This is a genomic window from Luteimonas colneyensis (genome assembly GCF_014836665.1).
GTDB lineage: Bacteria > Pseudomonadota > Gammaproteobacteria > Xanthomonadales > Xanthomonadaceae > Luteimonas > Luteimonas colneyensis.
Genome location: NZ_JACSQJ010000003.1, coordinates 1 through 53,795 on the forward strand (window position 1 = coordinate 1; position 53,795 = coordinate 53,795).

58 protein-coding genes, 4 tRNA genes and 1 pseudogene (1 of these 63 running past the window's edge) are annotated in these 53,795 nt (G+C 67.4%); 5 read left to right on the top strand and 58 right to left on the bottom strand.

Annotation, left to right across the window (positions count from 1 at the left end):
• Window positions 1-275: 275 nt before the first annotated feature.
• Entirely contained in the window at window positions 276-1,481 is a 1,206-nt protein-coding gene (gene kbl / locus H9645_RS06870) for a glycine C-acetyltransferase (RefSeq protein ID WP_191728995.1), read from the top strand.
• Between the two features lie 36 nt (window positions 1,482-1,517).
• Here the strand turns inward: kbl and H9645_RS06875 are convergent, their stop codons facing one another.
• From H9645_RS06875 to H9645_RS06890, 4 genes are all read right to left on the bottom strand, one after another.
• Complete coding sequence (locus H9645_RS06875; RefSeq protein WP_191729244.1) at window positions 1,518-2,273, bottom strand: pseudouridine synthase; 756 nt, start codon at window positions 2,271-2,273, stop codon at window positions 1,518-1,520.
• Window positions 2,270-2,806, bottom strand: coding sequence for a hypothetical protein (locus tag H9645_RS06880; protein ID WP_191728996.1), 537 nt, complete (start codon window positions 2,804-2,806; stop codon window positions 2,270-2,272). The genes H9645_RS06875 and H9645_RS06880 overlap by 4 nt, the downstream gene beginning before the upstream one ends.
• A gap of 106 nt (window positions 2,807-2,912) precedes the next feature.
• On the bottom strand, window positions 2,913-4,004 hold the full coding sequence (locus H9645_RS06885; RefSeq protein WP_191728997.1) for an OmpA family protein: 1,092 nt from the start codon (window positions 4,002-4,004) through the stop codon (window positions 2,913-2,915).
• A gap of 184 nt (window positions 4,005-4,188) precedes the next feature.
• Window positions 4,189-5,313 carry an OmpA family protein gene (locus H9645_RS06890; RefSeq protein WP_191729245.1) on the bottom strand — a complete coding sequence of 375 codons (1,125 nt, stop codon included), beginning with the start codon at window positions 5,311-5,313 and terminating at the stop codon, window positions 4,189-4,191.
• A 469-nt stretch (window positions 5,314-5,782) separates the two neighbouring features.
• On the opposite strand from H9645_RS06890, the gene H9645_RS06895 reads away from it, so the two are divergent.
• Both H9645_RS06895 and H9645_RS06900 read left to right on the top strand, forming a co-directional pair.
• Window positions 5,783-6,238, top strand: a complete 456-nt coding sequence (locus tag H9645_RS06895; protein ID WP_191728998.1) for a cell wall hydrolase — start codon at window positions 5,783-5,785, stop codon at window positions 6,236-6,238.
• Between the two features lie 82 nt (window positions 6,239-6,320).
• Entirely contained in the window at window positions 6,321-6,932 is a 612-nt protein-coding gene (locus H9645_RS06900) for a glutathione S-transferase family protein (protein WP_191729246.1), read from the top strand.
• A 99-nt stretch (window positions 6,933-7,031) separates the two neighbouring features.
• On the opposite strand, the gene prpC is transcribed toward H9645_RS06900, so the two are convergent.
• The 6 genes from prpC to H9645_RS06930 form a co-directional block, all read right to left on the bottom strand.
• A complete protein-coding gene (gene prpC / locus H9645_RS06905) occupies window positions 7,032-8,186 on the bottom strand; it encodes a bifunctional 2-methylcitrate synthase/citrate synthase (RefSeq protein WP_191728999.1) in 1,155 nt (384 codons plus the stop codon).
• 96 nt (window positions 8,187-8,282) lie between these two features.
• A complete protein-coding gene (gene prpB / locus H9645_RS06910) occupies window positions 8,283-9,164 on the bottom strand; it encodes a methylisocitrate lyase (RefSeq protein WP_191729000.1) in 882 nt (293 codons plus the stop codon).
• 81 nt (window positions 9,165-9,245) lie between these two features.
• Window positions 9,246-11,135, bottom strand: a complete 1,890-nt coding sequence (gene prpE, locus H9645_RS06915) for a propionate--CoA ligase (protein ID WP_191729001.1) — start codon at window positions 11,133-11,135, stop codon at window positions 9,246-9,248.
• Between the two features lie 166 nt (window positions 11,136-11,301).
• Entirely contained in the window at window positions 11,302-12,288 is a 987-nt protein-coding gene (locus tag H9645_RS06920; protein WP_191729002.1) for a malate dehydrogenase, read from the bottom strand.
• 105 nt (window positions 12,289-12,393) lie between these two features.
• On the bottom strand, window positions 12,394-13,593 hold the full coding sequence (locus H9645_RS06925; protein ID WP_191729003.1) for an aminotransferase class I/II-fold pyridoxal phosphate-dependent enzyme: 1,200 nt from the start codon (window positions 13,591-13,593) through the stop codon (window positions 12,394-12,396).
• A gap of 93 nt (window positions 13,594-13,686) precedes the next feature.
• On the bottom strand, window positions 13,687-14,181 hold the full coding sequence (locus tag H9645_RS06930; RefSeq protein WP_191729004.1) for a peptidylprolyl isomerase: 495 nt from the start codon (window positions 14,179-14,181) through the stop codon (window positions 13,687-13,689).
• Between the two features lie 193 nt (window positions 14,182-14,374).
• Here H9645_RS06930 and typA point away from each other — a divergent pair, with 193 nt between their 5' ends.
• On the top strand, window positions 14,375-16,225 hold the full coding sequence (typA, locus tag H9645_RS06935) for a translational GTPase TypA (RefSeq protein ID WP_191729005.1): 1,851 nt from the start codon (window positions 14,375-14,377) through the stop codon (window positions 16,223-16,225).
• A gap of 39 nt (window positions 16,226-16,264) precedes the next feature.
• Window positions 16,265-16,807, top strand: a pseudogene (locus tag H9645_RS06940) (2'-5' RNA ligase family protein); the annotation flags it as partial.
• Window positions 16,808-16,909: 102 nt separating this feature from the next.
• Here the strand turns inward: H9645_RS06940 and H9645_RS06945 are convergent.
• The 48 genes from H9645_RS06945 to pth form a co-directional block, all read right to left on the bottom strand.
• Entirely contained in the window at window positions 16,910-18,304 is a 1,395-nt protein-coding gene (locus tag H9645_RS06945; protein WP_189496874.1) for a class II 3-deoxy-7-phosphoheptulonate synthase, read from the bottom strand.
• Between the two features lie 70 nt (window positions 18,305-18,374).
• Window positions 18,375-18,887: a disulfide bond formation protein B gene (locus tag H9645_RS06950; protein WP_191729248.1), complete on the bottom strand. Its 513-nt coding sequence runs from the start codon at window positions 18,885-18,887 to the stop codon at window positions 18,375-18,377.
• A gap of 92 nt (window positions 18,888-18,979) precedes the next feature.
• Entirely contained in the window at window positions 18,980-19,354 is a 375-nt protein-coding gene (gene rplQ / locus H9645_RS06955) for a 50S ribosomal protein L17 (RefSeq protein ID WP_191729006.1), read from the bottom strand.
• Between the two features lie 25 nt (window positions 19,355-19,379).
• Complete coding sequence (locus H9645_RS06960) at window positions 19,380-20,378, bottom strand: DNA-directed RNA polymerase subunit alpha (protein ID WP_191729007.1); 999 nt, start codon at window positions 20,376-20,378, stop codon at window positions 19,380-19,382.
• Between the two features lie 49 nt (window positions 20,379-20,427).
• Window positions 20,428-21,063, bottom strand: coding sequence for a 30S ribosomal protein S4 (gene rpsD, locus H9645_RS06965; protein WP_189496879.1), 636 nt, complete (start codon window positions 21,061-21,063; stop codon window positions 20,428-20,430).
• A gap of 15 nt (window positions 21,064-21,078) precedes the next feature.
• Entirely contained in the window at window positions 21,079-21,468 is a 390-nt protein-coding gene (gene rpsK / locus H9645_RS06970) for a 30S ribosomal protein S11 (RefSeq protein WP_189496882.1), read from the bottom strand.
• A gap of 12 nt (window positions 21,469-21,480) precedes the next feature.
• Window positions 21,481-21,837 (bottom strand): 30S ribosomal protein S13, encoded by a 357-nt coding sequence (rpsM, locus tag H9645_RS06975; RefSeq protein ID WP_189496883.1) that lies wholly within the window; start codon window positions 21,835-21,837, stop codon window positions 21,481-21,483.
• Window positions 21,838-22,182: 345 nt separating this feature from the next.
• Window positions 22,183-23,520: a preprotein translocase subunit SecY gene (secY, locus tag H9645_RS06980; RefSeq protein ID WP_191729008.1), complete on the bottom strand. Its 1,338-nt coding sequence runs from the start codon at window positions 23,518-23,520 to the stop codon at window positions 22,183-22,185.
• Between the two features lie 7 nt (window positions 23,521-23,527).
• Window positions 23,528-23,962: a 50S ribosomal protein L15 gene (gene rplO, locus H9645_RS06985; RefSeq protein ID WP_191729009.1), complete on the bottom strand. Its 435-nt coding sequence runs from the start codon at window positions 23,960-23,962 to the stop codon at window positions 23,528-23,530.
• A gap of 4 nt (window positions 23,963-23,966) precedes the next feature.
• Window positions 23,967-24,164 (bottom strand): 50S ribosomal protein L30, encoded by a 198-nt coding sequence (rpmD, locus tag H9645_RS06990; RefSeq protein ID WP_144892887.1) that lies wholly within the window; start codon window positions 24,162-24,164, stop codon window positions 23,967-23,969.
• Window positions 24,157-24,696 (bottom strand): 30S ribosomal protein S5, encoded by a 540-nt coding sequence (gene rpsE / locus H9645_RS06995; RefSeq protein ID WP_191729010.1) that lies wholly within the window; start codon window positions 24,694-24,696, stop codon window positions 24,157-24,159. Before rpsE ends, rpmD begins: the two co-directional genes overlap by 8 nt.
• A gap of 170 nt (window positions 24,697-24,866) precedes the next feature.
• The gene (gene rplR / locus H9645_RS07000) at window positions 24,867-25,220 is read right to left on the bottom strand and encodes a 50S ribosomal protein L18 (RefSeq protein WP_191729011.1); all 354 of its coding nucleotides are present in this window, start codon (window positions 25,218-25,220) and stop codon (window positions 24,867-24,869) included.
• Window positions 25,221-25,250: 30 nt separating this feature from the next.
• On the bottom strand, window positions 25,251-25,778 hold the full coding sequence (gene rplF / locus H9645_RS07005; protein WP_189496893.1) for a 50S ribosomal protein L6: 528 nt from the start codon (window positions 25,776-25,778) through the stop codon (window positions 25,251-25,253).
• A 13-nt stretch (window positions 25,779-25,791) separates the two neighbouring features.
• On the bottom strand, window positions 25,792-26,187 hold the full coding sequence (gene rpsH / locus H9645_RS07010; RefSeq protein WP_189496895.1) for a 30S ribosomal protein S8: 396 nt from the start codon (window positions 26,185-26,187) through the stop codon (window positions 25,792-25,794).
• An 84-nt stretch (window positions 26,188-26,271) separates the two neighbouring features.
• Complete coding sequence (gene rpsN / locus H9645_RS07015) at window positions 26,272-26,577, bottom strand: 30S ribosomal protein S14 (protein WP_189496897.1); 306 nt, start codon at window positions 26,575-26,577, stop codon at window positions 26,272-26,274.
• Window positions 26,578-26,589: 12 nt separating this feature from the next.
• Window positions 26,590-27,132, bottom strand: a complete 543-nt coding sequence (rplE, locus tag H9645_RS07020) for a 50S ribosomal protein L5 (RefSeq protein ID WP_191729012.1) — start codon at window positions 27,130-27,132, stop codon at window positions 26,590-26,592.
• A 10-nt stretch (window positions 27,133-27,142) separates the two neighbouring features.
• Window positions 27,143-27,457, bottom strand: a complete 315-nt coding sequence (gene rplX / locus H9645_RS07025; protein WP_189496901.1) for a 50S ribosomal protein L24 — start codon at window positions 27,455-27,457, stop codon at window positions 27,143-27,145.
• Window positions 27,458-27,478: 21 nt separating this feature from the next.
• A complete protein-coding gene (gene rplN / locus H9645_RS07030) occupies window positions 27,479-27,847 on the bottom strand; it encodes a 50S ribosomal protein L14 (protein WP_189496902.1) in 369 nt (122 codons plus the stop codon).
• A gap of 12 nt (window positions 27,848-27,859) precedes the next feature.
• Window positions 27,860-28,126, bottom strand: a complete 267-nt coding sequence (gene rpsQ / locus H9645_RS07035) for a 30S ribosomal protein S17 (RefSeq protein WP_191729013.1) — start codon at window positions 28,124-28,126, stop codon at window positions 27,860-27,862.
• A 13-nt stretch (window positions 28,127-28,139) separates the two neighbouring features.
• Complete coding sequence (rpmC, locus tag H9645_RS07040; RefSeq protein ID WP_133000743.1) at window positions 28,140-28,325, bottom strand: 50S ribosomal protein L29; 186 nt, start codon at window positions 28,323-28,325, stop codon at window positions 28,140-28,142.
• On the bottom strand, window positions 28,325-28,738 hold the full coding sequence (gene rplP / locus H9645_RS07045; protein ID WP_189496904.1) for a 50S ribosomal protein L16: 414 nt from the start codon (window positions 28,736-28,738) through the stop codon (window positions 28,325-28,327). Before rplP ends, rpmC begins: the two co-directional genes overlap by 1 nt.
• Window positions 28,739-28,741: 3 nt before the next feature.
• Window positions 28,742-29,482 carry a 30S ribosomal protein S3 gene (rpsC, locus tag H9645_RS07050; RefSeq protein WP_191729014.1) on the bottom strand — a complete coding sequence of 247 codons (741 nt, stop codon included), beginning with the start codon at window positions 29,480-29,482 and terminating at the stop codon, window positions 28,742-28,744.
• A gap of 4 nt (window positions 29,483-29,486) precedes the next feature.
• Complete coding sequence (gene rplV / locus H9645_RS07055) at window positions 29,487-29,822, bottom strand: 50S ribosomal protein L22 (RefSeq protein WP_189496906.1); 336 nt, start codon at window positions 29,820-29,822, stop codon at window positions 29,487-29,489.
• Window positions 29,823-29,832: 10 nt separating this feature from the next.
• The gene (gene rpsS / locus H9645_RS07060) at window positions 29,833-30,099 is read right to left on the bottom strand and encodes a 30S ribosomal protein S19 (RefSeq protein WP_189496907.1); all 267 of its coding nucleotides are present in this window, start codon (window positions 30,097-30,099) and stop codon (window positions 29,833-29,835) included.
• 6 nt (window positions 30,100-30,105) lie between these two features.
• Entirely contained in the window at window positions 30,106-30,933 is an 828-nt protein-coding gene (rplB, locus tag H9645_RS07065) for a 50S ribosomal protein L2 (protein ID WP_191729015.1), read from the bottom strand.
• Window positions 30,934-30,943: 10 nt separating this feature from the next.
• A complete protein-coding gene (gene rplW / locus H9645_RS07070; RefSeq protein ID WP_189496909.1) occupies window positions 30,944-31,246 on the bottom strand; it encodes a 50S ribosomal protein L23 in 303 nt (100 codons plus the stop codon).
• On the bottom strand, window positions 31,243-31,848 hold the full coding sequence (rplD, locus tag H9645_RS07075) for a 50S ribosomal protein L4 (protein WP_191729016.1): 606 nt from the start codon (window positions 31,846-31,848) through the stop codon (window positions 31,243-31,245). The genes rplW and rplD overlap by 4 nt, the downstream gene beginning before the upstream one ends.
• Before the next feature lie 12 nt (window positions 31,849-31,860).
• Window positions 31,861-32,514 (bottom strand): 50S ribosomal protein L3, encoded by a 654-nt coding sequence (gene rplC / locus H9645_RS07080; RefSeq protein ID WP_191729017.1) that lies wholly within the window; start codon window positions 32,512-32,514, stop codon window positions 31,861-31,863.
• 10 nt (window positions 32,515-32,524) lie between these two features.
• Window positions 32,525-32,836 carry a 30S ribosomal protein S10 gene (gene rpsJ, locus H9645_RS07085; RefSeq protein ID WP_024891232.1) on the bottom strand — a complete coding sequence of 104 codons (312 nt, stop codon included), beginning with the start codon at window positions 32,834-32,836 and terminating at the stop codon, window positions 32,525-32,527.
• Window positions 32,837-33,310: 474 nt separating this feature from the next.
• Window positions 33,311-34,501, bottom strand: a complete 1,191-nt coding sequence (tuf, locus tag H9645_RS07090) for an elongation factor Tu (protein ID WP_191729018.1) — start codon at window positions 34,499-34,501, stop codon at window positions 33,311-33,313.
• Window positions 34,502-34,552: 51 nt separating this feature from the next.
• Complete coding sequence (fusA, locus tag H9645_RS07095; protein WP_191729019.1) at window positions 34,553-36,649, bottom strand: elongation factor G; 2,097 nt, start codon at window positions 36,647-36,649, stop codon at window positions 34,553-34,555.
• 129 nt (window positions 36,650-36,778) lie between these two features.
• Entirely contained in the window at window positions 36,779-37,246 is a 468-nt protein-coding gene (rpsG, locus tag H9645_RS07100; protein WP_133000733.1) for a 30S ribosomal protein S7, read from the bottom strand.
• Window positions 37,247-37,296: 50 nt separating this feature from the next.
• Window positions 37,297-37,671, bottom strand: a complete 375-nt coding sequence (gene rpsL, locus H9645_RS07105; RefSeq protein ID WP_144892849.1) for a 30S ribosomal protein S12 — start codon at window positions 37,669-37,671, stop codon at window positions 37,297-37,299.
• Window positions 37,672-38,030: 359 nt separating this feature from the next.
• The gene (gene rpoC / locus H9645_RS07110) at window positions 38,031-42,281 is read right to left on the bottom strand and encodes a DNA-directed RNA polymerase subunit beta' (protein ID WP_191729020.1); all 4,251 of its coding nucleotides are present in this window, start codon (window positions 42,279-42,281) and stop codon (window positions 38,031-38,033) included.
• 89 nt (window positions 42,282-42,370) lie between these two features.
• Window positions 42,371-46,528 carry a DNA-directed RNA polymerase subunit beta gene (rpoB, locus tag H9645_RS07115; protein WP_191729021.1) on the bottom strand — a complete coding sequence of 1,386 codons (4,158 nt, stop codon included), beginning with the start codon at window positions 46,526-46,528 and terminating at the stop codon, window positions 42,371-42,373.
• A gap of 231 nt (window positions 46,529-46,759) precedes the next feature.
• The gene (rplL, locus tag H9645_RS07120; protein ID WP_191729022.1) at window positions 46,760-47,134 is read right to left on the bottom strand and encodes a 50S ribosomal protein L7/L12; all 375 of its coding nucleotides are present in this window, start codon (window positions 47,132-47,134) and stop codon (window positions 46,760-46,762) included.
• Between the two features lie 65 nt (window positions 47,135-47,199).
• Window positions 47,200-47,724 (bottom strand): 50S ribosomal protein L10, encoded by a 525-nt coding sequence (gene rplJ, locus H9645_RS07125; protein ID WP_191729023.1) that lies wholly within the window; start codon window positions 47,722-47,724, stop codon window positions 47,200-47,202.
• Window positions 47,725-48,073: 349 nt separating this feature from the next.
• Window positions 48,074-48,772, bottom strand: a complete 699-nt coding sequence (gene rplA / locus H9645_RS07130; RefSeq protein WP_191729024.1) for a 50S ribosomal protein L1 — start codon at window positions 48,770-48,772, stop codon at window positions 48,074-48,076.
• Window positions 48,773-48,776: 4 nt separating this feature from the next.
• Window positions 48,777-49,205, bottom strand: a complete 429-nt coding sequence (rplK, locus tag H9645_RS07135; protein ID WP_191729025.1) for a 50S ribosomal protein L11 — start codon at window positions 49,203-49,205, stop codon at window positions 48,777-48,779.
• A 180-nt stretch (window positions 49,206-49,385) separates the two neighbouring features.
• Entirely contained in the window at window positions 49,386-49,967 is a 582-nt protein-coding gene (gene nusG, locus H9645_RS07140) for a transcription termination/antitermination protein NusG (RefSeq protein ID WP_189499414.1), read from the bottom strand.
• Between the two features lie 5 nt (window positions 49,968-49,972).
• Complete coding sequence (gene secE / locus H9645_RS07145) at window positions 49,973-50,356, bottom strand: preprotein translocase subunit SecE (RefSeq protein ID WP_191729026.1); 384 nt, start codon at window positions 50,354-50,356, stop codon at window positions 49,973-49,975.
• A gap of 24 nt (window positions 50,357-50,380) precedes the next feature.
• A tRNA-Trp gene (locus H9645_RS07150) sits at window positions 50,381-50,456 on the bottom strand.
• A 178-nt stretch (window positions 50,457-50,634) separates the two neighbouring features.
• Window positions 50,635-51,825 (bottom strand): elongation factor Tu, encoded by a 1,191-nt coding sequence (gene tuf, locus H9645_RS07155; RefSeq protein ID WP_191729018.1) that lies wholly within the window; start codon window positions 51,823-51,825, stop codon window positions 50,635-50,637.
• 61 nt (window positions 51,826-51,886) lie between these two features.
• Window positions 51,887-51,962 (bottom strand) — tRNA-Thr (locus H9645_RS07160).
• A gap of 43 nt (window positions 51,963-52,005) precedes the next feature.
• A tRNA-Gly gene (locus H9645_RS07165) sits at window positions 52,006-52,079 on the bottom strand.
• 13 nt (window positions 52,080-52,092) lie between these two features.
• Window positions 52,093-52,178, bottom strand: a tRNA-Tyr gene (locus H9645_RS07170).
• A gap of 119 nt (window positions 52,179-52,297) precedes the next feature.
• Window positions 52,298-53,389, bottom strand: coding sequence for a redox-regulated ATPase YchF (gene ychF / locus H9645_RS07175; protein WP_191729027.1), 1,092 nt, complete (start codon window positions 53,387-53,389; stop codon window positions 52,298-52,300).
• Between the two features lie 6 nt (window positions 53,390-53,395).
• Window positions 53,396-53,795, bottom strand: the 3' portion of a protein-coding gene (gene pth / locus H9645_RS07180; RefSeq protein WP_189498911.1) for an aminoacyl-tRNA hydrolase. It continues 182 nt past the right edge of the window; 400 of the gene's 582 nt are visible here — the last part of the coding sequence; its start codon lies off the right edge, out of view — the gene reads right to left on this strand; its stop codon occupies window positions 53,396-53,398.

Genomic DNA, 53,795 nt, shown 5'->3' on the forward strand with positions numbered 1-53,795 from the left:
AGTGGGCCATGGATGGCCCACGCCCCGGCTTCAGACACGGACGTCTGCGGCCGGGCGGAGCACTCCCCCCGCCAGCCACCTCCCGCGGCGCGCACCTCCCCGGCGCGGACCCAACACGACCCGCTGCGCCAGCACAGCCCCCAGTCCCGGCACGCGCCTCCACCAACACCGGCGTCAAGCACCCATGCACGTCCGGGAACCACGCGCCCCCCCCCCGGAGCAATGCGCCGCGACCCAGCGGCTACCATATGGCAGCCCCAACAGAGGATCCCCACATGAGCAGCAGCCCCGCGACCACCAGGCGTTATGCCGAAGAACTCGACACCATCCGCGAGGCCGGCCTGTTCAAAGCCGAACGCATCATCACCAGCCCGCAGTCGGCCGAGATCGAACTGGCCGACGGCCGCACGGTGCTGAACTTCTGCGCCAACAACTACCTCGGCCTCGCCGACCATCCGGACATCATCGCCGCCGCGCGCGACGCGCTGGACACCCACGGCTTCGGCATGGCCTCGGTGCGCTTCATCTGCGGCACCCAGGACCTGCACAAGGAACTGGAGCGCACGATCGCCGACTTCTTCGGCAAGGAGGACACGATCCTCTATGCCGCCTGCTTCGACGCCAATGGCGGCCTGTTCGAGCCGCTGCTGGGCGAGGAGGACGCGATCATCTCCGACGCCCTCAACCACGCCTCGATCATCGACGGCGTACGCCTGTGCAAGGCGAAGCGCTACCGCTACGCCAACTGCGACATGGCGGACCTGGAGAAACAGCTGCAGCAGGCGAAGGCCGACGGCGCGCGCACGATCATGATCACCACCGACGGCGTGTTCTCGATGGACGGCTTCATCGCGCCGCTCGACGAGATCACAGCGCTGGCGTCGAGGTACGGCGCCCTGGTGCACATCGACGAGTGCCACGCCACCGGCTTCATCGGCGCCACCGGCCGCGGCTCGGCCGAGGTGAAGGGCGTGCTGGAGAAGATCGACATCATCACCGGCACGCTCGGCAAAGCGATGGGCGGCGCGCTGGGCGGTTTCACCACCGCCAGGGCGGAGGTGATCGAGCTGCTGCGCCAGCGCTCCCGGCCCTACCTGTTCTCGAACTCGCTGCCGCCGCACGTGGTGGCCGCGGGCACCAAGGCCTTCCAGATGCTGGATGCCGCCGGTGACCTGCGCGAGCGGCTGGCGGAAAACACCGCCTACTTCCGCGAGCGCATGACCGCCGCCGGCTTCGACATCAAGCCCGGCGTGCACCCCATCAGCCCGGTGATGCTGTACGACGCACCGCTGGCGCAGCGCTTCGCCGAGCGCCTGCTCGAGGAAGGCATCTACGCGATCGGCTTCTTCTTCCCGGTGGTGCCCAAGGGCCAGGCGCGCATCCGCACGCAACTGTCGGCGGCGCATACGCGCGAGCACCTGGACCGGGCGATCGACGCGTTCACCCGCATCGGCCACGAACTGGGCGTGCTGAAGGCCTGACCGGTCGCCCCGCGCCGGCTCCGCACGGGCCGGCCCTCAGGCCGCGGCGGGCGTCGACGGCGGCAGCAGGGCCGCGAGTTCCGCCGCATCCAGCGGGCGCCATTTGCCCTTGGGCAGGTCGCCAAGCGCCACCGGGCCGATCCCCACCCGCACCAGCCGCAGCACGCCGAAGCCGGAGGCCGCCATCAGGCGGCGGATGTGGCGGTTGCGGCCTTCGTGCAGCACGACTTCAAGCCAGGCATTCCGCCCGCCCTCGCGCAGGATGCGCACCGAGCCCACCGACAGGTGCTCGCCATCGCAGCGGAAGCCTCGCACCATCGCTTCCAGCTGCGCCGGTGCCGGGCGGCCGTCGATCTGCACGTGGTAGGTCTTGTCCGGGCCGGTCCCCGGGTCGGTGATGGTGGCCGCCCAGGCGGGGTCGTTGGTGAACAGCAGCAGGCCTTCGCTGGCCTGGTCCAGGCGCCCCACCGGCGCGATCCAACCGAGTCCGGCGCCGTCGAAGCAGCGGTACACGGTGTCGCGGCCACGCTCGTCGCTGGCCGTGGTGACCAGTCCGCGCGGCTTGTTGAGCACGAGGTAGAGCGGCGCGGGACCGGCCGCGTCGACGCCGTCGACCGTGATGCGGGCGGCAGCGGCGTCGACCGGATGCTCGGGGTCGCGCACCACGCGCCCGTCGACCGTCACCCTGCCTGCGCGGATCCTGCGTTCGGCTTCGGTGCGCGAACAGATGCCGCGCTTGGACAGCGCGCGCGCCAGCCCGTGCCGGGCCCCCGGGCGCGCGCCCGGCCTCAGCGGGGCTCGCCGTCGTCGGTGGCGGGAACGGGCGTCCCTTCTGCGGGCGCCGGCTCGCCGTCGGTGCCCGCGGGCGCGGCCGGCACGGCGGCCGGTGCACTGCCACGGGCGACGCGCACGCCGCGCGCCTTCATCCAGGCGTCGAACTCGTCGGCGGTCATGCGACGGCCGTTCTGGTTCATGTCGAAGCGCCAGGGCGTGTTGTCGAACTCGGTCTGCGGCTTGTAGGCGCCGGGATCGTTCGGATTGGCGACGCTCGCCGGGGTCGCGATGGCGACGTTGCGGCAGCTTTCGATGCGCCGGCGCAGCAGCACCTCGTCGACCGTCTGCGACTCGTCATAGGCATGGCCAAGGACGCCGCTGTTGGCACCCAGCATGTAGGACGGCGCCACCAACTCGGTCGCCAGCGGGGCGAGCACGCTGACCCGCGTCCCGGCGCCGGCGGTCGGCAGGTTGCCGCAATCGACCGCGGCCATCGCGAAGCCGGGGGCCGCCAGGCCGGTCGCCACCACCAACCACGCTGCACGCTTCATGTCGTCGATCCACTTCTTCTGCACAGGGCGGCGAGTGTAGCAGGCCGCAAACGCACGAAGCCCGGCGCGAGGCCGGGCTTCGTGGGTATTACAGGTGCCGACGTCCTCAGTTCTGGACGTTCAGCTCCGTGCGGCGGTTGCGCGCGCGGCCGTCCGGGTTGTCCGAACCGTCGTCGTTGGTGTTCGGCGCGATCGGGCGGCTCTCGCCGTAACCGTTCGGGCCCACCAGGCGCGAAGCGTCGATGCCGTTGCCGGTCAGGTAGTCGTACACCGCCGTCGCGCGGCGCTCCGACAGCGACTGGTTGTAGGCGTCGGTGCCCTTCGAGTCGGTGTGGCCAGCCACCTCGACCTTCAGCTCCGGGTAACGCTTCAGGATCTCGATCGCTTCGTTCAGGATCGACACCGCGTCAGGACGCAGGGTCGACTTGTCGAAGTCGAAGTTGACGCCCTTCAGGTCGATCGACACCGGCACCGGGCAGCCGTCCGGACCAATGGTCTGGCCAGCCTGCGAACCCGGGCACTTGTCGTCGCAGTCGTTCACGCCGTCGCCGTCGCTGTCCATGTCGGCGCAGCTCGGGGCCACCGGTGCCGGCGCCACCGGGGCGGTCGGCTCCGGACCCAGCGGGATCACCACGCCGACCGAGGCCAGGACGTCGCCGAACCAGTCTTCGCTGGCGGCATTGACGCTGGTGTCGTCGAAGTCGGCACGGTAGGCCAGCTCGCTGCGCAGCTTCACGCGGCTGCCCATGTCACCCTGGACGCCGAAGCCAATCTTGGCTGCGAAGTTGCCGTCCTCGCGCTCGCCGGGCGAGTTCGGGCTCGGGAACGCGTCGTACTCTTCCTCGGAGCGCTGGTAGCCCACGCCCATCAGCAGGTAGGGGTTCCAGCTGCGGCCCTCGGCCAGGAAGTGGCGGCGCAGGTCGAACGAGACGCCATACTGGCTCCAGTTCAGGTCCTGGTTGGCGTCATGGTTGGGATTCTGGTAGTTCAGCTCGGCATCGACCGACCACTCCGGGGCGATGAACTTGCCGATACCCAGGCCCACGAACGGCGCGTCGTTGGTGCCACGGTCGTTGTCCTGGATGTTGAAGCCGGCGCTGCCGGTCAGGTACCAGCGATCGTCGAACTCCTGGGCGGCGGCGGCCTGCGAGAACGCAAGTCCGGCCAGCAAGGCAGTGCTCAGCACGCGGATCTTCATTGATTACTCCTAAGGTCAATCAGGAATGAAAAGGGGGGGCGGCGGGAGCATCAAGGCAGGCCATAGGCCCGCCCCTGCCAGTCGCGCCGGCAATCATACACATTCAGGTAGATGTTAACCATCCATTAAATAGCACGAGACCCGGCGTTGCCGGGCCTCGTGGGTACTGCAGGTGCCGACGTCCTCAGTTCTGGACGTTCAGCTCCGTGCGGCGGTTGCGCGCGCGGCCGTCCGGGTTGTCCGAACCGTCGTCGTTGGTGTTCGGCGCGATCGGGCGGCTCTCGCCGTAACCGTTCGGGCCCACCAGGCGCGAAGCGTCGATGCCGTTGCCGGTCAGGTAGTCGTACACCGCCGTCGCGCGGCGCTCCGACAGCGACTGGTTGTAGGCGTCGGTGCCCTTCGAGTCGGTGTGGCCAGCCACCTCGACCTTCAGCTCCGGGTAACGCTTCAGGATCTCGATCGCTTCGTTCAGGATCGACACCGCGTCAGGACGCAGGGTCGACTTGTCGAAGTCGAAGTTGACGCCCTTCAGGTCGATCGACACCGGCACCGGGCAGCCGTCCGGACCAATGGTCTGGCCAGCCTGCGAACCCGGGCACTTGTCGTCGCAGTCGTTCACGCCGTCGCCGTCGCTGTCCATGTCGGCGCAGCTCGGGGCCACCGGTGCCGGCGCGACCGGGGCGGTCGGCTCCGGACCCAGCGGGATCACCACGCCGACCGAGGCCAGGACGTCGCCGAACCAGTCTTCGCCGTCATTGCGCTCCGGCGGCGGATCGTCGTTCATGAGCTGGGCGCGGGTGTCGTCGAGGGCCACGGCGCGATAGGCGAGCTCGGCACGGAGACGCACGCGGCCGGTGTTGCCCTGCACGCCCACGCCGAACTTGCCGGCGACCGCACCCTCTTCCTCCTGGAACGGGGAATCGGGGTTCGGGAAGTTGTCGAGCTCGATCTCTTCGCGCTGGTAGCCCAGGCCCATCAGCAGGTAGGGATTCCAGTTGCGGCCTTCCGCGATGAAGTGGCGGCGGGCGTCGAAGGAGATGCCGTACTGGCTCCAGTTGAGATCCTGGTTCGCATCCCAGTTGGGGTTCTGGTAATTGAGCTCGGCATCCACCGACCAGTTCGGCGAAACGAACTTGCCGATACCCAGGCCCAGGAACGGCGCGTCGTTGGTGCCACGGTCGTTGTCCTGGATGTTGAAGCCGGCGCTGCCGGTGAGGTACCAGCGGTCGTCGTATTCCTGGGCGGCGGCGCCGTGGGCAGCGCCCAGACCGGCCAGCAGCATGGCTGCGCACAGCAGCTTCTTGTTCATCATGTTGTTGCTCCTTGGGTGGTGGACGGTGCCGAGCGATGCCGAAGCCGCCTGAAACTGTGGATGGACACGGTCATGGGCACGACCGGATCGCGGCCGAAGGTTAGGTTCAAACGCGTGAAGACGGCGTTAACGTTGACCTAACAAATATCGTGCCGGGCCGACCGCCGACGGGCCGGGGCAAATCGACGACCGGCCCTTGACCGATGTCATGCGCGAAGATCCCTGAACCCCTGTTCAGCCGGCGTTTCGAAACCGGGCAGTAACGTGCGCCAACTTTTTTCTCCGCCGCGACTTCGGCGGAACCGGCACGACCCGTCGTTCTGCGGGCTTCGCGCCCGGGCAGCAAGCGCGCCAGAGAGTGCCGCCGCCCTCCCCAACACGCCAGGCCGTCCCGCGACGCGGTGGCACGGGTTCCATTGGAGCCCGGCCCTGCTGCGCGAACGGCGCAACGGAGCAAGGAGCCGTCATGAAACTCGCCTGGATCCTGTGGCTGGCATCGATACTGCCCCCGCAGGCTGCAGATTCCCTGTGCCTCAGCACCACGCTGTACCTCGAGGCCCGCGACCAGTCCGTCCTCGGCCAGCACGCCGTGGCCGAGGTCGCCCTGCGCCGCACCGACAGCGGCCTGTGGGGCGACTCGGTCTGCGACGTGGTGACCGCGCGCAAGCAGTTCGCGCCGACGATCGTGTCGCCACGCACGCGCCTGACCAACACCGAGGCCTGGTCGCAATCGGTCACGATCGCCCTGGAAGCCCAGCGCAACTGGGCGCTGCCGGCCGGCGAGCGCAAGGAAGTAGTGCCCGGCGCCAGCCACTTCCTGGCGCATGCCATCGCCAGCCCGAGCTGGCGCAACGCCTACCAGGTCGCAACCATCGGCGACCACACCTTTCTCCGGGTCCAGAACCTGAAGCCGAAGTCCTGAGGCCCGGTGGCGGTGCTGCGGCGCCTTGAGCGCGCCGCGGGCAGCGCGGATGATGGCGGTTTCCCCACGCGAGGAGCCGCAGATGAAGCTGTATTCGAAGCCGGGCGCATGCTCGACCGCCGTGCACATGGCGCTGGAGTGGACCGGCGCTCCCTACGAGGTCGAGATCCTCGATGGCGAATCGATGAAGGCTCCGGCCTTCCTCGCCATCAATCCCGCCGGCGCGGTGCCGGCGCTGGTCGATGGCGACTTCGTGCTGACCCAGAACGCCGCGATCATGGGCTACATCGCCGACACGAGGCCGCAGGCCGGTCTGGCGGGTGATGGTTCGCCGCGCCAGCGCGCCGAGGCCGCACGCTGGCTGGCCTTCGTGAACTCCGACCTGCATCCGGCGTTCAAGCCGATCTTCTCCACCGCCCGCTACATCGGCGACGAGGCGCAGCATGACGCGGTCAAGGCGTCTGCCAGGACGCTGGTGCGCAAGCTCATGGAAACCGCCGACAGGCGCCTGGCCGGGAACGACTGGCTGGCCGGCTTCCGCAGCTTCGCCGATCCCTACTTCTATATGACGGTGCGCTGGGCCCACGGCACCGGCGTGGACATGTCCGGGCTGGACAACATCGCCTCGTTCAAGGCGCGGATGGAGGCCGACCCGGGCGTGCGCGCCGCGCTGGAGGCCGAGGGGCTGAAGTAGGCGGCCGGCTGGAACCAATCGCCGCCATGGCGGCTCCATGCTGAAACAGGAAAACGGCGCCCTCGGGGCGCCGTTTCGTTTCCAGCCTGGCCTGGCGTCTCAGCGGCGATCGGCCATCGGCACCCAGTCGCGGTTCTCGGGACCGGTGTAGTTCGCGCTCGGACGGATGATCTTGCCGTCGATTCGCTGCTCGATCACGTGCGCGCTCCAGCCGCTGGTGCGCGCGATCACGAACAGCGGGGTGAACATCGCCGTCGGCACGCCCATCATGTGGTAGCTCACCGCGCTGAACCAGTCGAGGTTCGGGAACATCTTCTTGATGTCCCACATCACCGACTCCAGGCGCTCGGCGATGGCGTACATGCGGGTGTCGCCCTGCTCTTCCGACAGCTCCTTCGCCACGTCCTTGATGATGCCGTTGCGCGGATCGCCCACGGTGTACACCGGGTGGCCGAAGCCGATCACCACTTCCTTGCGGCCGACGCGCTCGCGGATGTCGGCCTCGGCCTCGTCAGGCGTGTCGTAGCGCTTCTGCACCTCGAAGGCGACCTCGTTGGCGCCGCCGTGCTTCGGTCCGCGCAGCGCACCGATGGCGCCGGCGATGCACGAATACATGTCGCTGCCGGTGCCGGCGATGACGCGCGAGGTGAAGGTGGAGGCGTTGAACTCGTGCTCGGCATACAGGTTGAGCGAAGTGTGCATCGCGCGCACCCAGCTTTCCGGCGGCGGCTCGCCGTGCAGCAGGTGCAGGAAGTGGCCGCCGATCGAATCGTCGTCGGTCTCGACGTCGATGACCCGGCCGTTGTGGCTGAAGTGGTACCAGTACAGCAGCATCGAGCCGAGCGACGCCATCAGCTTGTCGGCGATGTCGCGCGCGCCCGGATGGTTGTGGTCGTCCTTCTCCGGCGCGATGCAGCCCAGCACGGACACGCCGGTACGCATCACGTCCATCGGATGCGCCGAAGGCGGCAGCTCCTCCAGCGCGGCCTTGACCGCTGCCGGGATCCCGCGCAGCGACTTCAGCTTCGCCTTGTAGCGCGCCAGCTCCGGCTTCGACGGCAGCTTGCCGTGCACCAGCAGGTAGGCGACCTCCTCGAATTCCGCCGTGGTCGCGAACTGGGTGATGTCATAGCCGCGGTAGTGCAGATCGTTGCCGCTGCGGCCGACGCTGCAGAGCGCGGTGTTGCCGGCGGCGGTGCCGGACAGGGCCACCGACTTCTTCGGCTTCGGCAGGGTGCTCGTGGGTTCGCTCATCGAATGCTCCGTAGACACTGGGATTGGTGGCGCGCACCGGGCGCATGGCGTTGCCCGGGGCGGGCGGCTCGCCGCGCCGCCCGGGGCCGCCGGGGGTCAGTCCTTCGAGAACAGCGCGTCGAGCTTGTCCTCGTACGCGTGGTAGCCGAGGAAGTCGTAGAGCTCGGCGCGCGTCTGCAGGGTGTCGACGATGTTCTTCTGCGTGCCTTCGCGGCGAACGGTCTCGTAGAAGTTCAGCGCGGCCTTGTTCATGGCCCGGTACGCGCCGCAGCAGTAGAGCGCGATGTCGACCCCGGCCGAACGCAGCTCGTCGGTGGTGAAGAAGGGGGTGGAACCGAACTCGGTGAGGTTGGCCAGGATCGGCACCTTCACCGCGTCCTTGAACTTCCTGTAGTCCTCGAGGGTGTTCATGGCCTCGGGAAAAATCATGTCGGCGCCGGCCTCGACGTAGGCCACGGCGCGCTCGATCGCGGAATCGATGCCCTCGACGGCGGCGGCGTCGGTGCGCGCCATGATCACGAAGCCGTCGCCCATGCGACCGTCGACGGCGGCCTTGACCCGGTCGACCATCTCGCCCTTCGACACCACTTCCTTGTTGGGACGGTGGCCGCAGCGCTTCTGGCCGACCTGGTCCTCCATGTGCACCGCGGCGACGCCGGCGCGCTCGAAGCTGCGGATGGTGCGCGCGATGTTGAACGCCCCGCCCCAGCCGGTATCGATGTCGACCAGCAGCGGCAGCCCGGTGGCCTCGACGATGCGGCGGGCGTCGATCAGCACGTCCTCCATGGTCGAGATGCCGAGGTCGGGCATGCCCAGCGAGTTCGCGGCCACGCCGCCACCCGACAGGTACAGCGCCCTGTAGCCGGTGCGCTTGGCCATCAGGCCGGCATAGGCGGTGATGGCGCCCATCACCTGCAGCGGGGATTCTTCGGCGACGGCGGCGCGGAAGCGCGCGCCGGCGGAAACATGCTCGGACATGGGGATTTCTGCGGTTGGGGAACCGCGCCATTCTAGCGGAGCAGGCGGGCACGCCGGACTCGCCGACGCTGCGCGCGACCCTCAGCTGCCGGCGTCGGCCCCCCGCTCGAGCGCGCTGCTGATCTCGCCCAGCGCACCGGGATCGTCCAGCGTGGACAGGTCGCCCGGGTCGCGGTGTTCGGCCAGGGCCTGGATCGAGCGCCGCAGCAGCTTGCCCGAGCGCGTCTTGGGCAGTGCGCCCACCACGTAGATCCGCGCCGGACGCGCGATCGCACCCAGCTGCTCGACCACGCGTGCCTGCATCTCGTGCGCCGCCAGCGCCGCGTCGGCCGCCTGCTTCAGGGTGGCGAACACCACCGGCACCTGCCCTTTCACCTCGTCCTGGACGCCGATCACCGCCACCTCGGCCACGCCCGGATGGCCCGACACCGACTCCTCGATCTCGCGCGTGCCCAGGCGATGGCCGGCGACGTTGATGACATCGTCGGTCCGTCCGAGGATGAAGGTGTAGCCCTCGGCGTCCCGGATCGCCCAGTCGAGCGAACTGTAGAGCAGCTCCGTGAAGTGGGAGAAATAGCTGTCGACGAAGCGCTTGTCGTCGCGCCAGACCGTGGTCATGCAGCCCGGCGGCAGCGGCGGCCGGATCACCAGCACGCCCTTCTCGCCCGGTCGCGCCTCCGCACCGGTGGCTTCGTCGATCACCCGGATGTCGTAGCCAGGGGTCGGCAGGCCCGGCGAGCCGAACTTCACCGGCTTCATCTCCACGCCGGGCATCAGCGCCAGCACCGGCCAGCCGGTTTCGGTCTGCCAGTAGTTGTCGATGACCGTCTTGCCGAGCCCCTCGTTGATCCACTGCGCGGTGGGTTCATCCAGTGGCTCGCCGGCGAGGAAGAGGTACTTCAGCGCCGACAGGTCGTACTTCGTCAGCCATTCCGGATCCTGCTTCTTCAGCACCCGCACCGCGGTGGGCGAGGAGAACAGCGTGCGCACGCCGTATTTCTCGCAGATCCGCCACCACACCCCCGCGTCCGGCGAGGTGGGCAGGCCCTCGTACAGGATCGACGTGGCACCCGCGATCAGCGGTCCGTAGACGTTGTAGGAGTGCCCGACCGCCCAGCCGACGTCGGAGGTGCTGAACATGGCCTGCCCCGCACGGACGTCGTAGATCGACCACATCGACAGCGCCATCGCCACCGCGTAGCCGCCGGTGTCGCGCTGCACGCCCTTGGGCCTGCCGGTGGTGCCCGAGGTGTAGAGCAGGTAGCTGGGCTCGTTGGATTCCAGCCACTCCACCGGCACATCCGCAGCCTCGTGGCGCGCGCGCAGGTCGGCGTAGTCGAGATCGCGGCCCTCGGTGCGCGCGTAGTCCGGGGCCAGGCCGCGGTCGACGATGAGCACGTGCGGCGGCGGTGATTTCGCCTCGGCCAGCGCGGCGTCCACCAGCGGCTTGTAGGGGATGACCTTGCCGCCGCGGCTGCCGGCATCGGCTGCGATCAGCAGCTTCGGCTCCGCGTCGTCGATGCGCAGCGCCAGGTTGTGCGCCGCGAAGCCGCCGAACACCACCGAGTGCACCGCACCGATGCGCGCACAGGCGAGCATCGCAAACACCGCTTCGGCGATGTTGGGCATGTAGATGACCACGCGGTCGCCGCGGCCCACGCCGAGGGATTTCAGCACCGCGGCGAACACGTTCACCTCGCGATGCAGCGCGCGGTAGTCGAACTCGCGGGTGGTGCCGGTTTCGGAGGAGATGGCCACCAGTGCCAGCTGGTCGCCGCGATCGGCGAGGTGCCGGTCGACGGCGTTGTGGCACAGGTTGGTCTGCCCGCCGACGAACCATTTCCGGAACGGCGGGTTCGAGTCGTCGAGGATGGCATCCGGCTCGCGGTGCCAGTGGATGGCCCGGGCCTGCTCGGCCCAGAACGCTTCGGGCGCTTCGATCGAGCGCCGGTGGAAGTCTTCGTAACGCATGCCAGTCTCCAGCTTTGCAGTGGAGGCTAGTCGGCCGCGGCGGACCGCGCGCTACGACGATGGTCGAATGCAGGTCCGGGTGGCGGCTCGGGCGGCCCGAACGGACACGACCGGGCCAGGCCCGGTCGTTCCGGAAGGCGGCGCGGGCGTTCGCCCGCCGCCGGGTTCAGCCCAGCAGGTGGGCGACGCCGGCGCGCTCTTCCTCGAGCTCGGCCAGGGTGCGATCCATGGCCGCACGGCTGAAGTCGTCGACTTCCAGGCCCTGGACGCGGGTGTACTCGCCATTCTCGGTGGTCACCGCGACGCCGTAGATCACACCCTCCGGGATGCCGTAGCTGCCGTCCGACGGCACGCCCATCGTCACCCACTTGCCGTTCGAGCCCAGCACCCAGTCGCGGATGTGGTCGATGGCGGCGTTGGCGGCCGAGGCGGCCGAGGACAGGCCACGGGCCTCGATGATCGCCGCGCCGCGCTTGCCGACCTGCGGGATGAACTCGCTGGCGTTCCAGTCGGCGTCGTTGATGCGGTCCTTCAGCGACTCGCCCTTGACCGTGGCGAAGCGGTAGTCGGGATACATGGTCGGGCTGTGGTTGCCCCAGACCACCAGCTTCTCGATGTCGCCCACGGCCACGCCGGCCTTGTTGGCCAGCTGGCTCAGCGCGCGGTTGTGGTCCAGGCGCAGCATCGCGGTGAAGTTCGCGGCCTTCAGGTCCGGCGCCGACTTCATCGCGATGTAGGCGTTGGTGTTGGCGGGGTTGCCGACCACCAACACCTTGACGTCGCGCGAGGCGACCTTGTTCAGCGCCGCGCCCTGGGCGGTGAAGATCTTGGCGTTCTCCAGCAGCAGGTCCTTGCGCTCCATGCCCGGGCCGCGCGGACGCGCGCCGACCAGCAGCGCGATGTCGGCGTCCTTGAAGGCCACCTCCGGGTCATCCGTGCCGACCATGCCGGCCAGCAGCGGGAAGGCGCAGTCCTCGAGCTCCATCATCACGCCCTTGAGCGCGGCCTGGGCCTTCTCCATCGGCAGCTCGAGCAGCTGCAGGATGACGGGCTGGTCCTTGCCCAGCATTTCGCCGGAGGCGATGCGGAACAGGAGGGCGTAACCGATCTGGCCGGCGGCGCCGGTGACAGCAACTCGGACGGGGGTCTTCATGTGGGGTGGCTCCGGATACGTGGGGCTGGAGGAAAATGGAAGGCGCCGCGGCGTCGACGGCAGGCGGCCGGGACCGTCCACGGCACCCGGCCGCCGTGGACGGACTCAGGCCAGTTCGGCGAAGAATTCCTGGATGCGCGCCAGGCCGGGCGCCAGCTGCGGCGTCGGGCAGGTGTAGCTGATGCGCAGGCCGCGCGGCTCTCCAAAGGCCGAGCCCGGCACGCAGGCCACGCCCTTGGCTTCGAGCAGCGCGTTGCACAGGTCGACGTCGTTGGCGATGACCTTGCCGCCGTGCGACTTGCCGAAGGCGACGCTGATATCGGGGAAGGCATAGAACGCGCCCTGCGGCACCGGGCAGACCACACCGGGGATGGCGTTGAGCGCGGCCACGACCTGGTCGCGCTTGGCCTGGAACTCGGCGCAGCGCTCCGCGGGCACGTCCTGCGGGCCGGACAGCGCGGCCGCGGCGGCGGCCGAGACCACCTCCGGCAGGCTGGTGATGTGGTTGGAGTTCATCACCGTCATCGCCTTGGCGACGGACTCGGGGCCCGCCATCAGGCCGACGCGCCAGCCCGGCATGCCGTAGGTCTTGGACAGCGAGTCGACGAAGATCACGCGGTCGCGCAGCTCGGGGCGCGCGTGCACGAAGTTGTGGTAGCCCACGCCGTCGAACACCATCATGTTGTAGATGTCGTCGGTGATGATCCAGGTGTCGGGATGGCGCGCGACGACGTCGGCCAGCGCGGCGATCTCGTCCCTGGTGTAGACCATGCCCGTCGGGTTGGACGGGTTGTTGAACAGGAACACCTTCGGCTTCTTCGCCAGCGCCGCGTCGAGCTGGGCCGGGGTGAGCTTGTAGTCCTGCTCGGGCGGGCACGGCAGCAGCTGGATGTCGGCGCCGACGATCTCGGCGATGTCCATGTAGCTGGTCCAGTACGGCGTGGCGAAGGCGAAGCCGTCGCCCTCGTCGAGCAGCGCCTCGGCCAGGTTGTAGAGGATGTGCTTGGCGCCCACGCCGGTGGCGCAGTTGGCGCGGGTGTAGCCGTCCAGGCCCAGGCGGCCGAGGTGGCCGATGAAGGCGTCGAGCACCGCGTTCGCGCCACGGTTGTTGCCGTACTGGCCGGAATCGTGCTCCAGCGCCTCGCGGGCGGCGGCGTAGACGTGCTCGCCCGGCAGGAAGTTGGGGACGCCGATCGAGAAGCTGATGACGTCGCGGCCTTCGGCCTTCAGGCGCTGGGCGGTTTCGGCCACGACCATGATCGCGCTGGGCTTGGCGCGACCCATCCGCTGGGCAAGCTTGGGCATTGCGGGAACCTCTGGAACTGGGGTGTGGGGCGCGGCGCGCGGCGCACGCGGCAGCCGCTTATTCTAGCACCGCGCCCCGCCCCGGCCGGGTCCTCAGGCGGACATCACCTTGTTCCACTCGGCCACGCGATCGGCCTTCGCGGCCAGCGCGGCCTCGGCGTCACCCTCGATCCTCACCGACTTGATGGCATCGCCCTGCTTGACGGCGTCCACCACCTCCAGGCCCTCGGTGACCTTGCCGAAGACGGTGTGCTTGCCGTCCAGCCAGTCGGTCTTGATGTGGGTGATGAAGAACTGGCTGCCGTTGGTGTTGGGGCCGGCGTTGGCCATGGACAGCACGCCGCGCTCGTGGCGGACGCCGTTGTTCGTTTCGTCCTCGAACTTGTAGCCGGGGCCGCCGGTGCCGGTGCCCTTGGGGCAGCCGCCCTGGATCATGAAGTCCGGGATCACGCGGTGGAAGTTCAGGCCGTCGTAGAAGCCCTTGCGGGCCAGGTTGACGAAGCTGGCGACCGTCAGCGGGGCCTTGTCGGGGTAGAGCTCGACCTTGATCTGGCCACGGTCGGTGTCGAAAACGGCGTTCAGGGACATGTCGGGAATCCTGGTCTGGGTGGGGGTGCGGGGGCCGGCGGGCCGGAAGCCCCGTCGCGGAACCTGAAGTGGAGCCGGGGGCCCGGCATTGCAACACTTTCTGGCGGGGTGCCACTGCAAGTATAATCACCGGCTTCCCTCAACAAGGCCCAGCGCGCCCTGCCCCAAGAAGGCACGAGGTGCGGTTTTCCCGATGTCCATCGAACGCCTCCGCAACATCGCCATCGTCGCCCACGTCGACCACGGCAAGACCACCCTCGTCGACCAGCTGCTCAAGTCGTCCGGAACCCTGGACGAGCGCGCGGCCGTCCCCGATCGCGTGATGGACAGCGGCGACATCGAGAAGGAACGCGGCATCACGATCCTGTCGAAGAACACCGCGATCCGCTGGACCAATCCGAAGACCAACGAGGTCTGGCGCATCAACATCGTCGACACGCCCGGCCACGCCGACTTCGGCGGCGAGGTCGAGCGCGTGCTGTCGATGGTCGACTCGGTGCTGGTGCTGGTCGACGCGATGGACGGGCCGATGCCGCAGACCCGCTTCGTGACCCAGAAGGCCTTCGCCATGGGCTTCAAGCCGATCGTGGTGGTGAACAAGGTCGACCGTCCCGGCGCGCGCCCGAGCTGGGTGCTGGACCAGACCTTCGACCTGTTCGACCGCCTGGGCGCGAACGACGAGCAGCTCGACTTCCACACCGTCTACGCCTCCGGCCTCAACGGCTACGCCGGCCTCGAGGACACCGTGCGCAGCGGCGACATGACCCCGCTGTTCGAGGCCATCTGCGAGCACGTGCCGGCGCCGCCGGTCGATCCCGACGGCCCCTTCCAGATGCGCGTGACCTCGCTGGACTACAACAACTACGTCGGCGTGATCGGCGTCGGCCGCATCCAGCGCGGCAAGGTGAAGACCAACCAGACGGTGAGCGTGATCGCCGCCGCCGACGGCAAGGTCCGCCAGGCCAAGGTGCTGCAGGTGCTCGGCTTCATGGGCCTGGAGCGCGTCGAGGTCCAGGAGGCCCGCGCCGGCGACATCATCGCGTTCTCGGGCATCGAGGGCCTGGGCATCTCCGACACGCTGTGCGATCCCTCCGCGGTCGAGCAGCTGCCGGTGCTGACCGTCGACGAACCGACGATCTCGATGACCTTCCAGGTCAACGATTCGCCGTTCGCCGGCGTCAAGGAGCGCTCGGGTGGCAAGTTCCTCACCAGCCGCCAGCTGCGCGACCGCCTCACCCGCGAGACCGCGCACAACGTGGCGCTGCGCGTCGAGGACACCGCCGACGCCGACAAGTTCAAGGTCTCCGGCCGCGGCGAGCTGCACCTCTCCATCCTGATCGAGAACATGCGCCGCGAGGGCTACGAGCTCGCGGTGTCGCGTCCCGAGGTCATCGTGCGCACGGTGGACGGCGTGGTCGAGGAGCCCTACGAGTCGCTGGTCGTGGACATGGACGAGCAGTTCCAGGGCGGCGTCATGGGCCGGCTCGGCGAGCGCAAGGCGCTGCTGCAGGGCATGGAGCCCGACGGCAAGGGCCGCGTGCGCCTGGACTACATCATCCCGGCGCGCGGCCTGATCGGCTTCCAGACCGAATTCAAGACCCTGACCGCCGGCACCGGCCTCCTGTTCCACGTCTTCGACCATTACGGCCCGAAGGCGGAAGGCGACATCGGCCAGCGCAACAACGGCGTGCTGATCTCGAACGGCACCGGTCCGTCGCCGGCGTATGCACAGATGGCGATGCAGGAGCGTGGCCGCCTGTTCATCGAGCCGGGCGAAGAGATCTACGAGGGCCAGATCCTCGGCATCCACTCCAAGGACAACGACCTGACCGTCAACGCGCTGCGCGGCAAGCAGCTCACCAACTTCCGCGCCTCGGGCAAGGACGACGACGAGGGCCTGATCCCGGCGATCAAGTTCTCGCTGGAGCAGGCGCTGGAGTTCATCGACGACGACGAGCTGGTCGAGGTAACGCCCAAGCAGATCCGCCTGCGCAAGAAGCTGCGCACCGAGGTCGACCGCAAGCGGGCCAGCCGCGCGGCGTGAGCCGGGCGCTGTTCCCGGGCTGGCGGGCCCGATGCGGCGGGGCGCGAACGCCTCTCCGCACTGGCCGCCAGGCTGCAGTCAGCGCGCCAGGATGGCGCGCTCCGCCTGCAGCCCCGTCGGCCCGACCAGTGGCACGCGACCCTGTGCTTCATCGGCTACGACGCACTGGACCTCGCGACGCCCGCCCTGCACGACGCGCTGGCAGGCGTTGCCCGGAGCATTCCTCCGCATGCCTTCACCGTGGAGCGGTTCGCCTACTGGCCGCAATCGGGCGCGGTGGTGGCGCTGCCGCATGACTGCCCTGCCCTGCAGGCCCTGTGCGACGCCACCCGCGACGCCATCCGGCACTGCGGCATCCGCCCGCTGCAGGTCACCACGCAGCCGCACGTCACCCTGGCCTATCTCGACCGCCACCTCCCGGCGCAGCCGTGGCTGGATGCAATCGACTGCGACGTCGGCGCACTGCGCGTCGAGCGCTTCGAGCTCCTGTTCAATCCCGGTGGACGTTACGACGCGCTTGGGGAATGGGCGCTGACGGGACCCGCGCTCCCGCCCGAACCCGAGCAGGCGCGACTGTTCTGAGCGCGGGCGTGCGCTCGACGCCACGTCTTCAGTGCAACCGGGCCCACACTTCGATCACTGCCCGGATCGCTGCCGCAGCAGCGACGGCGGCATCCCGACGGCTCAGACCTTGACCGGGGTTCCCAGCTGCGCGTGCTTGCGCACGATCGCCATCGCGATTTCCAGCGACTGCTCGTAGTTGAGCCGCGGGTCCACCGTCGAACGGTAGGCACGCTCGAGGTCGACCTCGCCCAGGTCACGGGCGCCGCCGGTGCACTCGGTGACATCCTCGCCGGTCAGCTCGAGGTGGACGCCACCCAGTCGGGTGCCAGCCGCGGCGTGCAGGTCGAAGCTCTGCTCGATCTCGCTGCGGATGTTGTCGAATCGACGGGTCTTGTAGCCGTTGCTGGTGGTCTCGGTGTTGCCGTGCATGGGATCGCAGACCCACAGCACGCGGCGGCCTTCGCGCCGCACGGCCTCCAGCAGCGGCGGCAGGCGGTCGGCGACCTTCCCCGCGCCCATGCGGCAGATCAGGGCCAGGCGGCCCGGTTCGTCCGCGGGATTGAGCAGGTCGACCAGGCGCAGCAGCTCGTCGGGCGCCACCGTCGGGCCGACCTTGACCGCCACCGGGTTGCGGATGCCGCGGAAGTACTCCGCATGCGCGCCGTCCAGCGCCGCCGTGCGCATGCCGATCCAGGGGAAGTGGGTGCTGAGGTTGAACCAGCCCCACTGGCGCGGCACCTCGCGGGTGAAGGCTTCCTCGTACGGCAGCAGCAGGGCCTCGTGCGAGGTGAAGAAATCGACGCGGTTGAGGTTGTGCACCTCGCTGCCCGAGAGCGTCTCCATGAAGCGCACGGCCTCGCCGATGTTGGCGACCATGCGCTGGTATTCGTGCGCCAGCGGCGAGTGCGTGACCCAGCCGAGGTCCCAGTATTCCGGGTGGTGCAGGTCGGCGAAGCCGCCGTCGACCAGGGCGCGCACGAAGTTCATCGTCATCGCCGAACGCGCATGTGCCTTGACCATGCGCCGCGGGTCGGGGACGCGCGCCTGCGCGCTGAACTCCGGGCCGTTGACGATGTCGCCGCGATAGCTGGGCAGCGTGGCGTCGCCGCGGGTCTCCATGTCGGCCGAACGCGGCTTGGCGTACTGGCCGGCGAAGCGGCCCACGCGCACCACCGGCTGGCGCAGGCCGTGCACCAGCACCAGGCTCATCTGCAGCAGCACCTTCAGGCGGTTCGAGATCACCGCGGAGCTGCAGTCGGAAAAGTTCTCGGCGCAGTCGCCGCCCTGGAGCAGGAAGCGCCTGCCTTCCTGCGCGTCGGCCAGCTGCTGCCTGAGCGCCTGCACTTCCCAGGACGTCACCAGGGGCGGCAGCGCACGCAGCTCGTCCTGCACGCCCGCCAGCTCCGCGGCGTCGGGATAGGACGGCATCTGCAGCGCGGGGCGGAGGCGCCAGCTCCCCGGATTCCAGTTCTCGGGCAGGTTCACGGGGCGGAGGTTGCGTTCGTTGGCGGACATCGGGACTCGTGGTTGTTGCAGTGCAGCGAGCCCCCATCATCCGCGCACCGGCGGATGATGGCAATGGTCGTCAGCGCTGCCCGCGCCGCCGCGCCCTGAAGGCCGCGAACAGGAAGAACAGCCCGAGCGCGATGAACCAGACGAGGCTCCACGCCGGCATCGAGAGGCCGAGGAAGCTCCAGTCCACCGCGCTGCAGTCGCCGGATCCCGTCAGCACCCGGCGGATGACGCCGGTGGTCGACATGGTTTCGCGCATGAACGACAGCGGCGGCAGGCAGCCCGGCACGTCCGGCGGGTTGAGCTGCAGCCAGACATGGCGTCCCGCGAGCCCCATGCCGACGGCGGCGGCGAGGAAACCGACCACGCCGTACACGCCCCGGGTCCCCGCGGCGCGCGGCGCGTGCAGGCCGGCGACGAGGAACACCAGGCCCAGCGCCGCGAAGGCCAGGCGCTGGAAGATGCACATCGGGCAGGGTTCGAGCCCCCAGGCAAACTGCGAATAGATCGCGAATCCGATCAGCGCTGCGCAGGCGGCGAAGCCGGCAAGGCACTGGCTGCGGAAGGTCCAGCGGAACGGATTCAGGGTCATCGGCGGACTCGCGCGAAATGGACGCCAAGATAACAAAAACCCCGGCGCGAAGGCCGGGGTTCCTGCATGCATTACCGTCGCCGGTCTTACTCGGCGGCGGGCTGCGCCCGGTCGACGAGCTCGACGTAGGCCATCGGCGCGTTGTCGCCGTCGCGGAACCCGCACTTGATGATGCGCAGGTAGCCGCCCGGACGCTCGCGGTAGCGCGGGCCCAGTTCGACGAACAGCTTGCCCACGGCTTCCTTGTCGCGCAGGCGCGAGAAGGCCAGGCGGCGGTTGGCGACGCCGTCGGTCTTGCCCATGGTGATCAGCGGCTCGGCGACGCGGCGAAGCTCCTTGGCCTTCGGGAGCGTGGTCTTGATCAGCTCGTGCTTGAGCAGCGACGCCGCCATGTTGGTGAACATGGCATCGCGGTGTGCGCTGGTGCGGCTGAACTTGCGGCCGGATTTCTGGTGGCGCATGGTCTTGGTTCCTGTCTGTCTTGTCTTAGCCGAGCATGCCGTGCGCCGAGACGCCGGCCGGCGGCCAGTTCTCGAGCTTCATGCCGAGCGAAAGGCCACGCTGGGCCAGCACTTCCTTGATCTCGGTGAGCGACTTCTTGCCGAGGTTCGGGGTCTTGAGCAGCTCGACTTCCGTCTTCTGGATCAGGTCGCCGATGTAGTAGATGCTCTCGGCCTTGAGGCAGTTGGCCGAACGCACCGTCAGCTCCAGGTCGTCGATCGGGCGCAGCAGCACCGGATCCACGCCCGGGGCCTGGGCCTTCTGGGCGCCGCTGTCGCGGCGGGTGAAATCACCGAAGACGCTGAGCTGGTCGGTGAGGATGTCGGCGGCGGTGCGCACGGCCTCCTCGGCGTCGATCGTGCCGTTGGTCTCGATGTCCAGCACCAGCTTGTCGAGGTCGGTGCGCTGCTCGACGCGGGCGGCTTCGACTTCGTACGCGACGCGGCGGACGGGCGAGAACGACGCGTCCAGCATCAGGCGACCGATGGCGCGGGTCTCCTCGTCCGGACGGCGGCGCGCGGCGGCCGGCTGGTAGCCGAAGCCGCGCTCGATCTTCAGGCGCATGTTGATCGACGCATCCTTGGTGAGATGGCAGATCACGTGGTCGCCGTTCAGCACTTCGACGTTGTGGTCGGTCTTGATGTCGGCGGCGGTGACGACGCCCGGGCCGGACTTGGCCAGGGTCAGCGTCGAGCTGTCGCCGGTGCCCATGCGGATGGCGACGTCCTTGAGGTTCAACAGCACCTCGAGCACGTCCTCCTGCAGGCCTTCGATCGTGCTGTACTCATGCAGCACGCCGTCGATCTCGACCTCGGTGATGGCGAAGCCGGGGATGGACGACAGCAGCACGCGGCGCAGGGCATTGCCGAGCGTATGGCCGTAGCCGCGCTCGAGCGGCTCGATCACGACCTTGGCGCGGTTGCCGGTGATGCGCTCGATCTGGGGGCCACGCGGGCGCAGGACCTGGTTGGCGGTAACCGTCATGTTTGGTGTCTCCTGGGGCCTGCCGGCGGGGACCGGCAGACCGGGTGAATTACTTCGAGTACAGCTCGACGATCAGCGCTTCGTTGATGTCGGCGGGCAGGTCGCCGCGGTCCGGGACCGCCTTGAACACGCCGCTGAACTTCTTCGAGTCGACTTCGACCCAGGACGGCGACAGGTCCATGGTGGAGGACACCGTGAGGGCCTCCTGGACGCGCATCTGCTTCTGGGCCTTCTCCGACAGCGCGATCGCGTCGCCGGCCTTGACCTGGTACGAAGGCAGGTTCACGGACTTGCCGTTGACCGTCACGCCGCGGTGCGAAACCAGCTGGCGCGCCGCCGGGCGGGTGACCGCGAAGCCCATGCGGTAGACGACGTTGTCGAGGCGGGTCTCGAGGAGCTGCAGCAGGTTTTCACCCGTGTTGCCCTTCTTGGTCGAGGCCTTCTTGTAGTAGTTGCGGAACTGGCGCTCCAGCAGGCCGTAGATGCGCTTGACCTTCTGCTTCTCGCGCAGCTGGACGGCGTAGTCGGAGAGCTTGCTGCGACGCGCGCCGGTGCCGGCACCGTGCTGGCCGGGCTTCTGCTCCAGCTTGCACTTCGAGTCGAGGGCGCGCGCGGGCGACTTCAGGGAGAGGTCGGCGCCTTCGCGGCGGGCGAGCTTGCAGGTGGGACCGATATAACGAGCCATTTCTTATCGCCCCCTTTAGACGCGACGCTTCTTCGGCGGACGGCACCCGTTGTGCGGGATCGGCGTCACGTCGATGATGTTGGTGATCTTGTAGCCCACGTTGTTGAGCGAGCGGACGGCGGACTCACGGCCCGGGCCCGGGCCCTTGATGCGGACTTCAAGCGACTTCACGCCGTAGTCGAGGGCGGCCTTGCCGGCCTTCTCCGCGGCGACCTGGGCGGCGAACGGGGTGGACTTGCGCGAACCGCGGAAACCCGCGCCGCCCGAAGTCGCCCACGACAGTGCGTTGCCCTGACGGTCGGTGATCGTGATGATGGTGTTGTTGAACGAAGCGTGGACGTGGGCGATGCCGTCGGTGACGACGCGCTTGATCTTCTTCTTCGGCTTGGCTGCCGGCTTGGCCATGATCTTGTTTCCTTATTTCCTGATGGCCTTGCGCGGACCCTTGCGGGTACGGGCATTGGTCCGGGTGCGCTGGCCGCGCAGCGGGAGGCCGCGGCGATGGCGGAGGCCGCGGTAGCAGGCCAGGTCCATCAGGCGCTTGATCGCCATGCCGATTTCGCGGCGGAGGTCGCCCTCGACCACGAACTTGCCGACTTCCGAGCGCAGGCGCTCGACTTCCGGCTCCGACAGGTCGCGGATCTTGGTGTTCGAGGCCACGCCGGCGGCGTCGCAGACGAGCTTCGAACGGGTACGGCCGATGCCGTAGATGCTTTGCAGCCCGACCCAGACGTGCTTCTGGGCAGGCAGGTTGACACCTGCAATACGCGCCATGCGCGGATCTCCAACTGTTTGGGGCGGCCGGACAGGTCATCCGGCGCAGTGAACAAGAAATTGTATCAGGATCCCGCGTTCCAAGGAAGCCCGCGGCCGCCAAAGGCGTCCGACCGGCCCGGCATGGGGAGTGTGCCCATGCTCCGGCGACGGTTCCCGGCTGGACACGACCCCTCGCGGGGCCCTGCCCGCCCGGCGCTACTCTGGCGCCGGGACTGGCCGGTGAACCACCTGCGTGCGGGACCGCCGCGCAGGTCGCCCATCAAAAGCCCGGCCGCGGAGCGGTCGGGCCATGGATCCGTGGTTGCTCCGGCATTGCCGGGGCCCGGGATCCGTCTTGAATCTTCAGCCGCGCGGCAGGCCGCGCGCGCCACCCTTCAGGTTGGCCTTCTTGAGGAGGCTCTCGTACTGGTGCGACATCAGGTGGGCCTGGATCTGGGAGATGAAATCCATCACCACCACCACCACGATCAGCAGCGAGGTGCCGCCGAAGTAGAACGACGCATTCAGTTCGCCGCGCATGAACTCGGGCAGCAGGCAGACCAGCACCAGGTAGGCGGCGCCGGCCGCGGTGAGCCGCGTCAGCACGCCATCGATGTAGTCGGCCGTGGCCTTGCCCGGCCGGATGCCCGGGATCAGCGCGCCGGACTTCTTCAGGTTGTCCGCGGTTTCCTGGGAATTGAAGACCAGCGCGGTGTAGAAGAAGGTGAAACCGGCGATCAGGCCCGCGTAAAGCAGGATGTACAGCGGCTCGCCCGGCGACAGGGCCTGGCTGACCCGCTGCAGCCAGTTGGCCTGGCCGGCCTGGCTGAACCAGGTGGAAGCCGTGGCCGGGAACATGATGATCGACGAAGCGAAGATCGCCGGGATCACGCCCGCCATGTTGAGCTTCAGCGGCAGGAACGAGCTCTGGTTCATGTACGCGTTGCGACCACCCTGCCGACGCGCGTAGTTCACCGTGATCCGGCGCTGGCCACGCTCGACGAACACCACGAAGTAGGTGAACGCCACCACCAGCAGCGCGATCACGATCACCGCGATCGGGCTCATGTCGCCGTTGCGGGCCGCTTCGAACGTCGTGATGATCGCGCTCGGCAGCCCGGCCACGATACCGGCGAAGATGATCAGCGACACGCCGTTGCCGACGCCGCGCTCGGTCACCTGCTCGCCCAGCCACACCAGGAACATGGTGCCGGCGGTGAGCGCCACGATCGCGGTCAGCACGAAGCCCAGGCCCGGCGCGTAGGCCACGCCCTGGCTCTGCAGCATGGTCGCGATACCGGCGGCCTGGAAGATCGCCAGCGGGATCGCGCCGATGCGCGACCACTGGGTGATCCTGCGGCGGCCGGACTCGCCTTCCTTCTGGATCGCCTTCAGGCTCGGCACGATCTGCACCAGCAGCTGGATGATGATCGAGGCGGAGATGTAGGGGATCACGTTCAGCGCGAAGACGCTGAAGCGCTCGAGGGCACCACCGGAGAACATGTTGAACATGTCCACGATGGTGCCGTCGGTCTGCTCCATCAGGCGGAGCATGGCATCGGGGTTGACGCCCGGCACCGGGATGTAGCACCCGATGCGGTAGACGATCAGCGCCCCGAGGACGAACAGCAGGCGCTGGCGCAGCTCGGTGAACTTGCCGAGCCCCGCCATGCCACCCATTGCGCCGCCGCTTCGTGCCATGCGCTGCTTACTCCTCGACCTTGCCGCCGGCGGCTTCGATCGCCGCGCGGGCGCCGGCCGTGGCCAGCAGGCCCTTGAGCACCAGCTTCTTCGAGACGTCGCCCTTCTTCACGATCTTGGCGCGCTTGGCCGTGGCCGGCACCAGCTTCGCGGCGCGCAGGGCGGCGAAGTCGATGTCGCCTTCCAGGCGGTCGAGCTGGTACAGCATGACCTCGGCGGTGTCCGCGGCCATCCGCGAGCGGAAGCCGACCTTGGGCAGGCGCTTGCGCAGCGGCATCTGGCCGCCTTCGAAGCCGGCCTTGATCTTGCCCTTGCCCGAGCGGGCGAAGGAACCCTTGTGGCCGCGGCCGGCGGTCTTGCCGAGGCCGGAGCCGATGCCGCGGCCGACGCGCTTGCGCTCGGTGCGGGCGCCCTCTGCGGGCTGCATGGTGTTGAGCTTCATGTGCTTATTCCTCGACCCGGACCAGGTAGTGGACCTTGTTGATCAGGCCGCGGACCTGCGGGCTGTCCTTCAGTTCACGCACGGAGTTGAGCTTGCCCAGGCCCAGGGCCTTGACGGACAGGCGGTGCTTGGCCTGCGAGCCGCGCAGGCCCTTCACCAGGCGCACCTTGACGGTGCCGGTGCCGGCTTCGTTCTTAGCCATTGAGGATGTCCTCCACCTTCTTGCCGCGCTTGGCCGCGATGGCGCCAGGCGAATGCATGCCGGCCAGGCCCTTGACGGTGGCGCGGACGAGGTTGATCGGGTTGCGCGAGCCGACGGCCTTCGCCAGCACGTCCTTCACGCCGACGGCTTCCAGGACGGCGCGCATGGCGCCACCGGCGATCACGCCGGTACCTTCGGACGCGGGCTGCATGAACACGCGGGCGGCGCCATGGCCGGCCTTCACGGTGTGGTACAGCGTGCCGCCGTTGAGCTCGACGGTCGCCATGTTGCGGCGGGCCTGCTCCATCGACTTCTGGATGGCGACGGGGACCTCGCGGGCCTTGCCGTAGCCGAAGCCGACCTTGCCGGCGCCGTCGCCGACGACGGTCAGCGCGGTGAAGGTGAACTGGCGGCCACCCTTGACCGTCTTGCTGACGCGGTTGACCGCGATCAGCTTCTCGATCATGCCGTCGTCGATTTCCTCGCGGTTGCGGTCGCGGTCACGACCGCGCGGGGCGCGTTCTTCTGCCATTTCGATGCTGCCTGTGTTGTTGAGGGATGTACGGCTTGGCGCCGCTTATGGTTGTTGGATGGATCGGTGGACCGCGGTCCCGGGCAGAAGCCGGCAGGCGTCCGATGCAGCCCGCATCGGCAGGAGGCGAAGGGTGGGGCCTGGGCCCCACCCTTTCAACACATTGACGCTTAGAACTGCAGGCCGCCTTCGCGCGCGGCGTCGGCCAGGGCCTTGATGCGCCCATGATACCTGTAACCGGAGCGGTCGAAGGCAACCGTTTCGATGCCGGCGGCCTTGGCCTTCTCGGCGATCGCGCGGCCGACCTTGGCGGCGGCTTCGATGTTGTTGCGGTTCTTCAGGCCATCACCCACGTCGGCCTGGGTGGTGTTGGCGGCCGCCAGCACCTTCGAGCCGTCGGCGGTGAACACCTGGGCGTACAGGTGCTGGCCGGTGCGCAGCACCGACAGGCGCGGCACGCCGAGTTCGCGGATGTGGGCGCGCGTCGACTTGGCGCGACGCAGGCGGGCAATCTTCTTCTGCATGGTCTTGTTCTCCGAAAGCTGAAGGCCCGCTTAGGCCTTCTTGGCTTCCTTGCGGATGATGTTCTCGCCGGCGTACTTGACGCCCTTGCCCTTGTACGGCTCCGGCGGACGGTAGCCGCGGATCTTGGCGGCGACCTCGCCGACCTGCTGCTTGTCGGCGCCGCTGACCAGGATCTCGGTCTGCGTCGGCGTGCTGATGGTGATCCCCGCGGGCGCCTTGAAGAGCACCGGGTGGGAGAAACCGAGCGACAGGTTCAGGTCCTGACCCTGCATTGCGGCACGGTAGCCGACGCCGACCAGTTCGAGCTTGCGCTCGAAACCCTGGGAGACGCCGTGGACCATGTTCGCGATGATCGAGCGCATGGTGCCGGTGATCGCCACGTCTTCGGTGGTCGCCGGCGACAGGAGGGCCTGGCCGTCTTCCATCTTGAATTCGACGCCGGACGGCATGGCCATGGACAGCGAGCCCTTCGGGCCCTTGGCGGCGACGACGCCGTCCTGGACCTTGAGTTCCACGCCCTTCGCGAGGGCGATGGGCTTCTTGGCAATTCGGGACATTACGGTGCCTCCCTTAGGCCACGAAGCACAGGACCTCGCCGCCGACGCCCTGCTGGCGCGCCTGCGCATCGGTCATGATGCCCTTCGAGGTGGAGATGATGGCGATACCCAGGCCGTTGAGGACCTTGGGCAGTTCGGCCTTGCCGCGGTAATGGCGCAGGCCAGAGCGCGAAACGCGCTGCATGCGCTCGATGACCGGACGGCCTTCGTAGTACTTCAGCTCGATCTCGAGTTCGGCCTTGGCGCCGTTCTCGGTCACGCGCGCGCCGGAGATGTAGCCCTCGTCCTGCAGCACCTTGGCGATGGCCACCTTGGTCTTGGACGACGGCATCTTCACCGTCGGCTTGCCGACGGCCGCCGCATTGCGCATGCGGGTCAGCATATCGGCGATGGGATCAGTCATGCTCATTGATGTGTACCTTTGAGTGCACCGATATCCGCGGGATTGCGAATTCGTTGGACCGGGCCCTCGCGGGCCCGGGTGTTGCCTGGCTTACCAGCTCGCCTTGCGCAGGCCGGGAACGTCGCCGTTCATCGTCGCCTTGCGCAGCATGTTGCGGCCCAGGCCGAACTTGCTGTACACCGCGCGCGGACGGCCGGTCAGGGCGCAGCGCGTGGTCTGGCGCGAGGGCGAGGAGTCGCGGGGAAGCTTCTGCAGCTTGACCGCCGCGTCCATCTTCTCCTCGTAGCTCGCCGAGTCGCTGCTGACGATCTTCTTGAGCGCGTCGCGCTTGGCGGCGAACTTCTTCGCCAGCTTCTCGCGCTTCGCTTCGCGGTTGATCATTGAGGTCTTGGCCATGTCTCTATCCGGTCAGTTGCGGAACGGGAAGCGGAAGGCCTCGAGCAGGGCGCGGGCTTCCTCGTTGGTCTTGGCGGTCGTGGTGATGGCGATGTCCATGCCACGGAGCGCGTCGACCTGGTCGAAGTCGATCTCCGGGAAGATGATCTGCTCCTTCACGCCCATGTTGTAGTTGCCACGACCGTCGAACGAACGGCCCGACACGCCGCGGAAGTCGCGGACGCGCGGCAGGGCCACGTTGACCAGGCGGTCGAAGAACTCGTACATGTGCGCGCGGCGCAGCGTGACCTTGCAGCCGATCGGCCAGCCGTCACGGATCTTGAACGAGGCCACGGACACGCGCGACTTGGTGACCAGCGGCTTCTGGCCGGAGATCTTGGCCATGTCGGCGGTCGCGTTCTCGAGCACCTTCTTGTTCGCCGCGGCCTCGCCCACGCCCATGTTCAGCGTGATCTTGACCAGGCGGGGAACCTGCATCGGATTGGTGTAGCCGAACTGCTCGGTGAGCTTCGGCACCACTTCTTCCTTGTAGAACTTTTCCAGACGGGTGGTCATTTCACATTCCTCAGGCGTCAATCGCCTCACCACTCGAGCGGAACACGCGTACGCGGCGTCCATCCTCGAGGACCTTGGTTCCGATGCGCTCGCCCTTGCCCGAGGCAGGGTTGAAGTGCATCACGTTCGACGCGTCGATCGGCGCCTCGCGCTCGACCACGCCGCCAGGCTGGTTCGCCTGGGGATTCGGCTTGGTGTGGCGCTTGATGATGTTCACGTTGGACACGACGACCTTGTCGCCGAGCACGCGGACGACTTCGCCCTGCTTGCCCTTGTCCTTGCCGGCGGTGACGACGACGCGGTCACCCTTCTTGATGCGGTTCATGTCTGTTTCCTCTCGGCCTGCTCAGAGCACTTCGGGTGCGAGCGAGACGATCTTCATGAACTTCTCGGAGCGCAGCTCGCGGGTCACGGGCCCGAAGATGCGGGTGCCGATCGGCTCCTGCTTGTTGTTCAGCAGCACGGCGGCGTTGCCGTCGAAGCGGATCAGCGAACCGTCGGCACGACGCACGCCCTTGCGGGTGCGCACCACGACGGCGTCGTAGACCTCGCCCTTCTTCACCTTGCCGCGCGGAATGGCGTCCTTGACGGACACCTTGATGATGTCGCCGATGCCGGCGTAACGGCGCTTCGAGCCGCCCAGCACCTTGATGCACATCACTTCCTTGGCGCCGGAGTTGTCCGCCACCATCAGGTGGCTCTGCATCTGGATCATTTCGGAGCCTCCTTATTCAGCGGCGCGGGCGACGATTTCGACGACGCGCCAGTTCTTGGTCTTGGACATCGGCGCGATCTCCACCACGCGGACGATATCGCCCTCGTTGCAGGAGTTGTCGGCGTCGTGGGCGTGCAGCTTGGTCGAGCGGCGGATGTACTTGCCGTACAGCTCGTGCTTGACCTGGCGCTCCAGGAGCACCGTCACGGTCTTGTCCATCTTGTTGCTGACGACGCGGCCTTCGACCGTGCGCAGCTTCTTTTCGGTATTTTCGGTCATGTCTGCCCGGTCCTTACTGCTTCGCGCCGAGGAGGGTGTTGACGCGAGCGATCTCGCGGCGAACCCGGCGGGCGTCGTGGGTCTTGGCGAGCTGGCCGGTCGCCTTCTGCATGCGCAGCGAGAACTGCTCCTTCTGCAGCTCCAGCAGGTGCGCCTTCAGTTCGTCCGAAGACTTCTGGCGGAGTTCCTTGATGTCCATCAGCGCACCGTCCGGGTCACGAAAGTGGTGGTGACCGAGAGCTTGGCGGCCGCCAGGCGGAACGCTTCGCGCGCCGTCACCTCGTCGACGCCCTCGATCTCGTAGATCATGCGGCCGGGCTGGATCTGGGCCACCCAGTACTCCACGTTGCCCTTGCCCGAGCCCATGCGGACCTCGATCGGCTTCTTCGAGATCGGCTTGTCGGGGAATACGCGGATCCACATCTTGCCGCCACGCTTGACGTAGCGGCTGATGGCACGACGCGCGGCCTCGATCTGGCGGGCGGTCAGCTGGCCGGTGGCGGTGGCCTTCAGGCCGTACTCACCGAAGCTGACGGCGTTCGCGCTCCAGGACAGGCCGTCGTTGCGGCCCTTGTGCATCTTGCGGTATTTGGTTCGCTTGGGTTGCAGCATGACTTAGTCCCTCGCCTCGCGTTCGCGACGCGGGCCACGCGGGCGCTCGCGGTCGCCACGATCACCACGCTCGCCGCGCGGAGAATCGTCCTGCTTTTCCTGGCCGACCTGGGCGAAGTCGAAGATCTCGCCCTTGTAGATCCAGGTCTTGATGCCGATGATCCCGTAGGTCGTCCTGGCTTCGGCGAAGCCGTAGTCGACGTCGGCGCGGAGGGTGTGCAGCGGCACGCGGCCTTCGCGGTACCACTCCGAACGCGCGATCTCGGCGCCGTTCAGGCGGCCGGCGACGTTGACCTTGATGCCCAGCGCGCCCAGGCGCATCGCGTTGCCGACGGCGCGCTTCATCGCGCGGCGGAACATGATGCGGCGCTCCAGCTGCTGCGCGATCGACTCGGCGACCAGCTGCGCGTCGAGCTCGGGCTTGCGGACCTCGGTGACGTTGATGTGCGCCGGGACGCCCATCATCTCGCTGACTTCCTTGCGCAGCTTCTCGATGTCCTCGCCACGCTTGCCGATCACCACGCCCGGACGGGCGGTGTGGATCGTCACGCGCGCCGACTTCGAGGGGCGCTCGATCATGATGCGGCTGATGCCGGCGGCGGCGAGCTTCTTGCGAAGCATCTCGCGGACCTTCAGGTCCGAAGCCAGGTAACCGGCGTATTCCTTCTTGCCGGCGTACCACTTCGAGTTCCAGTCCTTGGCGATGCCGAGGCGGATGCCGGTGGGGTGAACTTTGTGACCCATATGCTTACTTCCCCTCGCCGACAACGACGGTGATGTGGCTGGTGCGCTTGAGGATGCGCGTGCCGCGGCCCTTCGCCCGCGCCATGAAGCGCTTCAGCGTGGGGCCTTCGTCGACCATGATCGCCTTGACCTTCAACTCGTCGACGTCCGCGCCGAGGTTGTTCTCGGCGTTGGAGGTGGCGGAGTACACGACCTTGTAGATCATGTGCGCGGCCTTCTTGTCGCTGAACTTCAGCAGGTCGAGGGCACGGGCGGCCGACAGGCCACGGACCTGGTCGGCGACCAGGCGCGCCTTCTGCGGGGAGATGCGCGCGGTGCGCAGGATTGCCTTCGCTTCCATCGTCATCTCCTTAACGCGACTTCTTGTCGCCGCCATGACCCTTGAAGGTCCTGGTCAGGGCGAACTCGCCGAGCTTGTGGCCAACCATGTTCTCGTTGACGAGCACCGGGACGTGGTTGCGGCCGTTGTGCACGGCGATGGTGAAACCCACCATCTCCGGGAGCACCATCGACCGGCGCGACCAGGTCTTGATCGGCTTCTTGGTGTTGCCCGCCGCTTCCACCTTCTTGATGAGGTGGTGGTCGACGAACGGGCCCTTCTTGAGTGAACGTGCCATGGTCGATTAGCTCCTGCGGTCGCGCACGATGAACTGCTGCGTCCGCTTGTTGTGGCGGGTCTTGTAACCCTTGGTCGGAACGCCCCAGGGGGTGACCGGGTGCGGGTTGCCCTGCCCGGCCTTGGCCTCGCCACCGCCGTGCGGATGGTCGACCGGGTTCATGGCCGCGCCGCGGACGGTCGGCTTGATGCCGCGCCAGCGCTTCGCGCCTGCCTTGCCCAGCTTCTCCAGGTTGTGCTCGGAGTTGCCGACTTCGCCGATGGTCGCGCGGCACTCGGCCGGAACGCGGCGCATCTCGCCCGAACGCAGGCGCAGGGTGGCGTAGACGCCTTCGCGGGCCACCAGCTGCACGCCGGCGCCGGCGGCGCGGGCGATCTGCGCGCCCTTGCCCGGCTTCATCTCGATGCAGTGCACCGTGGAGCCGACCGGGATGTTCCGCAGCGGCAGGGTGTTGCCGGCGCGGATCGGGGCGTCGTTGCCCGCGATCACCTGGTCGCCGGCCTTCAGGCCCTTGGGCGCGATGATGTAGCGGCGCTCACCGTCGATGTACACCAGCAGCGCGATGTGCGCGGTGCGGTTGGGGTCGTACTCGATCCGCTCCACGCGCGCCGGGATACCTTCCTTGTCGCGCTTGAAGTCGATGATGCGGTAGTGCTGCTTGTGGCCACCGCCGATGTGGCGGGTGGTGATGCGGCCGTGGTGGTTGCGGCCACCGGTCTTGCTCTGCTTCTCGACGAGCGGTGCGTAGGGCGCGCCCTTGTGCAGCTCGGGCGAGACCACGCGGACTGCACTGCGGCGGCCGGCGGAGGTGGGCTTGAAATTCATCAATGGCATGGGGGCTTCCTCAGGCCTTGGCGTTCATGACGTCGATCGACTGGCCGTCGGCGAGCTTCACGTAGGCCTTGCGCCAGTCGCCGCGGCGACCCTGGCGGTTGCGGAAGGCCTTGTTCTTGCCCTTCACGTTGACCACGTTCACAGCCTCGACCTTGACGTCGAACAGCTTCTCGACCGCGTACTTGATGTCGGCCTTGGTGGCATCGGTCGACACTTCGAACGCGTACTGGTTGGACACTTCCTGCAGGCGCGCGGTCTTCTCGGACACGCGCGGCGCACGGATGAGTGCATAGAGCTTGGCGTCGTTGATCATGCCAGCCACTCCTCGATCTTCTTCATGGCGTCGGCGGTGACCAGCACGCTGTCGGCGCCGACCAGCGAGACCGGGTCCAGCCCCTGCACGTCGCGGATCTCGACGTAGGGCAGGTTGCGGGCCGACAGGTACAGGTGCTCCGAGGCATCCTCGGTCACGATCAGCGGACGCTTGCCGAGGTTGAAGCCCTTCAGCTTCTCGACCAGCGCGCTCGTCTTCGTGCCCTCGACGTCGAAGGTCTCGACGACCTGCAGGCGGTCCTGGCGGACCAGCTCGGACAGGATCGCCATCATCGCCGCGCGGTACATCTTGCGGTTGACCTTCTGCTCGAAGCTGCGCGGCTTGGCCGCGAAGGTCACGCCGCCGCCGACGAAGATCGGGGCCGTCAGGGCGCCATGACGCGCGCCGCCGCCCTTCTGCTTCTTCGACTTCTTGGTCGTGCCGTTGACTTCCGAACGCGTCTTCTGCGCCTTGGTACCGGCGCGACCGGCGTTGCGGTACGCGACCACGACCTGGTGGACCAGGTCCCGGTTGAATTCGCGCCCGAACACCACGTCGGAAACGGACATCTTGTTGCTGCTACCGGTGATAGAGAGTTCCATCGCCATCTCTCCTTATGCCTTGCTCGCGGGACGCACGATCACGTCTCCGCCCGGCGCGCCCGGAACCGCACCCTTGACGGCGATCAGGCCGCGCTCGGCGTCGACCCGGACCACCTCGAGGTTCTGCGTGCTCTGGCGGACGCCGCCCATGTGGCCGGCCATCTTCTTGCCCGGGAACACGCGGCCCGGGGTCTGGCGCTGGCCGATCGAACCCGGCGAGCGGTGCGACAGCGAGTTGCCGTGCGTCGCGTCACCCATGCTGAAGTTCCAGCGCTTGATCGTGCCCTGGAAACCCTTGCCCTTGGTCACGCCCTCGACGTCGACCATCTGGCCGACCTCGAAGATGTCGGCCTTGATCTCGCCGCCCACTTCGAAGCCGCCAATCTGGTCGTCGGCAACGCGCAGTTCCCACAGGCCACGACCCGCTTCCACCTTGGCCTTGGCCAGGTGGCCGGCCTCGGGCTTGTTAACCAGCACGGCGCGCTTGCTGCCGACGGCGACCTGCACGGCGCTGTAGCCGTCGGTCTCGCTGGTCTTCACCTGGGTGATCCGGTTCGGGGTGGCTTCGATCAGGGTGACCGGGATGGACTGGCCATCTTCGGTGAACACCCGGCTCATGCCGGCCTTGCGACCGACGATTCCCAGCGAATGCTTCTTCGCAGTCATGTCAGTGGCCTCAGGTCAGCTTGATCTGGACGTCGACGCCGGCCGCGAGCTCGAGCTTCATCAGCGCGTCCACGGTCTTGTCGTTGGGGTCGACGATGTCGAGCACGCGCTTGTGCGTGCGGGTTTCGTACTGGTCGCGCGCATCCTTGTCGACGTGCGGCGACGTCAGGATGGTGTAACGCTCGATCTTGGTCGGCAGGGGGATCGGGCCGCGCACCTGGGCGCCCGTCCGCTTGGCCGTTTCGACGATCTCGCTGGCCGAACGGTCGATCAGTCGATGATCGAACGCCTTCAGCCGGATCCGGATCTTTTGGTCCGCCATGACGGAATTCCTTCGTTAAAAGAGCGACAGGCCCGCGGCTGGGTGCGCGGAACCCCGTGGATTCAATGACTGCCGGCGCCCGAAACCCTGCGCACCGGCAACCTTCCCTGCAAAAAACGAGGCAGGCCGGTCACCCGGCCCGCCCAGACTGAGAAGCGGACGCGACGATTCCCCAGGTCCGCCATGTCCCGAAGAGCTTCGGGACGGACCGGGGTACTGCCGCGCGACGTGTTCCCTGTCTGGCGAAGACGAGGCGCATCCTGCACCTCATTTCGCGGTTCCGGCAGAGCCTCGAAAGGATCTGCCGAAGTGGTCAGCGATTATAGCGGGCTCCCAAGGCAAAGCGCAACACCCCGGAACCAGAAAGCCGTCAGCGTGAGCCGATGGCCCCGCTGGCGTGATCCGACCTGCCCTGCAGGCCGGATCAACGGCAGCCCATATCACGGCGGCGGTACGCCGCCGGGATATGCCGTCTTACTTGTTGATCTTGGCGACGACGCCCGCGCCGACCGTACGGCCACCCTCGCGGATCGCGAAGCGCAGGCCCTCGTCCATCGCGATCGGGTTGATCAGCGTCACCACCATCTTCACGTTGTCGCCCGGCATCACCATCTCGACGCCCTCCGGCAGCTCCACGGCGCCGGTGATGTCGGTCGTGCGGAAGTAGAACTGCGGACGGTAGCCCTTGAAGAACGGCGTGTGGCGGCCGCCCTCGTCCTTCGACAGCACGTACACCTCGGCCTCGAACTCCGTGTGCGGCTTGATCGAACCCGGCTTGCACAGCACCTGGCCACGCTCCACGTCGTCACGCTTGGTGCCGCGCAGCAGCAGGCCCGCGTTGTCGCCCGCCTGGCCCTGGTCGAGCAGCTTGCGGAACATCTCGACGCCGGTCACCGTCGTCTTCTGGGTCGGGCGGATACCGACGATCTCGATTTCCTCGCCCACCTTGATCACGCCGCGCTCGATGCGGCCGGTCACCACGGTGCCGCGGCCCGAGATCGAGAACACGTCCTCGACCGGCATCAGGAAGGTCTTGTCGACGTCACGCTCCGGCTCCGGGATCCAGCTGTCCAGCGCGTCCACCAGCTTGATGATCGCCGGCACGCCGATCTCCGACTGGTCGCCTTCCAGCGCCTTCAGCGCCGAACCGTGGATGATCGGGGTGTCGTCGCCCGGGAAGTCGTACTTCGACAGCAGCTCGCGCACTTCCATCTCGACGAGCTCCAGCAGCTCGGCGTCGTCCACCATGTCCGCCTTGTTCAGGAAGACCACGATGTACGGCACGCCGACCTGGCGCGCCAGCAGGATGTGCTCGCGCGTCTGCGGCATCGGGCCGTCGGCCGCCGAGCACACCAGGATCGCGCCGTCCATCTGCGCCGCACCGGTGATCATGTTCTTGACGTAGTCCGCGTGGCCCGGGCAGTCGACGTGCGCGTAGTGGCGCGTCGGGCTCTCGTATTCCACGTGCGAGGTCGAGATCGTGATCCCACGCGCCTTCTCTTCCGGCGCACGGTCGATCGCGTCGTACGCGCTGAACTCGCCGCCGAAACGCTCCGCGCCCACCTTCGTCAGCGCCGCCGTCAGCGTCGTCTTGCCGTGGTCCACGTGACCGATGGTGCCCACGTTCACGTGGGGCTTGGTGCGCTCGAACTTACCCTTCGCCATGATTGCAGTCTCTTAGAAAGTTGGTTGTCTGGTTGCCGTCGCCGGCGCCGGTTACTTCTTCTTCACCACTTCGTCGGCGATGTTCGACGGCGCTTCCGCGTAGTGGTCGAACTCCATCGTGAAGGTGGCGCGGCCCTGCGACATCGAGCGCAGGCTGGTGGCGTAGCCGAACATCTCGCCCAGGGGGATCATCGCGTTGATGATCTTGCCCGACGGGCTGTCGTCCTGGCCCTGGAGGATGCCGCGTCGGCGGCTCACGTCGCCCATCACGTCGCCCAGGTAGTCCTCGGGGCTGACGATCTCGACCTTCATGATCGGCTCGAGCAGCACCGGGGAAGCCTTCTGGAAGCCTTCCTTGAAGCCCATCGAACCGGCGATCTTGAACGCCATTTCCGACGAGTCGACCTCGTGGTACGAACCGTCGTACAGCTTCACCTTGACGTCCACGATCGGATAGCCGGCGAGGATGCCGCTGGCCACCGCCTCCTGGATGCCCTTGTCGACCGCCGGGATGTACTCCTTCGGCACCACGCCGCCCACGATGGCGTTCTCGAACACGTAGCCTTCGCCCGGTTCCTGCGGCGAGATCTCGAGCCACACGTGGCCGAACTGGCCCTTGCCGCCCGACTGGCGGACGAACTTGCCTTCCGACTTGACCGTCTTGCGGATGGTCTCGCGGTAGGCGACCTGCGGCTTGCCGACGTTGGCCTCGACGTTGAACTCGCGCTTCATGCGGTCGACGATGATGTCCAGGTGCAGCTCGCCCATGCCGGCGATGATGGTCTGGCCGGACTCCTCGTCGGTGCGGACGCGGAACGAAGGATCCTCCTGCGCCAGGCGGCCCAGGGCGATGCCCATCTTCTCCTGGTCGGACTTGGTCTTCGGCTCGACGGCCATCGAGATGACCGGCTCCGGGAAGGTCATGCGCTCGAGCACGATCGGCGCGTCCTGGGCGCACAGGGTGTCACCGGTGGTGACGTCCTTCAGGCCCACGGCCGCGGCGATGTCGCCGGCCAGCACTTCCTTGATCTCTTCGCGGTTGTTGGAATGCATCTGCAGCAGACGGCCGATGCGCTCCTTCTTGCCCTTGACCGAGTTCAGCACCTGGTCGCCGGCGTTGAGCTTGCCGGAGTACACGCGGAAGAAGGTCAGCGAACCCACGAACGGGTCGGTGATGATCTTGAACGCCAGCGCGGAGAACGGCGCCGCATCGTTGGATTCGCGGGTCAGTTCCTTCGTCTCGTCGTCGACGTCGGTACCGCGCACCGACGGCACGTCCACCGGCGACGGCAGCAGCTGCACGACGCCGTCGAGCATCGCCTGGACGCCCTTGTTCTTGAACGCCGTGCCGCAGAACATCGGCACGATCTCGGTGGCGAGCGTGCGCGCGCGCAGGCCGGCGATGATCTCGGCCTCGGAGAGCTCGCCGCCCTCGAGGTACTTGTCCATCAGCGCCTCGTTGGCCTCGGCAGCCGATTCGACCATGTACGCGCGCGCCTCGTTGGCCTTCTCGACCAGGTCGGCGGGGATGTCGCGGTACTCGAAGGTGAGGCCCTGGCTGGCAGTATCCCAGTGGATCGCCTTCATCTTCAGCAGGTCAACCACGCCCTCGAAGCCGTCCTCGGCGCCGATCGGCACCTGCATCGGCACGGGCGCGGCGCCCAGGCGCGACTTCAGCTGGTCGCGCACCTTGAAGAAGTTGGCGCCGGTGCGGTCCATCTTGTTGACGAACGCGATGCGCGGCACCTTGTACTTGTTGGCCTGTCGCCACACGGTCTCGGACTGCGGCTGCACGCCGCCGACCGCGCACAGCACGAACACCGCGCCGTCGAGCACGCGCAGCGAACGCTCGACCTCGATCGTGAAGTCGACGTGGCCGGGGGTGTCGATGATGTTGAAGCGGTGCTCGGGCAGGGTCTTGTCCATGCCCTTCCAGAACGCGGTCGTCGCCGCGGACTGGATCGTGATGCCGCGCTCCTGCTCCTGTTCCATCCAGTCCATGGTGGCGGCGCCGTCATGCACCTCGCCGAGCTTGTGGCTCTTGCCGGTGTAGAACAGGATGCGCTCGGACGTGGTGGTCTTGCCGGCATCGATGTGGGCCATGATGCCGAAGTTGCGGTAGCGGTCGATGGGAGTGGTGCGGGCCACGGCGGTCTCTCTGTATTTTTGGTCCGTAGGTACGGACGTTCGGAATTGTTCCGGATGGCCGAATGCCGCCCTGCGGCGGCACCCGGCCAAGCGATCATCTGGCCGGCGGCACCCGCCGGCCGGGCACCGTTACCAGCGGTAGTGCGCGAAGGCCTTGTTGGCCTCGGCCATGCGGTGGGTCTCTTCGCGCTTCTTGATCGCGCCACCACGGTTCTCGGAGGCGTCGATCAGCTCGGCGGCCAGCTTGCGCGGCATGCTGTTCTCGCCGCGCTTGCGGGCGGAGTCGATCAGCCAGCGCATCGCCAGCGCCATGCGGCGGGAAGCGCGCACTTCCACCGGCACCTGGTAGGTGGCGCCGCCGACGCGGCGGGACTTCACCTCGACCGACGGCGAGATGTTGCCAAGCGCCTTTTCGACGACTTCCAGCGGGTTCGGGTTCTTCTCGCCGATGACGTCCATGGCGCCGTACACGATCTTCTCGGCGACGGACTTCTTGCCGCTGTACATGACCATGTTGATGAAGCGCGCGATGGTTTCGCTACCGTGCTTCGGGTCGGGCAGCACCGAGCGCTGCGGGGTGTTTCCTTTACGCGACATTGTTCTCGAGCCTTTTCAGTATCTGTTCGAAGGGCGGGAAAGGGACTGGATCAGCCCTTCGGACGCTTGGCGCCGTACTTGGAACGGGCCTGCTTGCGCTTGGCGACGCCGGCGGCGTCGAGCGAACCACGGACGGTGTGGTAGCGCACACCCGGCAGGTCCTTGACGCGACCGCCACGGATCAGCACCACCGAGTGCTCCTGCAGGTTGTGGCCTTCGCCACCGATGTAGGAGATGACCTCGTAGCCGTTGGTCAGGCGCACCTTGGCGACCTTGCGCAGCGCCGAGTTCGGCTTCTTCGGGGTGGTGGTGTACACGCGCGTGCACACGCCGCGACGCTGCGGGCAGTTCTGCAGCGCAGGCGAATTGCTCTTGTAGGTTTCCGGGCTGCGCGGCTTGCGCACCAGCTGGTTGATCGTTGCCATCGGTGTCGGTCTTCTGCTCCGGGCACGAGGCCCGCTGTTGGGTATGACGGGCCTGGGCCCGGCTCGGTGGCGGGCCCCGTGGGACCGCGCCGGCCGCACGGTCCAGGTTCCGTGCGCGAAAACGAAGGCAGGCGGAGTCGACCCAGCCTGCCAAGACGGAAAAGTATAGCCGGCGTCGACGCCCAGCGTCAACGCAGCCAAGGACCCGGCAGGCAGCACCCCGTTCCGGGGCGCACCTGGGCCATGGTCATCTTTCCCGTCCATCCTGGACCGAACACGAAGCGCCTCCATGGCACCTCATTTCGGGATCTGGGACGGCCCCCGGAGGGACCGTCACTGACTTGAAGCGTGTAGCGGGCTTACTCGTCCGCGCCGTCGGCGAGGGGCGCATCGCCCCCCTCCACCTGCGAGGTCTCGGCGACCTGCGACTCCTCCGCGACGGCGACCCCGGACAGGGCCTCCATCTCGGACTCGGTCAGCCCCGAGGCGTTCTTGCGGCGCTGCGTATGGTACGCCAGACCGGTGCCCGCGGGAATCAGGCGGCCGACGATCACGTTCTCCTTCAGGCCGCGCAGGCTGTCGCGGGTGCCGCGGACGGCCGCCTCGGTCAGCACGCGGGTGGTCTCCTGGAAGGAGGCCGCGGAGATGAACGACTCGGTCGCCAGCGAGGCCTTGGTGATGCCCAGCAGCACCGGATCGAAGTGCACCGGCAGCTCGCCCTTGGCGTTGTGCTTCTCGTTGGCCTCGATGACGCGCTGGCGCTCGGCCTGCTCGCCGTTGAGGAAACGGGTGCTGTCGCCGGCGTCGGTGATCTCGACCTTGCGCAGCATCTGGCGGACGATCACCTCGATGTGCTTGTCGTTGATCTTCACGCCCTGCAGGCGGTAGACGTCCTGGATTTCCTTGGTCAGGTACGACGCCAGCTCCTCGACGCCCTTCAGGCGCAGGATGTCCTGCGGGCTCGGCTCGCCGTCCACCACGGTTTCGCCCTTCTCGACGTGCTCGCCTTCGAACACGATGATCTGGCGGTACTTCGGGATCAGCTCCTCGTGGTCCTCGCCGTCGGCACCCTTGATGATCAGGCGCTGCTTGCCCTTGGTGTCCTTGCCGAAGCTGACCACGCCGGACTTCTCGGCGAGGATCGCCGGGTCCTTCGGCTTGCGCGCCTCGAACAGGTCGGCAACGCGCGGAAGACCACCGGTGATGTCGCGGGTCTTCGACGCTTCCTGCGGGATCTTGGCCACCACGTCGCCCACGCCGACGGCCGCGCCGTCCTGCATGTTGACGATCGAGCGCGGCGGCAGCAGGTACTGCGCCGGCAGGTCGGTGCCCGGGATGTTCAGGCCTTCGCCGGTCTTGGCGTCGACGATGCGGATCAGCGGGCGCAGGTCCTTGCCCTGCGAGCCACGACGCTTGGGATCGGTGATCTCGCGCGAGGCCAGGCCGGTCAGCTCGTCGGTCTTCTCGATGACGGTGATGCCGTCGACGAAGTCGACGAAGCGCACCACGCCCTTCACTTCCGACACGATCGGGTGGTTGTGGGGATCCCAGGTGGCGACCGTCTGGCCGGCCTTGACCGCCATGCCGTCCTTCGCGTTGATGGTCGCGCCGTAGGGCAGCTTGTAGCGCTCGCGCTCGCGGCCGTGCTGGTCGAGCACCGAGATCTCGCCCGAGCGCGACACGCCGACCAGGTGGCCGTCGGAGTGCGACACGAACTTCACGTTGTTGAACTTCACCGAGCCGGTGGTCTTGACCGTCACGTTGTCGATCGCCGCCGCACGCGACGCCGCGCCACCGATGTGGAACGTACGCATGGTCAGCTGGGTGCCCGGCTCGCCGATCGACTGCGCGGCGACCACGCCCACGGCCTCGCCGAGGTTGACGAGGTGGCCGCGGCCGAGGTCACGGCCGTAGCAGTGTGCGCAGACGCCGAAGGACGACTCGCAGGTGATGGTCGAGCGGACCTTGATGGCCTGCACGCCGGCATCTTCGAGCTTCTGCACCCAGGCTTCGTCGAGCAGCGTGTTGCGGGTGACGATCGGATCCTCGTCGTCGCCGGGCAGGAACACGTCCTCGGCCACGATGCGGCCGAGCACGCGGTCCTTCAGCGGCTCGACCACGTCGCCGCCTTCCACGATCGGGGTCATGGTCAGGCCGTCATGGGTGCCGCAGTCGGTCTCGGTGATCACCACGTCCTGCGCCACGTCAACCAGGCGACGGGTCAGGTAACCGGAGTTCGCCGTCTTCAGCGCGGTATCCGCCAGGCCCTTTCGTGCACCGTGGGTCGAGATGAAGTACTGCTGGACGTTCAGGCCCTCGCGGAAGTTCGAGGTGATCGGGGTCTCGATGATCGAGCCGTCCGGCTTGGCCATCAGGCCGCGCATGCCGGCCAGCTGGCGGATCTGCGCCTGCGAACCACGGGCGCCGGAGTCGGCCATGATGTAGACCGAGTTCATCGACTTCTGCTCGACCTGCTCGCCCTTGGCGTTGGTGACGATCTCGGTGCCGATGGTCTTCATCATCGCCTGGGCGACGCGCTCGTTGGTGCGCGACCAGATGTCGACGACCTTGTTGTAGCGCTCGCCGGCGGTGACCAGGCCCGACTGGTACTGCTGCTGGATCTCCAGGACCTCGGCCTCGGCCTCGGCCAGGATGCCCTTCTTCTCTTCCGGGATGATCATGTCGTCGATGCCGATCGACACGCCGGCGCGCGTGGCGTACGCGAAACCGGTGTACATCAGCTTGTCGGCGAACACGACCGTGTCCTTCAGGCCGAGCATGCGGTAGCAGGAGTTGATCAGGCGGCTGATGTTCTTCTTGGTCAGCTCGACGTTGGCCAGCGCGAAGGGCAGGCCTTCCGGCAGGATCTCGGCCAGCAGGGCGCGACCGACCGTGGTGTCCACGATCGAGGTCTTCTTCTCGCGATTGCCTTCCTCGTCGATCACGGTCTCGGAGATGCGGACCTTGACCTTGGCGTGCAGGCCCGCGGCCTTGTTGTCGTAGGCGCGCTTGACCTCGGCGACGTTCGCGAACGCCATGCCCTCGCCCACCGTGTTCTCGAGCGCGCGGGTCATGTAGTACAGGCCCAGGACCACGTCCTGCGACGGCACGATGATCGGCTCGCCGTTGGCCGGCGACAGGATGTTGTTCGACGACATCATCAGCGCGCGCGCTTCCAGCTGGGCCTCGAGGCTCAGCGGGACGTGCACGGCCATCTGGTCACCGTCGAAGTCGGCGTTGAACGCGGTGCAGACCAGCGGATGCAGCTGGATGGCCTTGCCCTCGATCAGCACCGGCTCGAATGCCTGGATGCCCAGGCGGTGCAGGGTCGGCGCGCGGTTGAGCAGCACCGGGTGCTCGCGGATCACCTCTTCGAGGATGTCCCACACCTCGGCCTCTTCGCGCTCGACCAGCTTCTTTGCGGCCTTGATCGTCGTGGCCAGGCCACGGCGCTGCAGCTTGGCGAAGATGAAGGGCTTGAAGAGCTCCAGCGCCATCTTCTTCGGCAGGCCGCACTCGTGCAGGCGCAGGGTCGGGCCGACCACGATGACCGAACGGCCCGAGTAGTCGACGCGCTTGCCGAGCAGGTTCTGGCGGAAGCGGCCCTGCTTGCCCTTGATCATGTCGGCGAGCGACTTGAGCGGGCGCTTGTTGGTGCCGGTGATGGCGCGGCCACGGCGGCCGTTGTCCATCAGCGCGTCCACCGACTCCTGCAGCATGCGCTTTTCGTTGCGCACGATGATGTCCGGGGCATTGAGCTCCAGCAGGCGACGCAGGCGGTTGTTGCGGTTGATGACGCGGCGGTACAGGTCGTTGAGGTCGGAGGTCGCGAAGCGGCCGCCGTCCAGCGGCACCAGCGGACGCAGGTCCGGCGGAAGCACCGGCAGCACGGTCATGACCATCCACTCGGGGCGGTTGCCCGACTCGAGGAAGGCCTCGACCAGCTTGATGCGCTTGGTGAGGCGCTTGAGCTTGGTCTCGGAACCGGTGGCGGCGATCTCTTCCTTCAGGCGCACCATTTCCGCCTGCAGGTCGATCGTGCGCAGCAGGTCGAACACCGCCTCGGCGCCCATCGCGGCATCGAAGTCGTCGCCGTGCTCCTGGCGCATCTGCATGTACTGCTCTTCGTTGAGAAGCTGGCCACGCTCCATCGGGGTCAGGCCCGGCTCGGTGACGACGAACGCCTCGAAGTACAGGATGCGCTCGATGTCACGCAGGGTCATGTCCAGCATCAGGCCGATGCGCGAGGGCAGCGACTTGAGGAACCAGATGTGCGCGGTCGGGCTGGCGAGGTCGATGTGGCCCATGCGCTCGCGGCGCACCTTGGCCAGGGTCACCTCGGTGCCGCACTTCTCGCAGACCACGCCGCGGTGCTTCATGCGCTTGTACTTGCCGCACAGGCACTCGTAGTCCTTCACCGGCCCGAAGATGGCGGCGCAGAACAGGCCGTCGCGCTCGGGCTTGAAGGTGCGGTAGTTGATGGTCTCGGGCTTCTTCACTTCGCCGAACGACCACGAGCGGATCAGGTCGGGCGAGGCGAGCGCGATCTTGATCGCGTCGAAGTCCAGCGTCGGGCGCTGCTGGTTGAACAGGTTCAGAAGGTCTTTCATGAGTTTCTCCGGGAACGGGAATCGAGGACGTGGCTGCGGTGCTTACCGGTGGCGGGCGCGTGGTGCGCGCCCTGCCCCGGGCTGCGTCCTCAGTTCTCTTCCAGCTCCATGTTGATCGCGAGCGAACGGATTTCCTTGACCAGCACGTTGAAGGACTCGGGCATGCCCGCGACCATCTCGTGTTCGCCGTCGACGATGTTCTTGTACATCTGGTTGCGGCCCTGCACGTCGTCGGACTTCACCGTCAGCATTTCCTGCAGGGTGTAGGCCGCGCCGTAGGCTTCCAGCGCCCAGACTTCCATCTCGCCGAAGCGCTGGCCGCCGAACTGCGCCTTGCCGCCCAGCGGCTGCTGGGTGACGAGCGAGTACGGGCCGGTCGAGCGCGCGTGCATCTTGTCGTCGACCAGGTGGTTGAGCTTCAGCATGTGCATGTAGCCCACGGTCACCTTGCGCTCGAAGGCGTCGCCGGTGCGGCCGTCGTACAGCTGCGCCTGGCCGCTGGTCGGCAGGTCGGCGAGTTCGAGCATGTGCTTGATCTCGGCCTCCGCCGCGCCGTCGAACACCGGGGTCGCCATCGGCACGCCGCCGGTCAGGTTCTTCGCGAGCGTCAGCAGCTCCTCGTCGGAGAACTCCTTCAGGTCGACGCGCTGGCCGTGCAGCTTGTTGTCGTGGTTGTAGATCTGGTCGAGGAACTTGCGCAGCTCGGCCACCTTGGCCTGCGCCTGCAGCATCTCGTCGATCTTCCGGCCCAGGCCCTTCGCGGCCCAGCCCAGGTGCACCTCGAGGATCTGGCCGATGTTCATTCGGCTCGGCACGCCCAGCGGGTTGAGCACGATGTCGACGGTCTCGCCGTTGGCCTGGTACGGCATGTCCTGCACGGGCACGATGGTCGACACGACGCCCTTGTTGCCGTGGCGGCCGGCCATCTTGTCGCCCGGCTGGATGCGGCGCTTCACGGCCAGGTAGACCTTGACCATCTTCAGCACGCCCGGGGCGAGGTCGTCGCCCTGGGTGATCTTGCCGCGCTTGTCCTGGAAGCGGCGCTCGAATTCCTCCTCGTGCACCTTCAGCTGCTTGGCGGCGCGCTCGATCGCGTCGGCGGCGTCGTCGTCCTTCATGCGCAGCGAAAGCCAGTCGGACTTCTTCAGGCCGTCGAGCACCAGCGAGGACACGGTGTCGCCCTTCTTCACGCCGGGGCCGCCGTTGGCGACCTTGCCCAGCAGCTGCTCGCGCAGGCGGGCGTAGATCGCGCCTTCGAGGATGCGGAACTGGTCGTCGAAGTCCTTCTTGACGCGCTTGATCTCGTTTTCTTCGATCTGGCGCGCGCGCTTGTCCTTCTCGATGCCGTCGCGGGTGAAGACCTGCACGTCGATGACGGTGCCGTCCATGCCCGGGGGCACGCGCAGCGAGCTGTCCTTCACGTCGGAGGCCTTCTCGCCGAAGATCGCGCGCAGCAGCTTCTCCTCGGGAGTCAGCTGGCTCTCGCCCTTCGGCGTGACCTTGCCCACCAGGATGTCACCGGCGCGGACTTCGGCGCCGATGTACACCACGCCCGACTCGTCGAGGCGGTTCAGCGCCTGCTCGGAGACGTTCGGGATGTCGGCGGAGATCTCCTCCGGCCCGAGCTTGGTGTCGCGGGCGACCGCGGTCAGCTCCTCGATGTGGATCGTGGTGTAGCGGTCTTCCTGGACCACGCGCTCCGAGAGCAGGATCGAGTCCTCGAAGTTGTAGCCGTTCCAGGGCATGAACGCGACCAGCATGTTCTGGCCCAGGGCCAGCTCGCCGATGTCGGTCGAGGGGCCGTCGGCCAGCACGTCGCCGCGCGCGACGACGTCGCCCACGTTGACCAGCGGGGTCTGGTTGATGCAGGTGTTCTGGTTCGAACGCGTGTACTTGATCAGGTTGTAGATGTCGACGCCGGCATCGGTCTCGCCCGAGATCTCGTCGTCGAACACCTTCACCACGATGCGGCCGGCGTCGATCTGCTCGACCACGCCGCCACGGCGCGCGTTCACGGTCACGCCCGAGTCGCGCGCCACGGCGCGCTCGATGCCGGTGCCGACCAGCGGCTTCTCGCTGCGCAGGGTGGGCACGGCCTGGCGCTGCATGTTGGCGCCCATCAGCGCGCGGTTGGCGTCGTCGTGCTCGAGGAACGGCACCAGCGCCGCCGCGACCGACACGGTCTGCATCGGCGACACGTCCATGTAGTCGATCTCGCTCGGCGGCTTCAGCAGGTTCTCGCCCTGGAAGCGGCAGGCGACGAACGGTGCGTCGAGGTTGCCCTTGTCGTCCTGCGGCGCGCTCACCTGCGCGATGACGTACTCGTTCTCCTCGATCGCCGACAGGTACTCGACGTCGTCGGTGACCTTGCCGTCCACGACCTTGCGGTACGGCGTCTCGAGGAAGCCGTAGTTGTTGGTGCGCGCGAACACGGCCAGCGAGTTGATCAGGCCGATGTTCGGGCCTTCGGGCGTCTCGATGGTGCAGACGCGGCCGTAGTGGGTCGGGTGCACGTCGCGCACTTCGAAGCCGGCGCGCTCGCGGGTCAGGCCACCCGGGCCCAGTGCCGAGACGCGACGCTTGTGCGTCACCTCGGACAGCGGGTTGTTCTGGTCCATGAACTGCGACAGCTGCGACGAGCCGAAGAACTCCTTCACCGCCGCCGCGACCGGCTTGGCGTTGATCAGCTCCTGCGGGGTCAGGCCATCGGCCTCGGCCATGGTCAGGCGCTCGCGCACGGCGCGCTCGACGCGGACCAGGCCCACGCGGAACACGTTCTCGGCCATCTCGCCGACCGAACGCACGCGACGGTTGCCGAGGTGGTCGATATCGTCGACCACGCCGCGGCCGTTGCGGATCTCGGTCAGCACCTTCAGCACGTCGAGGATGTCGGAGCTGTCGCCATAGGCCTCGCGCAGGCGCGCGGAGTCATCATCCTTGCGCTCGGCGAAGTACTTGGCGTCGTACAGCACCGCGGCGCCGGTGGTTTCCTTGCGGCCGATGCGGCGGTTGAACTTCATCCGGCCCACGCCCGAGAGGTCGTAGCGCTCGAAGGTGAAGAACAGGTTGTGGAACAGGTTCTGCGCGGCGTCCTTGGTCGGCGGCTCGCCGGGACGCATCATGCGGTAGATCTCGACCAGGGCTTCCAGCTGGGTACGGGTCGGGTCGATGCGCAGGGTGTTGGACAGGTAGGGACCGCGATCCAGGTCGTTGGTCCAGATCGTGCCCACGGCCTCGATCCCCGCCTTGCGCAGGGCCTCGAGCATCTCGTCGGTGATCTCGTCGTTGGCCGAGGCGATCAGCTCGCCGGTGGCGGCGTCGACGACGTCATGCGAGAGCACGCGGCCCACGAGGTAGGCGTCCGGCACGGCGAGTGCTTCGATGCCCGAATCGGTCAGCTGCTTGACGTGGCGCGCGGTGATGCGGCGGCCGGCCTCGACGATGACGCGATCGCCATCGGCCAGGTCGAAGTCCAGCGTCTCGCCACGCAGGCGCTCGGGCACCAGCTCGAGCTGCACGCCCTCTTCCGGATCGATGTGGAAGTGGTTGATCTCGAAGAACTCGTTGAGCATCTCCTCGTTGGAGTAGCCCAGCGCGCGCAGCAGCACGCTGACCGGCAGCTTGCGGCGACGGTCGATGCGGGTGAACAGCGCGTCCTTCGGGTCGAACTCGAAGTCCAGCCACGAGCCGCGATACGGAATGATGCGGGCGCTGTACAGCAGCTTGCCCGAGCTGTGGGTCTTGCCACGGTCGTGGTCGAAGAACACGCCCGGCGAGCGGTGCAGCTGCGAGACGATGACGCGCTCGGTGCCGTTGACGATGAAGGTGCCGTTGTCGGTCATGAGCGGGATCTCGCCCATGTAGACCTCCTGCTCCTTCACGTACTTGATGGCCTTCGACGACGACTCGCGGTCGTAGATCACCAGGCGCACGGTCACGCGCAGCGGGGCGCCGTAGCTGAGGCCGCGGTTGCGGCACTCGCGCTCGTCGAACACCGGGTCGCCGAGCTTGTAGCCGACGTACTCCAGCGCTGCGTAGCCGTTGTAGCTGGTGATGGGGAACACGGACTTGAGGGCGGCGTGCAGGCCGCGGTCGTCGCGGCGCGCCGGATCCTTGTCGGCCTGCAGGAACTCGCGGTAGGAGTCGACCTGGATGGCGAGCAGGAACGGGACCTCGAGGATCGAACGGCGCTTGCCGAAGTCCTTGCGGATGCGCTTCTTTTCGGTGAACGAATATGACGTCGTCATGGGGAGCTACCGCCTTTGGCATCTGCGGGCCGCGCGCGGCGCGACCCAGGGGGAATCTGTGAACCGCCAGTTGGAAACCGCTGGTATTGCCGGCACCAGCACGCCTTCTCCCGCCATTTCCAACTGCCGACTCGGTGTCGGTACTTCTTTCAATCTCTACAACGGCCGAAGGCCGGGGGCTTTCGCCCCCAGCCCCGGTGGTCGCCGATCACGCTGGCGACGCGACAACGCTTACTTGACTTCGACCGTGGCGCCGGCCGCTTCCAGGTCCTTCTTGATCTTCTCGGCGTCTTCCTTCGAAGCGCCTTCCTTGACCAGGCCACCGGCCTCGGTCAGGTCCTTGGCTTCCTTCAGGCCCAGGCCGGTGATCGCGCGGACCACCTTGATGACCTCGACCTTCTTCTCGCCGGCGGACTTCAGGGTCACGTTGAACTCGGTCTGCTCTTCGGCCGGGCCGGCGGCGGCGGCGGCGGGGCCAGCGGCCACGGCAACCGGGGCGGCGGCGGACACACCGAACTTCTCTTCCATCGCCTTGACCAGCTCCATCACCTCGACGAGGGTCTTGCTGCTGATCGCTTCGATGATCTGCTCGTTGGAAAGGGACATCTCGATACCTCTGGTTATCTAATGTTGGAAAACGTCTGTGGTCGGTTGTCGACCGAACTGTTGCCTCAAGCCGCCTTCTGCTGGCCGACCGCGCTCGTGGCGCGGGCGACCTGCGTGGCCGGCTCGGCCAGCACGCGCACCAGCATGGTGGCGGGCTGGACCATGACGCTGAGCAGCATCGACAGCGCTTCGTCGCGCGTCGGGAGCGAAGCCAGGACATCCACGTGGGTGCCCGGGTACTTCTGCCCGCCGATCGCCACGAGGCGCGGCTTCAGCTTGTCGTTCGCCTTGGCGAACTCCTTGATCAGGCGTCCGGCGGCGCCGGGGTCTTCCTTCGAGAAGGCGTACAGCAGGGGACCGGTCAGCTCGTCCTGGACGATGGCGTAATCGGTGTTCTCCACTGCACGCGAGACCAGCGTGTTCTTCGCGACTTTCAGGTACACGCCTTCGGCGCGCGCCTTCTTGCGCATGCTGGTCAGCTGCTCGACGGTCAGGCCCACGTACTCCGCGGCAACCAGCGAGTGCGCCGATGCGGCGACCTCGGCCAGTTCGGCAACGACTTCCTTCTTCTGGTTCAGATTAAGAGCCATTGCACTCCTCCGTACTTCGCAATCCGGCCTGGCGCATCCACGCCGGGCCGGTCCTTGTTCGACACCAGTCCCTTGGTGCCGGGGACGCCGCAAGCGGCATCCCGTTGGTGGCCGTTTTCCGTCTGGATCGATGAAGCGATGATCTTTGGGAGGGTCGGCAACCATCTGCGCAGGCCCGTCGCCGCTCGCGCGGGTCGAGGATTAAGCGCACCGTGGTGGCAGCAACGGCGATTCCATGCCAGTTCGAGCATCCATGCCCGTCGTCGCTGCCGCGCGGTGCGCGCCTGCGGTCTTTGACGGCCCCGCCTCCGGCCTTCCGGCCTTTGGCGATGCCCTCAAACTTCCGCTATTACTTGAACGACAGCGACGACTGGTCCACGGCGACGCCGGGGCCCATGGTCGAGCTGATCGAGATCTTCTGCAGGTACTGGCCCTTGGCGGTGGCCGGCTTGGCCTTGACCAGGTCGGCCAGCAGCGCCTGCAGGTTCTCCTTCAGGCGGTCGGACTCGAAGTCCGCCTTGCCGATGGTGCAGTGGATGATGCCGGCCTTGTCGGTGCGGTAGCGGACCTGGCCGCCCTTGGCGTTCTTGACCGCCTCGCCCGGGTTCGGGGAGACCGTGCCGACCTTCGGGTTCGGCATCAGGCCGCGCGGACCCAGCAGGGTGCCGAGCTTGCCGACCACGCGCATGGCGTCCGGCGTGGCGATGACCACGTCGTAGTTCAGGTCGCCGGCCTGCATCTTCTCGGCCAGGTCGTCCATGCCGACGGCGTCGGCACCGGCGGCCAGGGCCTCCTCGGTCTTGGCGCCGGCCGGGGCGAACACCGCCACGCGCACCGACTTGCCGGTGCCCTGCGGCAGCACGGTCGAGCCGCGGACCTGCTGGTCCGACTTCCGGGCGTCGACGCCCAGGCGCACGGCCACGTCGACGGCTTCGACGAACTTGGCCTTGCTGTTGTCCTTGACGATCTTCAGCGCTTCGTCAATGGCATAGGCCTTGCCCGGAACGGTCGCGGCCTTGATGTTCTTCTGTCGCTTGGTCTGTGCCATGGTCTCAGCCCTCCACCGTCAGGCCCATCGAACGGGCGGAGCCCTCGATGGTGCGCACCGCTGCTTCAAGGTCGGCCGCCGTCAGGTCGGCGTTCTTGGCCTTGGCGATCTCTTCGACCTGGGCGCGGGTGACCTTGCCCACCTTCTCGGTGTTCGGACGCTTGGAACCGGACTGCACGCCGGCGGCCTTCTTCAGCAGCACCGCGGCCGGGGTCGACTTGGTGATGAAGGTGAAGGTACGGTCCGAGTACGCGGTGATGATCACCGGCGTCGGCAGGCCCGGCTCGAGCTTCTGCGTGGCGGCGTTGAACGCCTTGCAGAACTCCATGATGTTCAGACCGCGCTGGCCGAGGGCAGGACCCACCGGCGGCGACGGGTTCGCCTGGCCGGCCTTGACCTGCAGCTTGATGTAACCGACTACTTTCTTTGCCATTGTCCTCTCCGGGTGCGAACGCCTGTCAGGCTCCCCATCGGGCCGGGAATGGACGCGTCCCGGTATCGCGCTGTGACGCGCAAAGGCCGCCAGGGCGGCGGCCATTGCGTTTTGCCCGGTATCCGGGCAGGAAGCCGCGCACTATAGCAGCTTCCGGGGGGTCCGGCCAAGGGGCCGGGATCAGGCCTTCTCGACCTGCCCGAACTCCAGTTCGACCGGGGTCGAGCGGCCGAAAATGAGCACGGCCACGCGCAGGCGGCTCTTCTCGTAGTTGACTTCCTCGACCACGCCGTTGAAGTCGTTGAAGGGGCCATCGATGACGCGGACCATCTGGCCGGCCTCGAACAGGACCTTCGGGCGGGGCTTCTCGACGCCTTCCTGGACCCGGGCGAGGATGGCATCGGCCTCGTCGTCGCGGATCGGCAGCGGCTGGGCGGCGGTGCCGCCGATGAAGCCCATGACCTTGGGGGTTTCCTTGACCAGGTGCCAGCTCTCGCTGTCGATGCGGGGAATCCCGCCCTCGTCCTGGGTGGCGATCTGGACCAGCACGTAGCCGGGGAAGAACTTGCGCTCGGAGCGGCGCTTCTGGCCCGAACGCATCTCGACCACTTCCTCGGTCGGCACCATCACGTCGCCGAACTTCGCCTCCATGCCCATGCGCACGATGCGGTCGCGCAGCGCCTGCGCCACCGACTTCTCGAAGCCGGAATAGGCATGGACCACGTACCAGCGCTTGACGATCTCGCTTTCCAAACCGGACATCTCCATCAGTTGCCGAGCAGCAGGCGGATGGCCCACTGGATCACCAGGTCGAACCCGGCCAGCATCAGGCTGATGACCATGACCACGATCATCACCACCCAGCTCATGCGCATGGCTTCCTGGCGCGTCGGCCAGACGACCTTGCGCAGCTCGAAGCGGGATTCCGACAGGAACTCCCGGGTCTGGAAGCCCTTCGCGCTGGTGAGGAAGACCACCAGGGCGGCGGCGGCGCCACCGATCACGGCCAGAACGCGCAGCGGCATCGGCCACTGGCCTTCGAACCAGTAGAAGGCGACCAGCCCACCCACCAGCAGCAGCGCCGCGACCACGTACCTGGCGATGTCGCCGGCCGAGGCGTGGCTCCTCGAATGTTCAACCCTGCTGTTCAAGTGGTTATCGCCCTCGTTGCGGCTTGGCACGCCAGGAGGGACTCGAACCCCCAACCTGCGGTTTTGGAGACCGCTGCTCTGCCAATTGAGCTACTGGCGTATGTAAGTTTCTGGTGCCTCTCAGACGCCAACGGCGAGCCGCTCCCGACTCGCCCCGGCACTTCATGCAAGCCGTCGGCGTGAGCCGATGGCCCCGTCGGCGTTATCCGGACCGCCCCAAGGGCGGATCCGGATGAACGGCGACCCGTATCACGGCGGCCCTGGCCGCCGGGATACGACTACTTGTTGATCTTGGCGACGACGCCCGCGCCGACCGTACGGCCACCCTCGCGGATCGCGAAGCGCAGGCCCTCGTCCATCGCGATCGGGTTGATCAGCGTCACCACCATCTTCACGTTGTCGCCCGGCATCACCATCTCGACGCCCTCCGGCAGCTCCACGGCGCCGGTGATGTCGGTCGTGCGGAAGTAGAACTGCGGACGGTAGCCCTTGAAGAACGGCGTGTGGCGGCCGCCCTCGTCCTTCGACAGCACGTACACCTCGGCCTCGAACTCCGTGTGCGGCTTGATCGAACCCGGCTTGCACAGCACCTGGCCACGCTCCACGTCGTCACGCTTGGTGCCGCGCAGCAGCAGGCCCGCGTTGTCGCCCGCCTGGCCCTGGTCGAGCAGCTTGCGGAACATCTCGACGCCGGTCACCGTCGTCTTCTGGGTCGGGCGGATACCGACGATCTCGATTTCCTCGCCCACCTTGATCACGCCGCGCTCGATGCGGCCGGTCACCACGGTGCCGCGGCCCGAGATCGAGAACACGTCCTCGACCGGCATCAGGAAGGTCTTGTCGACGTCACGCTCCGGCTCCGGGATCCAGCTGTCCAGCGCGTCCACCAGCTTGATGATCGCCGGCACGCCGATCTCCGACTGGTCGCCTTCCAGCGCCTTCAGCGCCGAACCGTGGATGATCGGGGTGTCGTCGCCCGGGAAGTCGTACTTCGACAGCAGCTCGCGCACTTCCATCTCGACGAGCTCCAGCAGCTCGGCGTCGTCCACCATGTCCGCCTTGTTCAGGAAGACCACGATGTACGGCACGCCGACCTGGCGCGCCAGCAGGATGTGCTCGCGCGTCTGCGGCATCGGGCCGTCGGCCGCCGAGCACACCAGGATCGCGCCGTCCATCTGCGCCGCACCGGTGATCATGTTCTTGACGTAGTCCGCGTGGCCCGGGCAGTCGACGTGCGCGTAGTGGCGCGTCGGGCTCTCGTATTCCACGTGCGAGGTCGAGATCGTGATCCCACGCGCCTTCTCTTCCGGCGCACGGTCGATCGCGTCGTACGCGCTGAACTCGCCGCCGAAACGCTCCGCGCCCACCTTCGTCAGCGCCGCCGTCAGCGTCGTCTTGCCGTGGTCCACGTGACCGATGGTGCCCACGTTCACGTGGGGCTTGGTGCGCTCGAACTTGCCCTTGGCCATGATTGCGTATCTCGCTGAACTGTTGGAATGAAGGGCCGCGCTTGCCGCTGCGGCCCGAAGATGGTGCTCACGAATGGAATCGAACCATCGACCTCCTCCTTACCAAGGAGGTGCTCTACCGACTGAGCTACGTGAGCGTGAGTTGTGCCCTGGCGGGGAAGTCTCCAATGATACCCGCAATGGAGCGGGAGACGGGAATCGAACCCGCACCATCAGCTTGGAAGGCTGAGGTTCTACCATTGAACTACTCCCGCGCAGGGGAAGTACTGGTGGAGGGAGGTGGATTCGAACCACCGAAGGCGTAAGCCAGCAGATTTACAGTCTGCCCCCGTTGGCCGCTTGGGTATCCCTCCAGCGCAAACAAACCGCTGAAACAGCCCGTAATTTTGGCGGGCAAAAATCCGTCTGTCAACGCCTGTGAAGCATTTTCCCGCCAACGCATTCCCGGCGCCGACGGGAGGGCCTGCTGGCCTCAGACGTTGAACCGGAAATGCAGGACGTCGCCCTCCTGCACACGGTACTCCTTGCCCTCCAGGCGCAGCCGTCCGGCCTCGCGGGCGCCGGCCTCGCCCTGGTAGCGGATGAAGTCGTCGTAGCCGATGGTCTCGGCGCGGATGAAGCCCTTCTCGAAGTCGGTATGGATCACCCCGGCCGCCTGCGGCGCGGTGGACCCGGCCTTCACCGTCCAGGCGCGGACCTCCTTCACGCCGGCGGTGAAGTAGGTCTGCAGGCCGAGCAGGCGGTAGGCGGCGCGGATGACCCGGTTCAGGCCCGGCTCCTCCAGGCCCAGGTCCTTCAGGAACTCGTCGCGGTCGGCGTCGTCGAGCTGGCTCAGCTCCTCCTCGATCGCGGCCGAGACCGGCACCACCTCGGCGCCCTCGCCCGCCGCCCGTGCGCGCACGGCGTCCAGGTGCGGATTGCCCTCGAAACCGTCCTCGAGCACGTTGGCGACGTACATCACCGGCTTGAGCGTCAGCAGGAACAGGTCGCGGACCGCCGCACGATCGTCCTCAGACAGGCCCAGCGCGCGCGCTGGCGTCCCCGCATCCAGCCCGGCGCGCACCCGCGCCAGCACCTCGACCCGCGCCTTCGCGTCCTTGTCGCCGGTCTTGGCCGAGCGCTCGGCGCGCTGGAGCGCCCTGTCCACCGACTCCAGGTCGGCCAGGGCGAGCTCGGTGTCGATGGTGTCGATGTCGGCGAGCGGATCGACGCGGTTGGCGACGTGGATGACGTCGGGGTGCTCGAAGCAGCGCACCACGTGGGTGATCGCATCGACCTCGCGGATATGGGCGAGGAACTTGTTCCCCAGGCCCTCGCCGCTGGCCGCACCCGCCACCAGGCCGGCGATGTCGACGAACTCGACCGCGGTCGGGATCACCTTCTGCGGCTTGATGATCTCCGCCAGCGCGTTCAGGCGCGGATCGGGCACCGGCACCACGCCGACGTTGGGCTCGATCGTGCAGAAGGGAAAGTTGGCAGCGGCGATGCCGGCCTTGGTCAGCGCGTTGAAAAGAGTCGACTTGCCGACGTTCGGCAGGCCGACGATGCCGCAGGTGATGCCCATGGTGTGTCAGGTCCTGTTGGTGTGCAGCCGCGTCATCGCGTCCATGAAGTTGCCCTCCATGGCCAGCGGCAGCACGTCGAGCGCGTCGTCGATGGCGCGGCCGATGAGAATGTCGTCGTCCGGCGACGCCCGCCCCAGCACCCAGCCGGTGACCCGGTCCTTGTGCCCGGGGTGGCCGATGCCGATGCGCAGGCGGTGGAAGCGGCCGTGGCCGAGCAGGCGCATGGTGTCGCGCAGCCCGTTCTGGCCGCCGTGGCCGCCGTCGAACTTGAGCCGGGCGACGCCCGGAGGAAGATCCAGCTCGTCGTGGACCAGCAGCGCCTGCTCCGGCTCGATCTTCCAGAAGCGCAGCGCGGCGGCCACCGACTTGCCGCTGAGGTTCATGAAGGTGGCCGGCTTCAGCAGC

What these genes read in the sequence shown, in the direction of transcription:
- H9645_RS06895 (WP_191728998.1), top strand. Translation starts at nt 5,783, where the DNA reads ATGAAACTCGCCTGGATCCTGTGGCTGGCATCGATACTGCCCCCGCAG.
- rplB (WP_191729015.1), bottom strand. Translation starts at nt 30,933, where the DNA reads ATGCCATTGATGAATTTCAAGCCCACCTCCGCCGGCCGCCGCAGTGCA.
- rpsS (WP_189496907.1), bottom strand. Translation starts at nt 30,099, where the DNA reads ATGGCACGTTCACTCAAGAAGGGCCCGTTCGTCGACCACCACCTCATC.
- H9645_RS06925 (WP_191729003.1), bottom strand. Translation starts at nt 13,593, where the DNA reads ATGCCCAAGCTTGCCCAGCGGATGGGTCGCGCCAAGCCCAGCGCGATC.
- rpmD (WP_144892887.1), bottom strand. Translation starts at nt 24,164, where the DNA reads ATGGCTAAGAACGAAGCCGGCACCGGCACCGTCAAGGTGCGCCTGGTG.
- rpoC (WP_191729020.1), bottom strand. Translation starts at nt 42,281, where the DNA reads ATGAAAGACCTTCTGAACCTGTTCAACCAGCAGCGCCCGACGCTGGAC.
- secY (WP_191729008.1), bottom strand. Translation starts at nt 23,520, where the DNA reads ATGGCACGAAGCGGCGGCGCAATGGGTGGCATGGCGGGGCTCGGCAAG.
- ychF (WP_191729027.1), bottom strand. Translation starts at nt 53,389, where the DNA reads ATGGGCATCACCTGCGGCATCGTCGGCCTGCCGAACGTCGGCAAGTCG.
- H9645_RS06900 (WP_191729246.1), top strand. Translation starts at nt 6,321, where the DNA reads ATGAAGCTGTATTCGAAGCCGGGCGCATGCTCGACCGCCGTGCACATG.
- typA (WP_191729005.1), top strand. Translation starts at nt 14,375, where the DNA reads ATGTCCATCGAACGCCTCCGCAACATCGCCATCGTCGCCCACGTCGAC.
- rplK (WP_191729025.1), bottom strand. Translation starts at nt 49,205, where the DNA reads ATGGCAAAGAAAGTAGTCGGTTACATCAAGCTGCAGGTCAAGGCCGGC.
- rpsK (WP_189496882.1), bottom strand. Translation starts at nt 21,468, where the DNA reads ATGGCCAAGCCGGCAGCCAAGCCGAAGAAGAAGATCAAGCGCGTCGTC.
- kbl (WP_191728995.1), top strand. Translation starts at nt 276, where the DNA reads ATGAGCAGCAGCCCCGCGACCACCAGGCGTTATGCCGAAGAACTCGAC.
- H9645_RS06920 (WP_191729002.1), bottom strand. Translation starts at nt 12,288, where the DNA reads ATGAAGACCCCCGTCCGAGTTGCTGTCACCGGCGCCGCCGGCCAGATC.
- rpsG (WP_133000733.1), bottom strand. Translation starts at nt 37,246, where the DNA reads ATGTCGCGTAAAGGAAACACCCCGCAGCGCTCGGTGCTGCCCGACCCG.
- rpsD (WP_189496879.1), bottom strand. Translation starts at nt 21,063, where the DNA reads ATGGCTCGTTATATCGGTCCCACCTGCAAGCTCGCCCGCCGCGAAGGC.
- tuf (WP_191729018.1), bottom strand. Translation starts at nt 34,501, where the DNA reads ATGGCGAAGGGTAAGTTCGAGCGCACCAAGCCCCACGTGAACGTGGGC.
- rpsM (WP_189496883.1), bottom strand. Translation starts at nt 21,837, where the DNA reads ATGGCGCGTATTGCAGGTGTCAACCTGCCTGCCCAGAAGCACGTCTGG.
- rpsC (WP_191729014.1), bottom strand. Translation starts at nt 29,482, where the DNA reads ATGGGTCACAAAGTTCACCCCACCGGCATCCGCCTCGGCATCGCCAAG.
- H9645_RS06945 (WP_189496874.1), bottom strand. Translation starts at nt 18,304, where the DNA reads ATGTCCGCCAACGAACGCAACCTCCGCCCCGTGAACCTGCCCGAGAAC.
- rpoB (WP_191729021.1), bottom strand. Translation starts at nt 46,528, where the DNA reads ATGACGACGTCATATTCGTTCACCGAAAAGAAGCGCATCCGCAAGGAC.
- rplQ (WP_191729006.1), bottom strand. Translation starts at nt 19,354, where the DNA reads ATGCGCCACCAGAAATCCGGCCGCAAGTTCAGCCGCACCAGCGCACAC.
- prpC (WP_191728999.1), bottom strand. Translation starts at nt 8,186, where the DNA reads ATGAGCGAACCCACGAGCACCCTGCCGAAGCCGAAGAAGTCGGTGGCC.
- rplE (WP_191729012.1), bottom strand. Translation starts at nt 27,132, where the DNA reads ATGACCACCCGTCTGGAAAAGTTCTACAAGGAAGAAGTGGTGCCGAAG.
- H9645_RS06885 (WP_191728997.1), bottom strand. Translation starts at nt 4,004, where the DNA reads ATGAAGATCCGCGTGCTGAGCACTGCCTTGCTGGCCGGACTTGCGTTC.
- rplA (WP_191729024.1), bottom strand. Translation starts at nt 48,772, where the DNA reads ATGGCACAGACCAAGCGACAGAAGAACATCAAGGCCGCGACCGTTCCG.
- H9645_RS06960 (WP_191729007.1), bottom strand. Translation starts at nt 20,378, where the DNA reads ATGACGGTTACCGCCAACCAGGTCCTGCGCCCGCGTGGCCCCCAGATC.
- rpsQ (WP_191729013.1), bottom strand. Translation starts at nt 28,126, where the DNA reads ATGACCGAAAATACCGAAAAGAAGCTGCGCACGGTCGAAGGCCGCGTC.
- tuf (WP_191729018.1), bottom strand. Translation starts at nt 51,825, where the DNA reads ATGGCCAAGGGCAAGTTCGAGCGCACCAAGCCCCACGTGAACGTGGGC.
- rplP (WP_189496904.1), bottom strand. Translation starts at nt 28,738, where the DNA reads ATGCTGCAACCCAAGCGAACCAAATACCGCAAGATGCACAAGGGCCGC.
- rpsL (WP_144892849.1), bottom strand. Translation starts at nt 37,671, where the DNA reads ATGGCAACGATCAACCAGCTGGTGCGCAAGCCGCGCAGCCCGGAAACC.
- rplC (WP_191729017.1), bottom strand. Translation starts at nt 32,514, where the DNA reads ATGACTGCGAAGAAGCATTCGCTGGGAATCGTCGGTCGCAAGGCCGGC.
- rplV (WP_189496906.1), bottom strand. Translation starts at nt 29,822, where the DNA reads ATGGAAGCGAAGGCAATCCTGCGCACCGCGCGCATCTCCCCGCAGAAG.
- rpsH (WP_189496895.1), bottom strand. Translation starts at nt 26,187, where the DNA reads ATGAGCATGACTGATCCCATCGCCGATATGCTGACCCGCATGCGCAAT.
- prpB (WP_191729000.1), bottom strand. Translation starts at nt 9,164, where the DNA reads ATGTCCGAGCATGTTTCCGCCGGCGCGCGCTTCCGCGCCGCCGTCGCC.
- rplN (WP_189496902.1), bottom strand. Translation starts at nt 27,847, where the DNA reads ATGATCCAGATGCAGAGCCACCTGATGGTGGCGGACAACTCCGGCGCC.
- rpsE (WP_191729010.1), bottom strand. Translation starts at nt 24,696, where the DNA reads ATGGCAGAAGAACGCGCCCCGCGCGGTCGTGACCGCGACCGCAACCGC.
- rplW (WP_189496909.1), bottom strand. Translation starts at nt 31,246, where the DNA reads ATGATCAACGACGCCAAGCTCTATGCACTCATCCGTGCGCCGCGCGTG.
- rpmC (WP_133000743.1), bottom strand. Translation starts at nt 28,325, where the DNA reads ATGGACATCAAGGAACTCCGCCAGAAGTCTTCGGACGAACTGAAGGCG.
- rplJ (WP_191729023.1), bottom strand. Translation starts at nt 47,724, where the DNA reads ATGGCTCTTAATCTGAACCAGAAGAAGGAAGTCGTTGCCGAACTGGCC.
- nusG (WP_189499414.1), bottom strand. Translation starts at nt 49,967, where the DNA reads ATGTCCGGTTTGGAAAGCGAGATCGTCAAGCGCTGGTACGTGGTCCAT.
- rplR (WP_191729011.1), bottom strand. Translation starts at nt 25,220, where the DNA reads ATGCAGAAGAAGATTGCCCGCCTGCGTCGCGCCAAGTCGACGCGCGCC.
- H9645_RS06890 (WP_191729245.1), bottom strand. Translation starts at nt 5,313, where the DNA reads ATGAACAAGAAGCTGCTGTGCGCAGCCATGCTGCTGGCCGGTCTGGGC.
- rplL (WP_191729022.1), bottom strand. Translation starts at nt 47,134, where the DNA reads ATGTCCCTTTCCAACGAGCAGATCATCGAAGCGATCAGCAGCAAGACC.
- rpsJ (WP_024891232.1), bottom strand. Translation starts at nt 32,836, where the DNA reads ATGGCGGACCAAAAGATCCGGATCCGGCTGAAGGCGTTCGATCATCGA.
- rplX (WP_189496901.1), bottom strand. Translation starts at nt 27,457, where the DNA reads ATGAACCGCATCAAGAAGGGTGACCGCGTCGTCGTCACCGCCGGCAAG.
- H9645_RS06880 (WP_191728996.1), bottom strand. Translation starts at nt 2,806, where the DNA reads ATGAAGCGTGCAGCGTGGTTGGTGGTGGCGACCGGCCTGGCGGCCCCC.
- rplD (WP_191729016.1), bottom strand. Translation starts at nt 31,848, where the DNA reads ATGGAACTCTCTATCACCGGTAGCAGCAACAAGATGTCCGTTTCCGAC.
- rpsN (WP_189496897.1), bottom strand. Translation starts at nt 26,577, where the DNA reads ATGGCCAAGACCTCAATGATCAACCGCGAAGCGAAGCGCGAGAAGCTG.
- prpE (WP_191729001.1), bottom strand. Translation starts at nt 11,135, where the DNA reads ATGCGTTACGAAGACTTCCACCGGCGCTCGATCGAAGCGCCCGAAGCG.
- rplF (WP_189496893.1), bottom strand. Translation starts at nt 25,778, where the DNA reads ATGTCCCGAATTGCCAAGAAGCCCATCGCCCTCGCGAAGGGCGTGGAA.
- rplO (WP_191729009.1), bottom strand. Translation starts at nt 23,962, where the DNA reads ATGAAGCTCAACACCATGCAGCCCGCAGAGGGCGCCCGCACCGAGCGC.
- H9645_RS06930 (WP_191729004.1), bottom strand. Translation starts at nt 14,181, where the DNA reads ATGTCCCTGAACGCCGTTTTCGACACCGACCGTGGCCAGATCAAGGTC.